Origin of the sequence: Brevibacterium linens (genome assembly GCF_003999335.1) — a bacterium.
GTDB lineage: Bacteria > Actinomycetota > Actinomycetes > Actinomycetales > Brevibacteriaceae > Brevibacterium > Brevibacterium linens.
In genome coordinates this window covers 228,296-285,966 of record NZ_CP026734.1, presented here as the reverse complement: position 1 = coordinate 285,966, position 57,671 = coordinate 228,296, and the positions used below count along the sequence as shown (strand labels likewise).

Annotated in this window: 45 protein-coding genes, 1 pseudogene and 1 other annotated feature (1 of these 47 cut by a window edge); of the genes and pseudogenes, 13 read left to right on the top strand and 33 right to left on the bottom strand. The window is 61.3% G+C overall.

Translation table 11 applies throughout. The annotated features are described in order from the left end of the window. Nucleotides 1–74 precede the first annotated feature (74 nt). The 6 genes from CXR29_RS01265 to CXR29_RS01240 form a co-directional block, all read right to left on the bottom strand. On the bottom strand, nt 75–797 hold the full coding sequence (locus CXR29_RS01265; protein WP_127363640.1) for a homing endonuclease associated repeat-containing protein: 723 nt from the start codon (nt 795–797) through the stop codon (nt 75–77). Nucleotides 798–900: 103 nt separating this feature from the next. Continuing rightward, nucleotides 901–1,581 carry a small multidrug efflux protein gene (locus CXR29_RS01260; protein WP_101555805.1) on the bottom strand — a complete coding sequence of 227 codons (681 nt, stop codon included), beginning with the start codon at nt 1,579–1,581 and terminating at the stop codon, nt 901–903. 125 nt (nt 1,582–1,706) lie between these two features. Next, complete coding sequence (locus CXR29_RS01255; protein ID WP_164742744.1) at nt 1,707–2,495, bottom strand: helix-turn-helix domain-containing protein; 789 nt, start codon at nt 2,493–2,495, stop codon at nt 1,707–1,709. A gap of 143 nt (nt 2,496–2,638) precedes the next feature. Continuing rightward, nucleotides 2,639–3,604, bottom strand: coding sequence for an ArsA family ATPase (locus CXR29_RS01250; RefSeq protein WP_101555807.1), 966 nt, complete (start codon nt 3,602–3,604; stop codon nt 2,639–2,641). Further along, entirely contained in the window at nt 3,595–3,885 is a 291-nt protein-coding gene (locus CXR29_RS01245; RefSeq protein ID WP_025777499.1) for a cory-CC-star protein, read from the bottom strand. Before CXR29_RS01245 ends, CXR29_RS01250 begins: the two co-directional genes overlap by 10 nt. A gap of 4 nt (nt 3,886–3,889) precedes the next feature. After that, entirely contained in the window at nt 3,890–5,617 is a 1,728-nt protein-coding gene (locus CXR29_RS01240) for a carbon starvation CstA family protein (RefSeq protein WP_127363639.1), read from the bottom strand. Nucleotides 5,618–5,871: 254 nt separating this feature from the next. Here CXR29_RS01240 and CXR29_RS01235 point away from each other — a divergent pair, with 254 nt between their 5' ends. Continuing rightward, nucleotides 5,872–6,336: an SRPBCC family protein gene (locus tag CXR29_RS01235; RefSeq protein WP_101555809.1), complete on the top strand. Its 465-nt coding sequence runs from the start codon at nt 5,872–5,874 to the stop codon at nt 6,334–6,336. 67 nt (nt 6,337–6,403) lie between these two features. On the opposite strand, the gene CXR29_RS01230 is transcribed toward CXR29_RS01235, so the two are convergent. Both CXR29_RS01230 and CXR29_RS01225 read right to left on the bottom strand, forming a co-directional pair. Beyond that, complete coding sequence (locus CXR29_RS01230; RefSeq protein WP_373270444.1) at nt 6,404–6,697, bottom strand: biopolymer transporter Tol; 294 nt, start codon at nt 6,695–6,697, stop codon at nt 6,404–6,406. A 2-nt stretch (nt 6,698–6,699) separates the two neighbouring features. After that, the gene (locus tag CXR29_RS01225) at nt 6,700–6,882 is read right to left on the bottom strand and encodes a VOC family protein (RefSeq protein WP_206516244.1); all 183 of its coding nucleotides are present in this window, start codon (nt 6,880–6,882) and stop codon (nt 6,700–6,702) included. A gap of 238 nt (nt 6,883–7,120) precedes the next feature. Between CXR29_RS01225 and CXR29_RS01220 the strand changes: the two genes are divergently transcribed. Together CXR29_RS01220 and CXR29_RS01215 are read left to right on the top strand one after the other, a co-directional pair. After that, nucleotides 7,121–7,786 carry a hypothetical protein gene (locus tag CXR29_RS01220; RefSeq protein WP_127363638.1) on the top strand — a complete coding sequence of 222 codons (666 nt, stop codon included), beginning with the start codon at nt 7,121–7,123 and terminating at the stop codon, nt 7,784–7,786. Nucleotides 7,787–7,798: 12 nt separating this feature from the next. Then, on the top strand, nt 7,799–10,813 hold the full coding sequence (locus tag CXR29_RS01215) for a DEAD/DEAH box helicase (protein ID WP_127363637.1): 3,015 nt from the start codon (nt 7,799–7,801) through the stop codon (nt 10,811–10,813). 86 nt (nt 10,814–10,899) lie between these two features. Here CXR29_RS01215 and CXR29_RS01210 read toward each other — a convergent pair whose 3' ends face one another. Further along, entirely contained in the window at nt 10,900–11,997 is a 1,098-nt protein-coding gene (locus CXR29_RS01210; protein WP_127363636.1) for a type I restriction endonuclease, read from the bottom strand. Between the two features lie 210 nt (nt 11,998–12,207). Between CXR29_RS01210 and CXR29_RS01205 the strand changes: the two genes are divergently transcribed. Together CXR29_RS01205 and CXR29_RS01200 are read left to right on the top strand one after the other, a co-directional pair. Beyond that, entirely contained in the window at nt 12,208–14,757 is a 2,550-nt protein-coding gene (locus tag CXR29_RS01205) for a DEAD/DEAH box helicase (protein WP_164742743.1), read from the top strand. Between the two features lie 100 nt (nt 14,758–14,857). Next, nucleotides 14,858–16,060, top strand: a complete 1,203-nt coding sequence (locus tag CXR29_RS01200) for a Fic family protein (protein ID WP_127363634.1) — start codon at nt 14,858–14,860, stop codon at nt 16,058–16,060. Nucleotides 16,061–16,094: 34 nt separating this feature from the next. Here CXR29_RS01200 and CXR29_RS01195 read toward each other — a convergent pair whose 3' ends face one another. Further along, nucleotides 16,095–16,352 carry a metal-sensitive transcriptional regulator gene (locus tag CXR29_RS01195; RefSeq protein ID WP_101596590.1) on the bottom strand — a complete coding sequence of 86 codons (258 nt, stop codon included), beginning with the start codon at nt 16,350–16,352 and terminating at the stop codon, nt 16,095–16,097. 421 nt (nt 16,353–16,773) lie between these two features. Here CXR29_RS01195 and CXR29_RS01185 point away from each other — a divergent pair, with 421 nt between their 5' ends. Further along, nucleotides 16,774–18,168, top strand: a complete 1,395-nt coding sequence (locus tag CXR29_RS01185) for an MBL fold metallo-hydrolase (RefSeq protein WP_127363632.1) — start codon at nt 16,774–16,776, stop codon at nt 18,166–18,168. Between the two features lie 36 nt (nt 18,169–18,204). Here the strand turns inward: CXR29_RS01185 and CXR29_RS01180 are convergent. Continuing rightward, nucleotides 18,205–19,781: pseudogene (locus tag CXR29_RS01180) on the bottom strand (aspartate ammonia-lyase). A gap of 56 nt (nt 19,782–19,837) precedes the next feature. Next, entirely contained in the window at nt 19,838–20,161 is a 324-nt protein-coding gene (locus CXR29_RS01175) for a CHY zinc finger protein (protein ID WP_101596550.1), read from the bottom strand. A gap of 130 nt (nt 20,162–20,291) precedes the next feature. Here CXR29_RS01175 and CXR29_RS01170 point away from each other — a divergent pair, with 130 nt between their 5' ends. Beyond that, entirely contained in the window at nt 20,292–21,338 is a 1,047-nt protein-coding gene (locus CXR29_RS01170; protein ID WP_127363631.1) for a DUF2891 family protein, read from the top strand. A 472-nt stretch (nt 21,339–21,810) separates the two neighbouring features. Here the strand turns inward: CXR29_RS01170 and drmB are convergent, their stop codons facing one another. The 4 genes from drmB to CXR29_RS01150 are packed head-to-tail and all read right to left on the bottom strand — an operon-like array spanning nt 21,811 to nt 33,588. Continuing rightward, nucleotides 21,811–24,000, bottom strand: a complete 2,190-nt coding sequence (drmB, locus tag CXR29_RS01165) for a DUF1998 domain-containing protein (protein WP_127363630.1) — start codon at nt 23,998–24,000, stop codon at nt 21,811–21,813. 1 nt (nt 24,001) lies between these two features. Then, nucleotides 24,002–27,292, bottom strand: a complete 3,291-nt coding sequence (locus tag CXR29_RS01160; RefSeq protein WP_241241537.1) for a helicase-related protein — start codon at nt 27,290–27,292, stop codon at nt 24,002–24,004. After that, nucleotides 27,285–29,144, bottom strand: coding sequence for a UvrD-helicase domain-containing protein (locus CXR29_RS01155; RefSeq protein ID WP_127363629.1), 1,860 nt, complete (start codon nt 29,142–29,144; stop codon nt 27,285–27,287). Before CXR29_RS01155 ends, CXR29_RS01160 begins: the two co-directional genes overlap by 8 nt. Then, on the bottom strand, nt 29,137–33,588 hold the full coding sequence (locus CXR29_RS01150) for a DEAD/DEAH box helicase (RefSeq protein ID WP_127363628.1): 4,452 nt from the start codon (nt 33,586–33,588) through the stop codon (nt 29,137–29,139). The genes CXR29_RS01155 and CXR29_RS01150 overlap by 8 nt, the downstream gene beginning before the upstream one ends. A gap of 45 nt (nt 33,589–33,633) precedes the next feature. Here CXR29_RS01150 and CXR29_RS01145 point away from each other — a divergent pair, with 45 nt between their 5' ends. Continuing rightward, a complete protein-coding gene (locus tag CXR29_RS01145) occupies nt 33,634–35,025 on the top strand; it encodes an IS1380-like element ISBli4 family transposase (RefSeq protein ID WP_127363627.1) in 1,392 nt (463 codons plus the stop codon). A 56-nt stretch (nt 35,026–35,081) separates the two neighbouring features. Here CXR29_RS01145 and CXR29_RS01140 read toward each other — a convergent pair whose 3' ends face one another. The 3 genes from CXR29_RS01140 to CXR29_RS01130 form a co-directional block, all read right to left on the bottom strand. Continuing rightward, complete coding sequence (locus CXR29_RS01140) at nt 35,082–35,678, bottom strand: ATP-binding protein (protein WP_127363626.1); 597 nt, start codon at nt 35,676–35,678, stop codon at nt 35,082–35,084. Between the two features lie 234 nt (nt 35,679–35,912). Further along, the gene (locus CXR29_RS01135; protein WP_009881950.1) at nt 35,913–37,214 is read right to left on the bottom strand and encodes an ISL3 family transposase; all 1,302 of its coding nucleotides are present in this window, start codon (nt 37,212–37,214) and stop codon (nt 35,913–35,915) included. Nucleotides 37,215–37,442: 228 nt separating this feature from the next. Further along, nucleotides 37,443–37,862, bottom strand: a complete 420-nt coding sequence (locus CXR29_RS01130) for a very short patch repair endonuclease (protein ID WP_277601932.1) — start codon at nt 37,860–37,862, stop codon at nt 37,443–37,445. Between the two features lie 238 nt (nt 37,863–38,100). On the opposite strand from CXR29_RS01130, the gene CXR29_RS01125 reads away from it, so the two are divergent. After that, on the top strand, nt 38,101–39,234 hold the full coding sequence (locus CXR29_RS01125; RefSeq protein WP_241241535.1) for a DNA cytosine methyltransferase: 1,134 nt from the start codon (nt 38,101–38,103) through the stop codon (nt 39,232–39,234). Nucleotides 39,235–39,640: 406 nt separating this feature from the next. Here CXR29_RS01125 and CXR29_RS01120 read toward each other — a convergent pair whose 3' ends face one another. Continuing rightward, nucleotides 39,641–40,063: a CoA transferase gene (locus CXR29_RS01120; RefSeq protein ID WP_127363624.1), complete on the bottom strand. Its 423-nt coding sequence runs from the start codon at nt 40,061–40,063 to the stop codon at nt 39,641–39,643. A 352-nt stretch (nt 40,064–40,415) separates the two neighbouring features. On the opposite strand from CXR29_RS01120, the gene CXR29_RS01110 reads away from it, so the two are divergent. Together CXR29_RS01110 and CXR29_RS01105 are read left to right on the top strand one after the other, a co-directional pair. Then, nucleotides 40,416–41,650, top strand: a protein-coding gene (locus CXR29_RS01110) for an IS3 family transposase (protein WP_373270471.1) whose coding sequence is annotated in 2 segments (ribosomal slippage) — nt 40,416–40,701 and nt 40,701–41,650 — 1,236 coding nt in all. Because the reading frame shifts where the segments join, the coding sequence is not laid out codon by codon here. After that, nucleotides 40,694–40,822: a sequence feature (AL1L pseudoknot), on the top strand. It overlaps the preceding gene by 129 nt. Before the next feature lie 62 nt (nt 41,651–41,712). After that, nucleotides 41,713–41,979: an aldo/keto reductase gene (locus tag CXR29_RS01105; protein WP_127365218.1), complete on the top strand. Its 267-nt coding sequence runs from the start codon at nt 41,713–41,715 to the stop codon at nt 41,977–41,979. A 43-nt stretch (nt 41,980–42,022) separates the two neighbouring features. Here the strand turns inward: CXR29_RS01105 and CXR29_RS01100 are convergent, their stop codons facing one another. The 12 genes from CXR29_RS01100 to CXR29_RS01045 form a co-directional block, all read right to left on the bottom strand. Beyond that, entirely contained in the window at nt 42,023–43,057 is a 1,035-nt protein-coding gene (locus CXR29_RS01100) for a helix-turn-helix domain-containing protein (protein ID WP_127363623.1), read from the bottom strand. Nucleotides 43,058–43,142: 85 nt separating this feature from the next. Continuing rightward, on the bottom strand, nt 43,143–44,324 hold the full coding sequence (gene acmB, locus CXR29_RS01095; protein WP_127363622.1) for a methyl acetate hydrolase AcmB: 1,182 nt from the start codon (nt 44,322–44,324) through the stop codon (nt 43,143–43,145). Between the two features lie 10 nt (nt 44,325–44,334). Further along, nucleotides 44,335–45,294 carry an alpha/beta hydrolase gene (locus tag CXR29_RS01090; RefSeq protein WP_127363621.1) on the bottom strand — a complete coding sequence of 320 codons (960 nt, stop codon included), beginning with the start codon at nt 45,292–45,294 and terminating at the stop codon, nt 44,335–44,337. Between the two features lie 94 nt (nt 45,295–45,388). After that, nucleotides 45,389–46,696 (bottom strand): Nramp family divalent metal transporter, encoded by a 1,308-nt coding sequence (locus CXR29_RS01085; protein WP_127363620.1) that lies wholly within the window; start codon nt 46,694–46,696, stop codon nt 45,389–45,391. A 293-nt stretch (nt 46,697–46,989) separates the two neighbouring features. Next, a complete protein-coding gene (locus CXR29_RS01080) occupies nt 46,990–47,460 on the bottom strand; it encodes a carboxymuconolactone decarboxylase family protein (protein WP_101596564.1) in 471 nt (156 codons plus the stop codon). 8 nt (nt 47,461–47,468) lie between these two features. Then, nucleotides 47,469–47,843, bottom strand: coding sequence for a GNAT family N-acetyltransferase (locus CXR29_RS01075; protein ID WP_101596566.1), 375 nt, complete (start codon nt 47,841–47,843; stop codon nt 47,469–47,471). Between the two features lie 59 nt (nt 47,844–47,902). Next, the gene (locus CXR29_RS01070; RefSeq protein WP_127363619.1) at nt 47,903–48,958 is read right to left on the bottom strand and encodes a pirin family protein; all 1,056 of its coding nucleotides are present in this window, start codon (nt 48,956–48,958) and stop codon (nt 47,903–47,905) included. 66 nt (nt 48,959–49,024) lie between these two features. Beyond that, nucleotides 49,025–50,128 carry a Fic family protein gene (locus CXR29_RS01065; RefSeq protein WP_101555532.1) on the bottom strand — a complete coding sequence of 368 codons (1,104 nt, stop codon included), beginning with the start codon at nt 50,126–50,128 and terminating at the stop codon, nt 49,025–49,027. Nucleotides 50,129–50,393: 265 nt separating this feature from the next. Continuing rightward, a complete protein-coding gene (locus CXR29_RS17215) occupies nt 50,394–50,891 on the bottom strand; it encodes a MarR family winged helix-turn-helix transcriptional regulator (protein ID WP_164742741.1) in 498 nt (165 codons plus the stop codon). A 235-nt stretch (nt 50,892–51,126) separates the two neighbouring features. Next, nucleotides 51,127–53,466, bottom strand: coding sequence for an MMPL family transporter (locus CXR29_RS01055; RefSeq protein WP_127363618.1), 2,340 nt, complete (start codon nt 53,464–53,466; stop codon nt 51,127–51,129). A 311-nt stretch (nt 53,467–53,777) separates the two neighbouring features. Further along, complete coding sequence (locus CXR29_RS01050) at nt 53,778–55,262, bottom strand: PepSY-associated TM helix domain-containing protein (RefSeq protein WP_127363617.1); 1,485 nt, start codon at nt 55,260–55,262, stop codon at nt 53,778–53,780. Next, nucleotides 55,222–55,728, bottom strand: a complete 507-nt coding sequence (locus CXR29_RS01045) for a hypothetical protein (RefSeq protein ID WP_127363616.1) — start codon at nt 55,726–55,728, stop codon at nt 55,222–55,224. Before CXR29_RS01045 ends, CXR29_RS01050 begins: the two co-directional genes overlap by 41 nt. 203 nt (nt 55,729–55,931) lie before the next feature. On the opposite strand from CXR29_RS01045, the gene CXR29_RS01040 reads away from it, so the two are divergent. Together CXR29_RS01040 and CXR29_RS01035 are read left to right on the top strand one after the other, a co-directional pair. After that, nucleotides 55,932–56,384, top strand: coding sequence for a hypothetical protein (locus CXR29_RS01040; protein ID WP_127363615.1), 453 nt, complete (start codon nt 55,932–55,934; stop codon nt 56,382–56,384). Nucleotides 56,385–56,386: 2 nt separating this feature from the next. Next, on the top strand, nt 56,387–56,806 hold the full coding sequence (locus tag CXR29_RS01035) for a helix-turn-helix transcriptional regulator (protein WP_127363614.1): 420 nt from the start codon (nt 56,387–56,389) through the stop codon (nt 56,804–56,806). 15 nt (nt 56,807–56,821) lie between these two features. Here the strand turns inward: CXR29_RS01035 and CXR29_RS01030 are convergent, their stop codons facing one another. Beyond that, on the bottom strand, nt 56,822–57,671 hold the 3' portion of the coding sequence (locus CXR29_RS01030) for a DEAD/DEAH box helicase (RefSeq protein WP_127363613.1). It continues 2,696 nt past the right edge of the window; 850 of the gene's 3,546 nt are visible here — the last part of the coding sequence; its start codon lies beyond the right edge, outside the window — the gene reads right to left on this strand; its stop codon occupies nt 56,822–56,824.

Here is a 57,671-nt window from a genome sequence, read left to right as displayed (position 1 = left end):
CGCAATCTCCGGGACAGCCGTACCGGTGATCAGTCGGTCACGAGGCAGAACCGCACAGTTCCTGCGCTTTTCCCTCACCGCACGGCGGCGAGCGCGGCGCTCCAGGAACCGTAGAACTTCCGCACCGCCGCTGCCGAGGGCACCTCGCCCTTGTGCTCGGCGGCGTATTCCGTGTAGGCCTTGTAGGTCGCGGCGGTCCGACGGGATTCGCAGTCGGCGAGGAACTCGGCGATCGCCGTGGCATAGGCATCTGCATCGAAGCGCAGCTGCCCCTTGGCTCGGCCGGTCTTGTTCGTCGCCAGACCTGCTGCCTTGAGCGCTTCGTTCCACGACCCGAACCTCTGCACCGCGGTCTGGCTGGTCGGCGGCCAGATCGTGGCCCCCTGCGCCGAGGCGGCACCGAGGCTCTCGAGCACCGTCTTGCGCAGACGGTCGTACCGGCTGGCGGTCAGGCTCGGGACCTCCGCCCGGCCACGGACGTGCGCAAAGGCGGCGGCCACCTCGGCGAGGGTCGATGTCACCGACGACGTCGAGTCGTCGGTCGGCGCGGCTGCTCCGGACTGCGCGGAATCGTCGGTCGGGGCTGAGCTCTCGGACCGACCGGAATCGTCGGTCTGGGCGGTCAGGGCGAGCTCCACCTCGGCGAGGATCTCCTTGTCTGCCGGGCTCAGCTGAGCGGGGTCGGCACTCGCCGGCGTGCCGGGAACGTCGGCGTCGTCGAGGCTGCGCGCGGTGATGAACAGCAGCGCTCCGAGCACGGCCGGTGACGAGGTGTGAGTTTTCCCGGAATCAGACATCCACTCCATCTTACGATCTTCAGGCTCCTGCGCGCCGAGCACCGGGCGGCGGTGGGCGAAAGTCACGGAGCTTCCTCTCTCGCGCAGTGCGAATGAGCCGAATTCAGCCGGCCAGCAGCGTGAGCGCGCCGGTGGCGATGAGAGTGGTCAGGGTCGTCCAAGCGATGATCGCGATGCCCTGCCACAGCAGGATCCACGACGTCTTCACACCCGTGCTGACGAGAATCGTCGAGGTGATCTGGGTAGGAATCGCGAGCGGTCCGAGCAGGCTCGCCCCGGGGACGCCGAAACGGGTGAGAAACTTCTTGAACTTGACTCGCCCTTTGGACTCGGACTTCTCACCCTCACCGAGGTGGCCCTCCGCGGCCGTTCTGCCTGCAGTGATATCGACGGGAGATTCAATCGACGAGAGGTCGGCGGGAGCATCGGTCCCCGACAGATCGGCACCGGAGTTCGACGCCGCGGACTCAGCCGTCACGGCACCGGCATACCCGCCCCCACCGCCTGCGCCGACGGCCGCGAGTTCTCGCTTTCCCCTCTGACGGCTCACGACCGCGTGACGGGCCCGTGCCCCGAGGAGCACGATGACAGTGACGCAGACGAAGTTGCCGATGGCCCCGGCAATGCCGGCGAGCACGGGGTTCATCCCAGCCCAGACGCCGATGATCGAGGAGATCTCTCCCTCGATGAAGGGGATGGCTCCGGCGGCGGCGATGATGAATGGTTGGAGCAGGTCGGGAACGTGAGCGGCAAGACCTTGGAAGAATTCGATGATCGGGTTCATGGTGTCCTCCTGAACGTGTTGGTCAGATCCCGGCCCGGAAGAGCCGGATCTGATGGTTGATACGTTCAGTACAGACTGTGTTCTCGGAACAGGGTCAAGCCCTCATCGGCGAACCCTGCGAATCCTCAGCTCTCTTCCACTTGCGCGGCAACGTGCTTGATGAAGGCAATGAACCGCTCGCGATCTTCGTCCGGAATCTCGAGCGTCGGAAAGACGGCGATGAACGCCCGCTGGATGACGTCGATCTGCGCGTCGTTGTACAGCTCGCTGATCGTGCCGATGATCGCAGCCTGTCCCATCTTCACGTCCCCGGTCATCCGCTCGGTCGGTGCGAGCAGCCAGGGTTTGGTCTCGAGATGGCGCTTCATGCTCGGAGCGATCTGCTCGGCCAGACGCGTCCGCGTGTCCTCATCGGCATCCTCGGCGAGTTCGTCGATCTCCCGATCGTAGGGTGTGGTCTCGGACATGATGGTTCTCATCTCCGCCAACGCGGAGTCTTCGTAGAGGCTCGAGTAGATGTTCATCAGGCTGCGATCCGCGCTCGACATCCGCGCGGCGATGTCGATGAAACCCGCGGCCGTATCGATCGGCGCCCCGTGTTCGAGGAGTTGGACCACCTCGGCGCGGGCCTTTTCCAAAGCTGCGATCTGCTCATCGAGGTCACCCTCGAGCTGTTTGAGGGCGAGCTGCTGCTGTTCGTGGTCGTCGTCGACCGACCCGATGTCGGACAGCGGAATCCCGAGCTCGCGCATTCGCCGGATCTGATGGAGTCGGAGCAGGTGGGAGGCACCGTACTGCTTGTAGCCGTTGCTCATCCGTTCGGGCTCGGTGAGCAGCCCGAGCTTGTGATAATGCCGGACGGTGTTGACCGTGGCGCCGGTCAGGCGCGCCAGTTCGCTCGTGCTCCACCCCACGGTCAGGTCCTTCCGCCGGTGCCGTGTCGATCGCGGATGCGCACCAGTCTAATTGGAACGGACGGATAGGTGGAGCCGGATCGGAACGGCCACGCTCGGCACACGGTCGAGCGGCCACCGCAGCGCGCGGAGTCCCGCCGAGCTCAGCGCTCGGCGAGCAGAGCCGCGAGACCGGTGATCCCCCCGACCCCGGTCGGTTCGGTCGCGGTCAGCGGCAGCTGTGCCAGCGGAACCGTCGGCACCGCGGACCTCAGCCGTGACACATGCTCGTCCTCCCGCTGTCGTCTGTCCGCGAGGAACTCTCCCGCATCGGCGGGCGAGCGTCGATTGACGACGATCCCGGACAGTTCGATGCCGATACCGCCGAGGTCGGTGACGAGACCGAGCGTCTCGGCGACCGGCAGCTGCTCGGCGATGGTGACGATGAGGAACCCGGTCTGCCGCGAGTCGGAGATGGACCGTCTCAGGGCGGCGAAGCGATCGCGACGAGCCTGCAGCCTCTGCCGAAGTTCGGCATCCGGCGTCGGCGTCTCCTCCTTGGGGCTGACCAGGTGGCGGGCCGCGGCGGCGAAACGCTCGGACCGGTCGCGGTTGGACAACAGAGTCTCCGCCCAATCGGTCAGTCGCTCCGGCAGCGCCAGCAGGTGCAGGGTGTGGCCGGTCGGCGCCGTGTCGACGACGACGAGGTCGTAGTCGGCCGCCTCGGCGAGGATCGTCGCGATCCGCTCGAGCACCGCCGACTCATGGCTGCCGGGAGCCGACCTGGCCGAGGCCAGATGCGCCCGAGCCGCGCGGTGAGTGCTCTCGGGCAGCATCCGCGTCATCATCCGTTCGACTGAGGCGAAGTGCGCGTCGATCGTCGCTTCGGGGTCGACTTCGAGGGCATCGACGAATCCGCGCTCACCCGTATGGACCCGCCGAGGTTCGTCCGCGAGCTCCTGTCCCCAGATGTCGCCGAGGTTGTGCGCCGGATCCGTGGACACGAGCAGGACGCGTCCGCCGTCGTCGGCCCGGGCCATGGCCAGGCCCGAGGAGACGGTCGTCTTGCCTGTCCCGCCCTTGCCGCCGACGAACAGGCACCGGTGGTCGCGCGCGATGTCTAGCAGCATGCGATGTGGTCCAGGGGCGAACGGGGCAGCCCCATGCGGCGATGCCAGGCATGGAAGTTCTCCCACAGGGCGGGCATGAGCTCGGCCGTGTAGTAGGCCGCCGGGTCGGGCACCCCGAGGGCCTCACCGAGGACGACGACGGTGAAGAAGTCGTCCTCGGCCTGCTGTTCGCGCTTGAGGGTCTGCCGGTAGGGGCCGACGTAGAACTCGACGAGTCCGTCCCGGAACGACGACCACCACTGCCCGAGACCACCCGAGCTCCCGGAATGCGACTGGGACATCGGCTCAGACGTTCTCTCGGGTCGCGACGAGCTTCTCGTCGGCGTCCGGGTCCTCGGGCGGTTCCGCCCATGCTCGCCGCATCGCCTGGATCGCTTCGATCGCCACCCAGATGCTGGCGATGATGATGACGACGTCGATGGCGAAGAGCAGCCAGTCCTGATTTCCCGGCGTGGTGAAGCTGACGAGCTGCTCGATGGCCGCCCAGAACGACATGACGAACACGAACACGAGCGGGACGAGGGCCGGTGCCGGGTTGCGCCGCTTGCGGATGAGGATGACGGCGATGATCGACAGCGACAGGGATGCCATGAGCTGGTTCGTCGTGCCGAACAGCGGCCAGATCCGCAGTCCCCCTTCTCCGCCGAGCCCCTGGGAGAAGGTGAGGCCGAGGCCGATGACGACGACGAGGAGCGTGGCCGGGACGTTCGTGATCTTGATCTTCACGGCGTCGCCGACCTCTTGGATGACGAAGCGCAGCAGACGCATGCCGGTGTCCATCGTCGTCGCGGCGAAGAGCACCGCCATGGTCGCGAGCACCGTCGCCGACAGCGACGCCGGCAGGCCGAGGCCGTGCTCCATGAGGGCGCCGCCGCCCTGGACGAAGGCTCCGACGCCGCCTTCGCCGAAGGCCGAGTAGATCTCATGCCACGCTGCGGTGGACTTGATGCCGCCGATGATGGCCAGCACGGTGCCGAGGGCGAGCAGCCCTTCGCCCACAGCCCCGAAGTAGCCGACGAAACGGGCGTCGGTCTCCTTGTCCAGCTGCTTCGAACTCGTCCCCGAGGCGACCATGCCGTGGAACCCGGAGATCGCACCGCAGGCGATCGTGACGAACAGCAGCGGCACCATGCTCGGGGTGCCCTCCGGCACTGCGGTGTTGATGGCGGGGGCGACGATCTCGGGCTTCGTCGCCGAGAACAGAGTCGCCGTGAGCACGGAGCCGAAGAGGAGGATGAGTCCGATGAACAGCTGCACGCCGTTGATGTAGTCGCGCGGCTGCAGCAGGACCCACACCGGAAGCAGCGAGGCGATCGCTCCGTAGGCGAAGAGCACGACGATCCAGAAGGTCGCCGGTCCCACGCCGAGGAAGTCATCGGGCAGGGCGACCGGAACATAGTTGCCGAGCACGATGAGGCCGTAGAGCAGGATGACGCCGACGATGGTGACGGGGATGAGCGGCACCCGCAGACGGTAGACGCAGACACCGACGATGAGCGCCACGCCGATCGCACCCCAGGCCGGGATCACGGCAGACGGGGTGCTGATGAGCAGGTCCTTGATGACCACGGCGAAGGCCGCGATGACCATGAGCAGCAGCAAGAAGATGACGATGAGGAAGAGGTTCGCCCCGCGCTTGCCGATATAGCGCGCCGACAGGGCTCCGATCGACCGTCCCTTATTGCGTTCGGAGGCCCAGAGCGTCCCGAAGTCGTGCATGCCTGCGAAGAAGACGGTACCCAATGTCACCCACAGCAGGGCGGGCAGCCAGCCCCAGATGACGGCGATCGCCGGGCCGACGATGGGCGCGGCTCCGGCCACCGAGGTGAAATGGTGGCCCCACAGGATGTATTTGTTCGTGGGCACGTAGTCGACCCCGTCGTGGAGTTCGTGCGACGGAGTGGTGAAGGAGTCGTCGAGCTTGAAGATCTTGCGCCCGAGGAACTTCGAGTAGAGGAGATAGCCGGCGATGAGCATCGCCAGCCCGATGATCATGATCAACAGGGAGCCCATGAGGACCCTCCCTTCGGAGTCGAACGATGCCTCTGCGCATCGTCACTGCAGTTCTTCCCAGCATTTTATCAGCGCGCTCGAAGCTCTCCGTCAATTCCGCCTCGGCGTCACCGGATTGAGACCTGCCGGCCGCGCATCCGTCACGGCCGACCCCTCTAGCCGCCGCACCGGAGAGGGTATAGCGTGGCAACCGGGGACCGGTCTCCCGTGCCGGAGCCCTGAGATCTGATGACCGTCAACGAAAGGCGAAGTCAATGACCGATACGAAAGTCAGCGCTTCGAGAACGATCGATGCGGCACCCGAGGACATCTTCGACGTCCTCAACAATCCGGAGCGTCACGCGCAGCTCGACGGTTCGGGCATGGTGGTCTCCGATGACACGAGCGATCGCATCACCAGGACCGGTCAGAAGTTCACCATGAACATGCAGTGGGATCAGATGGGCGGCGACTACAAGACCGACAACCACGTCATCGGCTATGAGGAGAACAAGCTGCTGGCCTGGAAGACCGCGCCGGCAGGCGAAGAACCTCCGGGCTGGGAGTGGGTCTGGGAACTCACGCCGCTGGGTCGGCACTCGACCGAGGTCTCTGTCACCTACGACTGGAGTGCGGTGACCGACAAGGAGCTGCTCAAGAAGATCAGCTTCCCCGTCGTCAGCGAACAGGATCTCGAGTCCTCACTCGGCAATCTCGCCGCAGCGGTCTCGCAGGACTGAACGTTGCAGGGCATCCGCTGGACAACCCTGCGGAGCGCCCGCTCGCTTCCGGCGGCCCTGAGCGAACTCACCGCAGTTCGCTCAGGGCCGCTTCCGCGCGCGCACGCCGATCCTCTATCGCCATCTCCCACCAGTAGTCGCCACGTTCGCCGAGCCCGATCTTCGCGGCGTTCACCCGCCGCCGGGCTTCGGCCAGATCGTCCTCCGCACCCGCCTTCTTCGCTTTCCCGACAGCGTTTCGTGCCGCACCGAGGTGGCTCTTGAGCTCCTCGACCACGCGCGGTTCCAGGCCCGGATCGGTTCGTCGCCACCTCCGCGCTGTGACGATCAGCCACTTCTCGTCATCGGTGTAGTCGTCCACGCTCATCCGACGAAGACGCAGAACGGGTGGCCGGAGGGATCGGCGAAGACGTACAGCGGCTCGTCGTCATCGTCGGTGCGGTCGAGCAGCAGCCGGGCACCCAAGTCCTCCGCCCGCTCACGCTGGCACTCGAGGGCACCCCGGTCCGACACCGGTGTCCCCCTCTCCCGTCTCGCAGGGTTCATCAGTACTCCAGCGGGGTGAGCACGGCGATCTTCCAGCCCTCGTCGGTCCGCATGAGCTGGTACATGTTCCGCTCGTCGGGGGGCACCTCCGTGGTAGGTCCAAGTGACGTCGGCCCAGATGCTGTGTGCGGTCGATGCAGCCACCTCGACAGCGGTGTCGACCTCATTGTTCTCATGCATAGGGCACAGGCTACTCCGCGCCCCTGACACCGACCGAGGCCCGTATCCTGGGAATGCCATGACTGATCATCCGACGCCTGCGTCCCGCGAAGACCGCTGGCGCAGCCGTTTGGCCATGCCGGTGCTCATCGCCGCACTCGTGTCGATTCCCGCCGTGTTCCTCTCCTTCCTCTCGGAGCCGTGGAGCGCCGCCGGCCGCATCGTCAATCTCCTCTCCGGGCTCGTGCTCGTGGGCGAGACGCTCATCCTCTTCATCGTCTCCGAGGACCGCGTCGCGTGGCTGCGCCGCCACCTGTGGCTCATCGTCCTCACCATCCTCATCATCCTCGGCGTGCTCTTCGCCCTCGGACCCGTGCAGCTCTTCCGCCTCATCCGCCTCATCGGTGCCCTGCGGATCCTGCGCACCGGGCGGATCATCAAGGCCGGCCGGCTCCTGTCCCACCACGTCGACGGCCGGTGGAATCGCCTCGCGGCTCTCGGCGTGTCCGTCCTCGTCGCGATCTTCACCGCTGCGACGCTGGCGGATCCGACGTCGACGGTACGCGGCCTCCTCCACGAGGTGCTGCCCTTCCGCTTCGGACCGATCGCCGTCGTCGCCTCCGGACTCGTGCTCGCGGTCGCGACCTTCATCGTCCTCTTCGACCGCAGCTCACGAGCGGACGCCTCAGACGAAGATGCCCAAGGGAAGGACGACCGGACGACGACTGACGACGGTGAGCGGTGAGAGGATGTCTCCGTGCCCGAAAATCGACCGCCCCCCACCGCCATCCCCGCCGATTGGCGTGATGCCTTCGCCCCACTCGCCGAGGCGGCTCCGCACTCACACACGCCCGTGGCGCTGGGATTCGAGCTCGTCCAAGTCATCCCCCGCACATGGTTCGAAGCTCAACACTCCGTCCTCCTCGACAAGGACGACGTCACCCCGGGCGCGAATCCGAGCCTCGCGATCCGCCCGCTCATGCTCAGCGAGTCCGGCAACTGGGTGAAGAAGACCCTGACCTGGCGCACCATCGACCGCATGGCCCGGCAGTTCGACATCGACCCGGCCCACCAGGAATGGTTCACCCAACTCGCGGGACTGCGCACCCGCGGGAAGACCGACTTCACGCCCGACGGGGCGCCGTACCACCTCGGCGATTTCCGCACTCCGCTGCTGTGGGATCACTTCACGCAGGGGAAGAAGCTCGGCATCGAATTCGTCGGCATCAATCCGGCCATGACCATCCGCATCGGGCACAGCGCGAAGGCCGCGATCGACATCCGTCGCAGCCAGAACCGCCTGCAGGTGCAGACGCGGGCAACGATCGACGAACGCGAATATGCCCCCGGACTGATCAAACCCATCTGGACGCACGGCTTCTTCGGCATCGACGTCACCAGCGGTTTCACCGTCACCCTCGCCCCTGCGGAGACCCCGACGAAGGAATCCGCGCTGCCCGTGCTCCAGTCCCCCGGGCCGATCACGATCCCCGCGGCCGAGGCCGAAGAGTTCTTCGAGGAGTACTACCCGCAGCTGCGCTCCAGCGCCGAGGTCATCAGCAGCGACGCCACCGTCGCCTTCCCGCAGTATGGCCGCCCCCGCCTCGTCGTCTTCGCCGCCTTCGGCGCCGGCGACAAACTCTCCTTGCGCTGGTACTGGGAATACCAGGGACCCCGCCGCACCTTCCCCGTCATCGACCGATTGAGGCTCAGCGCCGCCTCGGCGAGGGAATACGCGGAGCAACGCGAACTCGACTTCGAAGATGCCGTCGTCACCGAGGTCGACAAACTCCTCGCCGACACCCACGAAACCGGCTCCGCCCTGCCGAGCATCAGAGACGTCGAACTCGACGACGCCGACACCGCGGATTTCGTCGTCAACGTCCTGCCCGGGCTCGAAGAGATCGAACACGTCAAGGTCATCACGCGCGGGAAGAAGCAGCCGTACCGGGAGCTCGGCGGGGAGCCGAACGTGAAGATCACCTCAGTCGAGTCGGAGAAGAACGACTGGTTCGACCTCGGCTTCCAGATCAGCATCGACGGCCACCCGGTCCCCTTCGTCAAGCTGTACAAGGCGCTGGCGGCCGGGACGAAGAAGATCAAGCTCTCCGACGATTCGTTCCTGTCGCTGAACAAGCCGATCTTCGACAAGCTCAAGGCCCTCCTCGCCGAGGCGGACCTCATCCCCGAATGGGAGCCCGGAGCGCCGAAGATCTCCCGCATGCATGTGGGTCTGTGGTCGGATTTCGAGGACCTCGCCGACGAGTCCGAACCAGCCGTGACCTGGAGAGACTCGGTGCGCGCACTGGCCGACCTCGAACACCTGCCCGCCACCGAGGTGCCCGACCTGAACGGTGCGACCCTGCGCCCGTATCAGGTGCAGGGATTCCGATGGTTGGCACTGCTCTACCGGTGCCGCCTCGGCGGGATCCTCGCCGACGACATGGGCTTGGGCAAGACCCTGCAGACGCTCGCGCTCATCACACACGCGAAGGCGAGCACCCCCTTCCTCATCGTCGCTCCCACCTCAGTGGTGCCGAATTGGGTGAAGGAGGCGACCGCGTTCACCCCTGACCTCGATGTTCGGGTCGTGGCCGAGTCGACGCGGGCGCGCGGGGTCGACCTCGCCGAGGTGGCTCGCGGTGCCGATGTCATCGTCATGTCGTATGCCATGTTGAGGTTGGAGGAAGACCCGATCTCGCGGATGGAGTGGGCGGGCCTCATCCTCGACGAGGCGCAGTTCGTGAAGAACTCCACCGCACAGACGCACCTAGCGGCGAAGGAAGTGCGCACACCGTTCCGGCTCGCGCTGACCGGAACACCGCTGGAGAACTCGCTGAAGGACGTGTGGTCGCTGTTCTCGATCACATCACCGGGACTGTTTCCGTCACCGCATCGGTTCGAGGAGGAATACGTCCGACCGATCGAATCCGGCGAGAACCCGGGACGGATGCAGCGCCTGCAACGGCGGATCCGGCCGTTCATGATGCGGCGGACGAAGGATCTCGTGGCCGCTGACCTGCCGGAGAAGCAGGAGCAGGTCATCTCGGTCGAGCTCAATGCCGCGCACCGGAGACTCTACGATCGGATTCTGCAGAAGGAGCGGAAGAAGATCCTCGGCTTCATCGACAGCGAATACGACAAGCAGCGGTTCATCGTCTTCCGGTCGCTGACCCTGCTGCGGATGCTCGCGCTCGATCCGTCCATCGTCGATGCCGAACACGCTGAGGTGCCCTCGTCGAAGTTGGCCGCGCTCCGGGAACGGCTCGACGATGTCATCGCCGAGGGCCACCGGTCGATCGTGTTCAGCCAGTTCACGTCGTTCCTGACCAATGTCGCCGCGGACCTCGACGCTCGCGGGATTCCCTATGTCGTCCTCGACGGGTCGACACGCAATCGCGGGGCGGTCGTCGATGCGTTTCGATCGGGTGAGGCGCCGGTGTTCCTCATCAGCTTCAAGGCCGGCGGGTTCGGTCTCAACCTCACCGAGGCGGACTACGTCTTCCTCATGGATCCGTGGTGGAATCCCGCCTCGGAGAATCAGGCGATCGACCGGGCGCACCGGATCGGGCAGACGAAGAGCGTCATGGTCTACCGCTACGTCGCCGAGGGCACGATCGAGGAGAAGGTGCTCGCCCTGCAGAAGCGCAAAGCCGAACTCTTCGACGACCTCATGTCCGATTCCGGCACCTACCAGGGTCGTGGCCCCGGCGGTCAGGCCTTCAGCCAGGCCGTGACCGCCGCGGACATCAAGGGGCTGTTCGAGGGGTAGGTGCCGATTCCGCATCTAAGCTCATAGATGCGGCGAGAATATTTACTTTAGGGGGTCTAAAGTAAATATTCTCGCCTCGCTGGCTCTTAGTCCATATAGTGATTCACGGTCCCCCGAATCGTCTCCGCGTGAAGGTAGATCTCCTCCAACCCATTGATCGGATGGCGGGTTTCGACCTTGTCTGCGTCAAAGGTTCCCAAGTATTTCTGTTTCTTGCCGTTGAAGTGAAGGCGAGCGATCGGCTTGCGATTATTGTCGTCCAGAAGCACGGCAAAGTACGATTTCGCATCACGCTGAGCCACTCTCTCGGGCTTCACCTCACTGCAGCTGATCGCCTTGACGATCTGGTAGCCCTCGAGTTCTTCCAACGTCGTCTCTATTTCCGTGTCCCGGTCGAGATCTGACTCAGCAACAGGTTCGCTGGTCACGGAATCAGCCGGCGCGGCCTCCGTGGGCGGCACTGAATCCGATGCTCCCAACGCCGTCTTCAGCCGATCGTTGACTTTTTCATTGAGGAACTGCCTGGTTGCTTTCGCCACGAGCTGAGTGAATTGTGCCTTTGCATCTTGAGTGAATCTGCCCTCATAGACGCGACTGGTGAAAAGTCGTACGAACGCCTCGTCAGGATCTTTGAACTGAGACGCAATTTCGCGTTTGATCGCTCCAACATACTTCAGCTCTTCCGCTGCACTGATAACGGAATCGAGGTCGAATACCTCTTTCGTCAGCTTCCTCAACTCTGGGAGGAGAGTCTCGTCAACATCATTGAGGTCCAAGACCAAGAACGGCTTGTCATCCATCTTGTTCGGAGCATCCAGGTCAGTGTAGAAGTTGTACACCTCACCATTGGTCAACACTGCAATTCGCGCGTTCGTGACTGAGAAGTATCGAAACAGCTGGGAAGCATGTTCGATCTTCAACGGCTCGGTCGACTTCTTGCACTCAATGAGAATTTGAACTTCCCCATCACGCATGATGGCGTAATCCACTTTCTCGTTCTTCTTAACCCCGACGTCAGCCGAGAACTCTGGCACCACCTCGAGCGGGTTGAAGATGTCATAACCCAAGATCGTCGAAATGAAAGGCATGATGAAAGCGTTCTTCGTCGCCTCTTCAGTCTGAATGGCCTCACGCTGATTCCCCACTTTGGAAGCCAGCGCCCACAGGCGTTCATCAAAATCCACGTTCTCTCCAAAACTCACGTCATTCATAGTTTCTCTGTTCGAACTGTATCGCGTCTCAGTCGAAAACTCGCCCTCAACAAAAAGTCTGACTTTCTACCGGCCCTACCTCGCAGACAAGACCGAAGAAGCAGTCTGCGACGCAACCGCCTCACTCATCTACATACCTTTCACCGCTGTGCACCTTTCTGCGCACCTTCTACACTGATGACCATGGGCGGGCCCACCACCGACGACGACCGTCGTATGCAGCTGATCCACCGCATCGAGTACCTGGAATCAGAGCTGACTCGGGCGCGCAACGAGCTTGCGGCGCTTTGCGAAACCGCAGTCTCCGATCCCACCTCGACGCGAAGCAACGCCATTGGGCAGAAAGCGCAGCGGCGTCCGACTAGGCAGGAGTCTCCAGAACCACACGATGCGCCAGCCCGCGTCGAGAACGCACCCATCACACATATGTCACCACTGGATGCGAAGCTCGAGCTGTTCATGTCGCGCTTCTGTGGTCGCGCTGACGTGTATGCCCGGCGCTGGGAGAGCGCCAAGACAGGCAAACGCGGCTGGAGCCCAGCCACTCGATCGGGATTCTACGACCCCAAGAAGGTCCGACCTGAGGACTATGAGCCGCTGACCAAGCAGCTCGTTGCGCGTCACCTCTCCGGAGTACGCAACGCGAAGCCTGATGACACTCGCAAACCTCTCCACATCGGCCTTTACCCCCTGCGGAAAGACGACACTTGCCGCCTGCTTGCCTGCGACTTCGACAACGATGACTGGCGTTCAGCTGCAGCCGCTTTCTCAGACGAATGCACCGCGGCAGGGATCGATGCCCTAGCCGAGATCACCAGCTCCGGCAGCGGAGCACACATCTGGCTGTTCTTCGAGTCAGCCGTGCCTGCGGCGATTGCGCGACGGGCCGGAATGTCTCTTTTGCGTCGCGCAATGGACAAAGACACTTCAATCACATTCTCCAGCTACGACCGACTCTTCCCTTCGCAGGACAAATTGCCGGTCAATTCGCCGGGGCGCGGCTCATTCGGCAACCTCATTGCGTTGCCTCTGCAAGGTGACATGCGGGGCCAAGGCACGACGGTCTTCGCACATCCGCAGACCTGGGAACCATACAACGACCAGTTCGCCGCTCTGGATCGAACACGACTCATCTCTCCCGCAGAGGTCGAAAGGATCGCTGAAGACTCGTCTGCAGACCGACTCGGGCCCGATGACACCCCGGCAGCAGCCGCGAACCACACTATGAATGCGAAGTGGCGAATGAAACCGCGGCGGGAGGACATCCGGGCCTTGCAACCGAAGGTCGGAGGAGCAGAAATCACTCTCCGCCGGGACACTCAACTTCACATCCCAATCGAGGACATGCCCAGCGTGCTTCTGTCAGATCTCAAACATCTGTCCTCGCTGGCCAACCCCGAGTTCTACCGCAAGCAAGCAATGCGAATGAGCACCTTCGGAGAGCCTCGAGTGGTTGTCCGTTTCGAAGAGACGGATGAAGAACTGAGAATGCCGCGAGGACTGTTCGACGATGTTCGTTCCCGTCTGGAAATGGCTGGTTACACCGTCCGGAAGAGATCATCTCGTCGCAAGCGGGATAGAATCGCAGCTTACTTCACCGGCACCCTGCGGCCCGATCAACAAAAAGCCGTTGCAGAGATGCTCAGGCACGATATGGGTGTTCTGGTCGCGCCGCCGGGAACAGGCAAGACTGTCATGGCATGCGCTCTGATCGCCGAACGTCGTGTAGCGACAGCGGTCATCGTACCGACTCGCGAGCTTCTCCTCCAATGGCGTGAGAGGCTGTGCCAGTTCCTCTCACTCGACGATGGAGAGATCGGTCAGCTCGGTGGCGGCAAGCGCAAGACGACGGGCTTCGTCGACCTCATCATGATGCGCTCGATCTCGCACAGGAACGCCGACCCCACTCTGCTCAACCGCTACGGACAGATCATCGTCGACGAATGCCATGGTGTGGCCGCACCGGCCGCGGAAGCTGCCCTCAACCAAGTGGATGCACCCAGATGGCTGGGGCTGACTGCAACCCCCTATAGAGCAGACCAGCTCAATGGGCTCATCACGATGCAGTGCGGGCCGGTTCGATACGACATGGCGAAGACTGAGACAGCCGAAGAACCACATGTGAAGCCAGAGGCTGACCAAGAGTCGGCAGCCCCTAAGCGCACGTTCCACGTCCATCAGACTGATTTCACAACAGAAGAACCGGGTGCTGGCGGCCCCTCGATGCCCGATCTCTACGCCGAACTCGCGACTGACGAGGGCCGAAACTCTCAGATCATTCCGAAGATCGTTGCGGAAGCGAACGAAGGACGCCACGTTTTGGTTCTCACGAACAGGATCGACCATCTGCGCACGCTCGTTGAGGGGATACGCAATAAGGTTCCAAAGAAGCATCCGGTCCTTCAGCTACATGGACAGTTGAAACCAGGTGAACGCGCACGTCAACGCGAGAAGCTCAGAGATACGGCCTGCTCGCGCGACAGCTTCGTCCTAGTGGCGATCGACAAAGTCGCCGGCGAAGGCTTCGATCTCCCTGTTCTAGACACTCTCTTCTTGACGATGCCGATCTCATTCAAAGGTCGAGTCGTCCAGAACCTCGGCCGAGTGACGCGCGGCGATCTCACCGTCGATGAGGTCACCGTTCACGACTTCCACGACGTTGAAGTTCCCGTCCTTGATCGCATGTTTCATAAGCGTCGCCGCGCCATCAAGTCCGAGGGGTTCAGAATCTAACCTCACACAGATGCGTAGAATATTTACTTTAGGCACCTTAAAGTAAATATTCTACGGCTCGGGTTGAGCGTAGCCCTGAAGAGGAGAGGCGGTCAGTGCAATGCCCTACACAGTCCAGCAGCACTGGACTCCGCCCAATCCGGCCGGGCTGAGCAGGAAAGATCGAGCATCCGGAGCCTACTCAGCCTTTGTCCCCGACGAACTCGCCCTCACGCTGCCCCGTCTGAGCGAGGCAACGACATCAATCGCAGAGGATGCCACAGTCGCTCTCGCCCGGCTGGACGAACGCGTACGTGCATCCGACAGCCTCTATCTCAACCATCTGCTCATCCGTTCCGAAAGCATCTCCTCGTCATGGATCGAGGGAAACAGACTCAGCCCGAAGAAGCTGGCAATCGCTGAATATCTCAGGCACGGCGATCGTGTTGCGCTCGATGTCATCGCCAATGTCCGGGCCACGGAGAAGTCCGTCGATGAGCTCTCAGAACCCGACAGGCCCGTCACGACCTCCGACATCGAGGATCTGCAGCATTCGATCGAACCTCGACTCGAAGCCGGGCTGAGGACAGAACAGAATTGGGTCGGAGGTCCCGGAAATAGTCCGCTGCGCGCAGACTTCATCCCTCCCCCGCCGACCGAAGTGCCTCGTCTGATCGCGAATCTCGCCGAATTCATTTCTCGCACCGATGGGAATCCCGTCATCCGAGCCGCGATCGCCCACGCCCAGTTCGAGACGATTCATCCATTCATCGACGGCAACGGCCGCACCGGCCGAGCCCTTGTGCACACAGTCCTCAAGAGAGCGGGAGTGCTGCGCAGTGTGCTGGTCCCCATCAGCACCGTATTCGCCGCGGAGACCAAGGCCTACATCGGAGGGCTGACTGCGTTCCGCCGCGACCCCCCTGACCTCGATGGGTGGACAGCCTCTTTCGCCGAGGCGGTCGAGCAAGCCGCATCGTCCGCCGTCCTACTCGGCGAGGACATCGACGCATTGGACCAGACGATCCGGTCGGACCTCGTCGAGTATCGACGCTCGATCGGAAAAACGCCTGCCCAACCGCGTGCCGGCTCCGTCATCCTCAAAGTCCTCGAAAGGCTCGCCCAGGAACCGGTCGTGACCATCGATTCGGTATCTGCTGGGCATGGGGTGACTCGTGCGGCGGCTCATCGAGCACTCGTCGAACTCGCCGATGCTGGAATTCTGCGGAAGACCAAGAACCACAAGGGGAAGATCGTCTGCTATTCGGCCGATCAGCACCTCGCCTACGTGGAACTCGTCGAATCTCGCCAACGGCGGCGTTGACCCTTTCGCGGGGATGCCCGTCCGGCCCACTCCGTCAGGCCATGGAGAGGAAGAGCTTCTCGAGCTCGTCGGTGCGCACTTCGTCCTCGTCATCCTCGAGGCACTCCCGCAGTGCCGTCGAGATGATGAGGAATCCCGCCCGGTCGAGTGCCTTCGACACCGCCGAGAGCTGGTGGATGACGTCTCGACAGTGGCTTCCGTCCTCCACAGCGGTGATCACCGCGCCGAGCTGCCCCTGTGCCCGGCGCAGTCGATTGAGGACCTTCTTCTGCGCGGCAGGGTCGGCGAGCATCCGCTCTCCCGGGTCGCCCTCTGCGTTCTCCGGCTCAGCCGGGGACGTGTCGCGTTCGCTCATCGTCGTCCTTTCACGTTCTCGATGTTGACATCAACTATACCCCCATGGGTATATTTACTGTATACCCCTGGGGGTATATCGAATTGATGACGAACCGGCCCGCGATGGCCGAAGAAGGAGACAGCTATGTGTCGAGCAGCGACGTGCCGAGTGTGCGGAAAAACCACGTGGGCAGGATGCGGGCAACACATCCAGTCGGTGAAGAGCACGGTTCCGGCCGGTCAGTGGTGCAACGGCAAGCACACCCAGGCCGAAGAGGATGCGGCCCGAGCGGCCAAGCCCAGCTTCTTCTCCCGCCTCTTCGGCCGCTGACCCGGCGGCAGACCAAACACCCGTCGACCACGGAAAGAAGACTCCCATGCTCCTCGAACGCATCTTCGACACCGACCTCGCCCATGCCAGCTACGTCATAGCCTGCCAGGCCAGCGGGGAGGCGATCGTCGTCGATCCCCGCCGGGACATAGCGGTCTACCGCGACTTCGCCGACCGCCATGGACTGACGATCACCGCCGTCACCGAAACCCACATCCACGCCGACTACCTCTCCGGCACCCGCGAACTCGCCGCCGCCACCGGCGCGACGATGTACGTCTCCGACGAAGGCGGACCCGACTGGTCCTACGGGGCAGGCTTCGACGACGCGGTGCGCCTGCACGACGGCGACGAGATCGCCCTCGGCAACATCACCCTGCGCGCCTCGCACACCCCCGGCCATACTCCCGAGCACCTGTCGTTCCTCGTCACCGACGGTGCCCAGGCCGACGCACCGGGGTTCATGCTCACCGGCGACTTCGTCTTCGTCGGAGACATCGGACGCCCGGACCTCCTCGACGAGGCGGCCGGCGGCTCCGATACCCGCTTCGCCGGTGCCCGCGACCTCTTCGCCAGCCTCCGCGACCGCCTGCTCACCCTCCCCGGCTACGTGCAGATCCTGCCCGCCCACGGCGCGGGAAGCGCCTGCGGCAAAGCCCTGGGGGCCATTCCGACGACCACCGTCGGCTACGAGCGCGCTTTCGCCTGGTGGTCGCCGTTCCTCGAGAGCGGCGATGAGCAGGGCTTCGTCGACGAACTGCTGTCCGGGCAGCCCGACGCCCACGCCTACTTCGCCAGGATGAAGACCGAGAACCGGGAGGGCCCGTCACTCCTCGGCGAGCTCGCCGAGCTCGAGGAACTCGACGTCGGTCGTCTGCAGGAGAGGATCGAGGACGGCTCGGCGGCCTTCATCGACACCCGTCCGACCGCAGACGTCCATGCCGGCACCCCGGCCGGGGCCCTGCACATCCCGGGACCCGGAAAGGCCGCGAGCTTCGGCGCCTGGGTCTTCCACCCGGCTGCGGAGTCGACGCCGATCGTCGTCCTCGCCGACGACGCCGGGCAGGCGGCGGAGTTCCGGGATCATCTCATCAGGGTCGGCATCGACACGGTCACCGGCTACGTGACCTCGCTGGCCGGAATGGAGCTGCACCCGGTCGACCTGGTCGACCCGGCGAGCCTCGCAGACGCAGCCGACATCCGCCTCGTCGATGTCCGCTCGAAGAACGAGCACCCCGGCGGCCACATCCCCGGTGCGACCCAACTCAGCGGCGGCCGCGCCCTGTGGGAACTCGACCGCCTGCCGAGCGACGGCCGGATCGTCACCTACTGCCAGAGCGGCACCCGCAGCAGCATCACCGCCAGCGCCCTGCGCCGTGCCGGATACCGGGTCGCCGAGCTCGCCGGCTCCTACGACGCCTGGCGGTCGCTCGAGTCCTGATCCGGGACAGGGAGCTGCCGGCCCTGCGCGAGCCGCTTACCCCTCCGGGGCGGGGATGATCGGCAGCTCGGTGGTCACCTCATCCCGGGGAACCGCCTCGGTGCCGGTGGCGATGTTGCCGACGGAATCGTCGGCGGGCATGCCGGTCAGCCGTTCGGGGTGGAGGATCTCGCCGAGCTCGTCCCGTTCAAGTAGCCCGTGCTCAACGACGAGATCGGCGATCGGTTCGTTCTTCGCCAGTGCTTCCTTCGCCAGTTTTGCTGCGGCGACATAGCCGATGACCGGGGCCAACGCGGTGATGACGGTGACCGAGCGGTCGACGGTGTCCTCGATATGCGCCTCGTTGGCGGTGATGCCGTTGACGCAGTTGATGCGGAAAGTCTGGGCCGCGCGCTCTAACCACGTGATCGACTGGAACAGCGAGTGGGCGATGATCGGCTCGAAGGCGTTGAGCTGCAGCTGTCCGCCTTCGACGGCCATGGACACGGTGACGTCGGCGCCGGCCACGGAGTACGCGACCTGGGAGACCGCCTCGGGGATGACGGGATTGACCTTGCCGGGCATGATCGACGATCCCGCCTGGCGGGCGGGCAGCTTGATCTCACCGATGCCGGCCTGCGGCCCCGAGGACAGCAGGCGCAGGTCGTTGGCGATCTTCGACATCTTCAGCGCGCTGCGCTTGAGCGCACCGGAGAAGGTGATGAAGACACCTGTGTCGGAGGTGGATTCGACGAGGTCGCCCGCCGTTTTCAGGTCGAGCCCGGTGATCTCGCGCAGGTGCTTGACGACCGCTTCCTTGTACCCGACAGGGGCGTTGATCGAGGTGCCGATCGCCGTGGCGCCCATGTTCACCTCGCCGAGGAGGGCGACGGCTTCCTCGAGGCGTTCGACGTCCTCGCGCAGGGTCGTGGCGAAGGCGTTGAACTCCTGACCGAGCGTCATCGGCACCGCATCCTGCAGCTGGGTGCGCCCGACCTTGACGATATGGGCGAACTCGCGGCCCTTCGCGGCGAAGGCATCGGCGAGGAGCGTGAGTTCGCCGAGGAGGTTCTGCAGTGAGAACGCCAGCGCGATCTTGATCGCGGTCGGTAGGTGTCGTTCGTCGACTGGCTGTGGTTCGTGTGGTCGTTGGGGTGGATGAACGCGTAGTCGCCCTTGGAGCGGCCGGCGATCTCGAGGGCGCGGTTGGTGATGACTTCGTTGGCGTTCATGTTCGTCGAGGTGCCGGCCCCGCCCTGGACGACGCCGACGGCGAACTGGTCGTGGAGTTTGCCTGCCTTGATCTCTTCGCAGGCGGCGTCGATGAGGTTCGCGCGCTGGTCGTCGAGTGCTCCGATCTCGGCGTTGGCCCGGGCTGCGGCCTGTTTGACGCAGGCGAAGGCGCGGACGAAGTCGGGATAGACGGAGATGGGGCGGCGGGCGATGGGGAAGTTCTCGTTCGCACGGGCCGTGTGCACTCCCCAGTACGCGGTGTCGGGGATCTCGAGGCTGCCGATCGAGTCGGTCTCGGTGCGGGTGGGGAAGTTCTGGCTGGTGGGGATCTGGCTCGTCGTCGGCGAGGTGAGGGGAAGAGAGGCGGTGTTGGGGTCTGCGGAGGCGTTCGACTCAGTCATAGTGGCTTCAGAGTCTCACATTTCGACCGCCGGCCGAAGGGGTGATCGGTGTGACCTCAGGAACCGAAGTAGTAGTCCGAGTGGGCGGCACAGCGGGGGTTGAAGAGTGCGTGGCATTCGGGGCAGTTGTCGGCTGCTTTATAGGCAGTGATCGTCAGTTCGGTCCAGCAGTTCCCGCACAGGATCGCGGGCTGGTCGAACTTCTCGCGTGGCCATTGCTGAGCGGGATGATCCGCAGTCTCGGAATGGCACAGGTGGCAGGGATAGTAGCGGTCGCAGCAGGCGAAACGGATGGCGATGATGTCGAGTTCGGTGGCGTAGTGGACGCACCTGGTGTGATCGTCGACCGTCGGGCCGAAGACTTCGGGAGATGGCGTCATTGCTCGCCTGTCCTTCCTGCACATCACGACCAGGGCTGGTCTTGGTCCTTTCAAGCTTAGCCGCAGTGGTTCGACTCTTTGCCTGGCGATCGTCCCAGTAGAGTGGAAGACCCCGAGCCGATGAGGATCCATGCCGCAGATAGACGATTACGTTCGCCCTTTCGCCGAGGTGGCGCTGAGCAACATCACCCGCGAGTATCCGTTCGCCTCCCATCATCTGGCGCGGAGTTTGGCCGACATCGTGCCCGCGGTGGAGAAGCACCCGGCGTTCGCGAACTCCTATGACTGGCATTCGAGCGTGCACATGCACTACCTGCTGGCGTCACTGCTGGAAACTGCGGTGGCACAGAATGCTGATTGGCGCGAACGCGCAATCGAGGTCCTGTCTTCGCATCTGAGCGAGGAGAATATGTTCGCCGAGGCGGCTTTCCTCCGTGAGAATCCTTCGTGGGAGCGGCCGTATGGCTGGGCCTGGGCGGTCGAGCTCAATCGGGTCCTCAATGCCAGCAAGGTTTCGGAGTTGCGGGCACTCGGCGCGAACTCTCAAGTGCTCGCGGATACGGTCTTCGACCTTGCATCGACGTGGCTGCCGAAGGTGGCCGCGCCGGTACGGCATGGAGTGCACTCGAATACCGCGTTTGGGCTGCGCCGAATCCTCCTCGGCGCACGGGCTGCGGACAGACATGATGTTGTCGACGTCATCGCGGGAGCGGCTCGTCGCTTCTTCGCCGAGGATGTCGCGTGGAACTTCACTCAGGAGCGCAGCGGTCACGACTTCCTCTCCCCCGGCTTGTGCGAGGCCGACCTCATGGCTGAGATCCTCACCGAGGATGAGCTCACGTCATGGCTGCCGAGTTTCCTTTCGGAGCTGTCTCCCGAGTCACCAGCGCTCACACCTGTGATTGTCCTCGACCCGACCGACGGCCAACAGAGCCACCTCTACGGTTTGGGACTCTCAGTCGCAGCGTCAGTGATGCGGTTGGCACCGAAGCTGGAGACGATCTCGGAGAAGACCAGCCATGATGAGCTCATGTCCCAAGCTAAAGGCATGCTCACACAAGTCGATCCGCTGATGGCACCTGGGCTCGAAGCCGCGGTGTCAGACGAGTATGTGTCGTCTCATTGGCTGGCGACCTTCGCGTGGGAAACTGTCGTCAAAAACAGTCGACTTGCGTAAACATCTGGCTAGTCCGCCTGCTTGCCTTTAGAGTGACCCGCGATTGATCCACTCCCTGATTTCTGCTGCTCGTTGCTTCATGTGTTCCCGATCTTCCACAAATGACTTAACAATTGGCACCTCTGCGGCGGAGGTCCGCAGAGACTTCTTGGGAGCATGCGGATGCGAACCGATGAGGTTGTTAACTTTGAGACTGACGCTGCTGGGTGAACGGAAATTCACCGGTCTGCCCTGCCCTGGATAGATCCTGGCCCTTTTGAGCATCTCCGACAGTTCCACGACTTCTGGAGTAGCCGAGTTTGGGCCCTTCCAACCACGATCATCCGCAAGATCAGCTGCAAGAATCATCTCATCCTCAGTCCATCGAAATTGAACCATCAACATCCCCGTTTACATTTGTGGTTGGAGGGCAAAAAAATTCGCGCGAACCTTTGACCTGTGCAGCGCTACGAAGTGGTCCGTAAATGCATGGTTATCCCAACTCAGAGAGCAGCTGGTCAACAATATATTCCTCATCATCACCGCTTTCGCCATCGAGCAACAGCACAATCCATCCTTGGTCCTCGAGAGATTGAGCGTCTTCGGGTTCGAGAGTTTCAGCAAGTAGTACCTGCTGCGATGTCCAGGCGTAATCGACTGGAATCTGTTCGTGACCCACTTCGATTCCGACATCAGGGAACTCAGCGTCTTCTTCAGCTAGACACTCAATTACAAACTTGAACCTATTCGTTTCTTGCCACAGCTTCATCCAGTCGGTATCAGCTACTGCGACCGGGAGAGAGATGGCAGGATCAATATGCGCCAAGTCGATTCTTGGGAAATGCTGCGGGTTCGACCTCAGCCACGAGATCAGTCCTTGACCCAAGTCCTCTGGAGTCCCGAATACCAGCCCCCTGTCGAGTCCAACGTTGAATGCTTCGCAGCTCGTCTCGGGCAATAGCACGCAATTGTGGCATGCTGCCAGATTCGCCCCGTCAACACCACTACCTGTGGATTCCAGACAAACGGGGTCAGCCGAACACCATGAAAGCCTGTCTTCAGCTTCGGACATAGCCGCAGCGAGTCGTGCTGAGTCCGCCATCGATGCAACTCCGCCAAGGCTCCCCGCTGAGTCAGCAGAAGCAGTATAGACAAGAATTCCTGCCATATCACTACCTACAAATAGACGTTCTTTCAGAGATGATGCAGGGTATCCAGCTTCAAGCGCCAACTGGTCGATTAGCACATGTGAAAGAGTATGAATTGCGACGTAAATTGCGTCGATCTGGCGCGGGGCGAATTCTGTTCCGTTTCGACCAGCGTTACGTCGAGCAGCCTGGTCGGCATTTCGCTGCAGCATCTCAAGTCGTTTCCGCACAAAGATGTTCTTAGACCAGTCATCGAGCCGGTTTCGATCCAGCGCAATGAACAGGCCTTCCCCAAGAAGCTCTGTCGCAGGCAGCCACGACGAGGTGTCGTCGTCAGGTCGGAGCAGGGCCTGTTGCGCTCCACCTTCGTCAGTTTGTTGTTCGGATGCAATGATCCGCGTAAAACCGCTGAGTGCGCGAACTTCACGAAGGCGCGACACTCGACGAACTGCTTTGACCCACGTTGATATTTCTGCGCCCACGGTCTCCGGGCGACAGGTGAATTGGCTTTCTGGCTCCTCCTCGGAACCATCCATCAGCGCTTGGAATTCTTGAAAACGGAACTCTTCGTCAGTCACTGCTTGACGCGACTCTGGATAGACCGTTTCGAGGACTTGTCGTGCGAATGTTCCAACGTCGAGCGAAGACTGTTCGTCGTCGAGAACGAACTGAAGAATTTCGTCCTTGCCATTTTCTGACGCAGCAATCAGCTTGTCCTTCGACAAGCTTTGCAATGCCCTAAAACGCCTGTTGATAATATTGGCAGCTTTACCAGAGTACGGTGGTATGGATATAGCAGACGCCGACACTGCAAACCACACGTTGGATGCACCACGTTGGACAGTGGTGCGGTCTTCTCCACATTTGCCTTCAGTGTATTCAAAGCCGAGCCAAGGCCGTTCACCTGGACAACGGAATGCTTTCGTCGCCTTCTTATTGAACGCTTTATCGAGCGAGCGCTGTCTGCCGCAGCTGCATTCAACGACAAGGTCGGCCAAGGCCGAAGTACGCCCGCGTGATCGCAGTCTCATTACATGTGCGGCAGGGTCTGCTTTTCGCGGCTCACCGACAGGATACTGTGCAGTTTTCCAGTTAACAGGAGGGTACTCGCCATCGTGAACCCATTCATAGTAGGGAAAGTCAGACAGATGGCCAGCTTTGCACGCCGATATGAATCGTGAGGGGATAAGCAGGGCACGTTGATCACAAATGCCACACTGGGGTTGATCCGTTCCAAACCCACGCAATTGAGACATTTGTCCCAGCACACCGCACTCCGGGCACTGGAGAACCCGAGGAAACAGTGTTACTGGCACTCCTGGCTTTGTTCGGCCTTCTGGGGTAGCTGGCGGCGATTTCAACTCGCTTACACCGAGCTGACGTGACAATCGAGGCTCAGTGACAAGCGGGAGATACCGGTCGTCCCATTGGTGTAGCCCGGCAATCAAGTAGCTTGAATTCTCGGCCGGGAAAAGACTTCCCACGCCATAGGTCGTGAGCAGCTGTGTCCGACGAGCGGTAACCCTTTTGGCCATTTCAATCTTCCTTAGAACTATTGAGCTGCTGTTCTCCCCGAGTTCTACTATGTCCCGAACTCATTTTTGCTTTGAACAGGCTCGACTCAGCGTCGACATCCCGCATGGACTGAGGAGTAGCCCATGGAATGTCCAGCCTTCCCGAATTCTTGCTGACATCATTGGACAAAGCCTCAGCACCATCGATCAACAGGGCACGCTCTGGATTTCTCCGATCGACGTAGCTGTTCAGCGTGCTGCTTGAGTCAGTGGCTTCACGATGCCATTCGCGACTGATGGCAGCAAGGTCCTGTTTGGTATCGCTATAAACGACGTCGTCATCCCCGGAGACCCTGAAACTTCGTTCACTTATAGCAGTTTCAATGTCAACAATTGACTGGTCCGATGCACGGAATGCCCTCACTGCTTTGTCATCCCGGAGATGTTCGACTGTCATCCTGACCGCAGAGACAAAAGCCGCATGAAGTCCACGATCCCGCGACCGGTCCGCGAACGGGGTCGCACTAGTCGCTTCGACCGCCCGGTAGAGCGAACCGTGGAAGTCCGCGAACCCTTCATAGTGTGAACGGTCGCGTGACTTGGCATCGTTGTAAATGGCGACAACAAGCCCTGGAAACTTGCGTCCGACACGGCTAGTCGCCTGAATATATTCCGCGCTTGACGGTGGCTGACCCATTACAGTCATTAGTCCAAGCCTGTCAACGTCAAGTCCAACCGAAATCATGTTAGTTGCCAGCACCACATCCAGCGGTCGATCCTGGTCTTTCAAACTAGTTTCCAGCCGTTTTAATGTCTCTGGAATTTCGCTGCTGGAACGACGTGACGTGAGCTCATGTACTTCGACTTCCCTGCCCGATTCTCGGTGCTCACGTTTGGCTAGCAAAGTCAGCCGTGTGGCAACGTCGTCATTAACCTGAAGATATGCAGAACCAAGCACTCGAAGCGAGTTGAAGTATCCAATAAGTGTCCAATAGGCATCCCGAATTTCCTCCGGAGTCTCAGTTTCAGCTTCGACGCTATTCAACAACGACGCATATACACGAACCATCAAGCTGGCGTGGGAGGTTCCAGGCGCCATCAAACCGATATATTCCCTAGTTCCCAGCTCAGATTTGTGCGCGGGACTTGCGAAGAAAGACTGGTCAGGATTCAGGCCAGGAGGCGGAAACAGGCGAGACTCGCGGTCGAATACAGACCTGATCTGACCGTCCGCACGCCTGATAGTTGCAGTTGATGCGACCAGCTTGGGACGTGAATGGCCATCGTCGACCTTTCGACCGGCGGCAAGGTCGACTGCAGACTCGAACAATCCAACCGTAGATCCCAGTGGGCCAGAAATGAGGTGCAGCTCGTCCTGAACAATAAGGTCTGGACCGATATCTCTAGGCTCGACTCGGCCGAAAATTGTCGCGACTCTCCCATCCCACGCCATACGAGCAAACTTATCGACAGTTCCAATTACGAGCTCTGGCCTGATCAGGTATATGTCTTCGTCAACGACGTATGCAGGAAGTCCAGAACGAAACTCGCATCCTTCTGAGCCGCATCTAATCACCATCGTGTCACGGGTCTTCTCGACAATGTAGTCGTCGGAGGTCAACTTTGTTCCACACCACGGACAGGTATGGAGCTGTTTGGGATTTCCTTCCTCGACGACATTGCCATTGCGAATTCGGTTAAGTGCTCGTCGCGCTTCTACCAACGAGTTCGGTGTTGAGGCAGCACCGACCCAAAGACCGATACTGAAACTTCTTGACCCCAGCGTTTCGGGGTGCTTCCGCCTAAGATGCTCAAGAGAACACATGAGCATCGCTGCGCGCTCAAATTGCTGAATGGTCAGGAGCCTGAGCGTGTACCTCATGATTACTGCGGTACCTTCAACCTCTGGGTCCCGAAGCCGCCTGAGAACTACGAGATAAGCGATGAGCCCCAGGTACGCTTCAGTTTTACCGCCACCTGCCGGAAACCACAACAAATCGGCAATATCACGTTCTTGAGAATATCGATCGGTCAATGACGGCAAGTTAAGGAGCACGAAAGCAATCTGAAATGGACGCCATTTCTGTTCTTGCAGTTCGAATTTCCCTACTGCCCCACCCCGAACCCAGTCTTGTCGCGACCTTTGAATGTGCATTGCCTGATTTGCGAGCTTAAAGGCCGCAAAGGCTTGCTCATCAGCGCTCAGCAGATCAACTCCTCTTCGCATTCGCGACAAGGCCTCTCGGGCATTCTCGAGATGTGTGTCTGCAATAGGCTGTAGGTGTGGAGGAACAAAATCCGGTCCACTATCTTGGCTTTTCCCTTCGCTCCGGGCAGCAATCCAAAGTTCATACTGCGCACACAATTCTTCGAGTTGCGTGACTACTTCTTCTCGACTGCCACGAGACAAGAAGCTCAACCGCAGATCGACACCTTCAATATCGTTCGGTTTGGCCCGAGGGACCTCGCGTCTAGGTATGAATTCAGTACGCACTCGTGACACGGCGCCATTCGATTCCTGATCGGTGTCCCAGTGCACTGCGCAGCCATGTCCCGTACCGAACGAATACTCATGCCGATATAGAAGATCAGACGTCTGTAGATCTGGGTCACTATTCACCGAGGTACGAAGTGATCGACGATCGACGATCGCAGGCGAAGAGGTCTCGGCTGCCAATCCCACTTGGAACCAGGCGAAAGCATCACGGTTTGATTCAGAGCCGCGAGAGAAGACCTGAGTATTCCGCAAGACTGCTGTTACCGTTGCATTTCCGTTCTCGTCTGCATGACGAACAAGCACGTACAGCTGCAACGCGTCATCGACCAACTCGTAAATTTCAGGCGTGCCATAGCTAGCTGGTATGTCCACGACCACGGGTTCAGGCCGCGCTTGCTCGCGGCGCCATTTGAAAGTCTCCTGATCAGACTGCGCAGGAGGCCCTCCGTCCTCGTCGTTGGCGGAAATCTTCTCGGAGACATATCGAGCTGCATCCGCGGTTAGCGTCACTGTCGTGCTGTGTTTCGTGTTCACTGTGAATGTCATCCCGGCACTCACGGGGGTCTTGACGAGGGCACCCGAAACAGGACTATCGATAACCGCATCATTGCTGTTTGAAGCCTCAGAATCGGGCTCATTTACTATTTGGGCTTCCGTTTCCGATGACGTTTCCGGCCAAAGGATTCCAACTATGTATCGATCGAGCGGGCGTTCTTCCAAAATCTCATGCGCGTCGCCCGGACCGTATACGTCCTTCACTAGACGATCAACTACTGTGCTTCGAAATGCGTACCTGGCCTGAAGATCATCAGTCATGGGGTCGAGCGCCTTCCTTCTTCCTTGCAACATTGATTAGGCCGGACAATCGTACGACCTGCCAGAAGCCACTTGGGCCCAGACCAGCGGCCGACGATACCTCTGGGTCACCAGCAACCGTCTCAACGGAAACTATCCTGGCGCCCTCCAATCGCTTCGGCCACGACAACTTCGGATCATCCAATTGTTTTCTTTGCATAATTCGAGCAACATCACTGCCGAACTTTGAATTGGTCCGACCAAGTATCTCCTCGTTTTCCGTTTGCACCCAATAGAAGGCGACGTTTCCAAGCGCCGGAGATCTATCGAGCACGAGGTTCACCTTTTCGCCCCAAAGGTCACGTCCGGACAATATTTGTTGACTAGAAAGGGGATCAGCATCCTGTGGGGTACACGGAACATTTGTTTCAATATCATCATTGATGAATTCCATTCGGGCAGGATACCGACGTCCACCCGCACCGAACCTATATTCTACCCAACGCTCTCCGACCTTTTTCGCGAATGCCCCAGATTCGCGGTCTCGTTGGAGCACAAACAATTCTTGGCGCGGGCGGCTCGACGCCACGTATCGGCGTCGCAAGTTGGCTAGATTAAGCTCCGCCCCTGGTGACCCCGGCTCTGGCTCCACATCAATCACATAGTCAAATTCGAGCCCTTTTGCTCGGTGAACAGTGCTGACCTCCACAGAACGTTCGTCATCAGAAGTCATCTCTACCGGAAGGGCGACATTTCGCATTCGACGGTTCAGAACCTGAATATTCAAGAACTTATGGTCCAGCGTGTCATTCTCGACTTCCTTTAGTAGGTGCCACGCATCAAACGGCAGAGAATCACCCTGGGGCCGGATAATTTCATCGAATTCCTGCCTAGAGTATTTGCGCAACTCTAACGAGCCAAGAACTGCACCGACCCAACGTGCAATACCAGCGTCCTGTACTCGCCTCCTTACCACGTGGAGTATATCCAAGGAATCCAATATCTCAGAGACCCGCAAGGCTTCATAGTTGGTCGTCGTCAATATTGCCGTTGATTCTCCTTCATCTAGGTCTTCTAAATAGCCAGTTAACGACTCTAACGACCTAAATCTATACGGCCCCTCGGAACCACCACTTACACGATAGTGATCCAACTCTGAATGTGCATCTTTCGCATCTACACCATTTTCAAGCATAGCGCGCAGGCGGGCTGCTACCGGAATGATACCCGCCGTTCTTTCACTGATTGCCCGATAGTGTCGAGTCAGTTCACATTGCTCACCGTGGTAATCATTCACTAAAGCTGAATGAAGATCGAGCGAAGTCCGATTTGACGCTGATGCGGTCCCCTCGAGCTGAAAGTCATAAATTCCCTGAAGCGGGTCTCCTAATACAGTGAAACCTGCCCTCTCCTCTAAGCAACTCACCAGGACAAGAACCATTTCTGCCCTGTCGCCAACTAGATCTTGACTCTCATCAATAATGACGTGATCGTACTCGAAACTGAATTGATCATCCGACTTCATCAATTTGGTTGCCCGACGAACCTTGGCATCAAACCCACCTTGAAATTCATTGAGCTCGCCCGCTTCGGACACGACTTTTCCAGCAAAAGAATCGAAGGTCCTGATTTCCAATGCGTTCAGACCAGACTGCCTCGCTCGTTTTCGAACCGCGTTAACGGCGGCTCGGGAAAAGCTGAGGACCAACACACTATCTGTCAAGTCGATTCCTTGGTCCTGAAGATCTTCGAGACGGCCGACGACTACCTCAGTCTTTCCCTGTCCTGCAGCCGCAGTTACGACTAGCCTGGCAGATACATCCGCCTCGATTACGGCTAGTTGAGAATCGTCAAATTCCAGCCACTCAACCATCCACGCCCCTCCAAAGGTGCGCGAATTCTGTGTAGGCGAGACTGTCCCCGAACTGCTCGATATTGTCTCGCACGTTCACGACCAAGACTTCGTTTGATCCGCCATTGAGAGGGCCTCGAAGTCCTCGGCCAATCATCTGAAGGTACTTGTTCGGCGAGAAAGTGGGACGGCACAGGTAAACCGCGTCGACCTTCGGCGCATCGAATCCTTGACTCAAAACGTCAAAGTTGGTCAGGACTCGCAGACTTCCGGCCTTAAATCGGCGGACCAGATTCCGCCTCACCTGGACTGGAGTGCCACCATGAATTGCTGCCGCTGGAATACCTTTTGCATCGAGGACCGCAGCAAGTGATTTCGCATGGTCGACGGATGCAGCAAACACGATGGCATGTTCTATCTCGTCTGCATGCTCCGTCACGTGCTGCACGATGCGACGGTTCCTATCATTGTCACTGGCTACAGATTCAAGATCGATACGATCTTCAAGCATTTGCCGCTGTGGGTTGAGAGCACTGTCTTCAGCATCAAAATTCGGCCTTTCTGGCCGCGGACGATGGTGCAATGGGCGAAGTGTGGTCCCCTCAAGCTCGACATGTTTCACCTGAGCGAGTACCCCGATATCTTGCAGGTATTCATGAGCAGTACTTGCCGTGAAGTACTCTGAAGGCTCGATCAAAGTACTATTGAATCTATTCACAAGTGCTTTGGACCCCTCTACGCTCCTTCCTCGAAATGGTGTCGCTGAGAGGCCGAGGAGGGCCTTTCCTGATTCTCTAGTCGATCGTTTAAACCACTTAAGGATTGTCGTATAACTCGAAGCGACTGCGCCGTGCGCTTCATCGATTACTACTACTGCCGGGTCCTCAAGCCATTGATAGCGTGCTTTAGCCGCGGAATCTTTGGCATCGCTCGCGCGTCTGGACATAGTTTGAAAAGTGGAGACTACAACGTGCACTCCGGAAGTGACTTCGTCCGCAACGCGTCCTCCCCACATTCGGCTTACTGTCAAACGCTCACCGGGGATTCCAAACGAGCTCCAGCCGCTTGTCCAGGCCTCGACCGCTTGTTCGCACAGTTCGTCCGATTGCGCGATCCAGACAATCAACCGGTCGCTAGGGGCGAGGGTGCTCAAATAGGTCGACACGCTTTCAACAGCAACACGTGTTTTGCCCGCCCCAGTCGGCAACTGAACAATGCCCTTGTTAGAACCTGCTGGCGCAGACAGAAGCTTAACTACGGATTGCTTGGTGGCTTTCTGATAGTCGTGAAGTTTGGGTAGTTGCACGGGGCCCAACACTTCTTCAGTACGAGGCTTCTGTTTCAAAACCTCGGGGTGAACGTCATCAGCGAACCCTAAAGCGGATAAATCGCTCTCTTTGACAGAGTTTGCCCACTCTCGCGCGGAGCCTTCCTCGGGGATTTCATTGCGAATCGCCTTCCAGAGGTCGGTCCCGTGTAAATTTTGAGCCAACCGATAGAGCAACGAGGTTGTTACTGTAATGCCCTCAAGCTCCAGCAGTTCGAGAGCTGAGTTCGGTACCAGGTCTCGCAGTCCGTCTTCGCCAATGAGTTCAACTACACGTTCCTCATCGCTCGGCAATCGTTTGAGCTTCTCCCAAAGGTTCTCGAGTTGAAGCTGTTTTTGGGCCTGGGACATCCGGTCGCGAACGTCGTCCACATCGTTCTTGGAGCCTGAGTGAGCAAGGATGAAGTCGAGCAAAGTTCTTTCGCGGAGCGTCGATCGGAAATAGATCTTCTTCTCCGGAGAGGCATCAGAGACCGCAAATGCAAGCGTTTCCGAAGTTTCACCATCGTCAAAATCGTTTCTCGTAATCTCGGTGAGAGTTCGACAGGCGACTAGCTCGTAGGCGCTAAATTTTCCGGCCTTTCTGTCAATTCGCCGCAACAACGGATACTCGTCCCGAACTAGTCGAACTTCACTATTACGACGAACTTCCTCAACTTCTAGGGATTTAAAGAATGAGATATCAATGATGTCGAGGTTCCACTTCCTCGCCATTGAGACATCAAGATCAAAATCCCCCGAGGCTAACATCGGTTTCGACGACTGATCACGCAAGTGCTCAAACGTTTCCTCGGATGCGGCCACTACGCACAAGGTCCGCTTCACAGGCACCGGAGTCGAATCTCGTGAATATTTGACCAGCAGCTCGGTGGGCTTCGGCGCACCTAGATCGGCAGCGCGAGCATAGAGTTCATGGAGCTTCTCAGTCGGCAGTCTCCGAGCCGAGAGCTCAAAGAGCCTGTCCCAGTCATCATTGGACGTACGGACGATCGGGTTTAAGACACCGAGCGCGCTTAAACGCTCAAATGCAAGAGGCACTGGCAGCAGATCATTGGAGATTTCACCAATGGGTTCTATTGCATTTTTGATCGGCACAAGGCCAATGGCCGTTTGCGCCACCCCGTATTCTCGAATCCACACAGAGTCAGGATCCAAAACCTTCTTTTCGAACCGGCGGGTCTGCACCCCCATTCCTAGACCTGAAAACCTTTCGATCGCCGGCAGTTTGGGTCGAACTAAGGTCCTTGCCAGAAGAGCCTCGGTAGCTTTGGCCCTGGCTTCGAAGCTAGCTGCTTTCAGATCGAACAGTCGCGGAGTGAAAGTTACTGATGCCGTATCGAACTCGACTGTAGTCAGTGTCTGGGAATTCGCATCGGCAATGGACTCTCGACGTGCCTCGTCCTCGATGAATTGACGCCATTCCATTTGAGCATTTCGCGCCTGAGTCAGCTCCTGGTCGGGAAGTGCAGTCGGTATTCCAAGATTCTTGTTGTTACCTCTACCCGCAAATGGCAGATCAGGGTCTATCACAACCTTAGCATCGTCTGCATTCTTGACATTCAACAAGTCTCCAGCTGCCCAAATCTGGTTAAGAGGTTTCCAGCCTCCAGCGGCTGTTCGTACCGGGACGTTTCTGTCGGGATCACCAGCTTCGATAATCTCAAGGACCTCTCCCCGGGGAGACCTTTCCGCTGCTTGCCAGAAAGCTAACGCGGCTTCGGACCCGTCTGGATTCTTTACCGCGTTACTCAGCAATGAGACCAATCGCGCGGAGTCGTCCAGCGCACGTACACCGAATTCTTTAAGAGCTGCGACAACGCCGTCGTAAGCCAACACTTCCGAGCTGACAATACCCGGGTCAGTTTGGGTCGCGTCAAGCGGCAGGTAAATGCCCGGGGTCAACTTGGCTACGGAGTCATCTTGCATCGGGACAATTCTCGACTCTCGAATCGCATAAGCATAGTCAGTTGTGCGCCTGAAGAAATCAGCAGCAAAGATGATTGCCCGCCCGAAGCATCCGCTGCTGCCTACTCCAGTGAGCCCTTCGACCCATTCCGAAATGGTTGATCGATTACGGGTACCCACAGGGTCAGGTGAGTCATTCAACAAGCGATCGACGACGGAAGACCGAAAATTGCTACTCAGAGCGGCTTCGTGCACCCATCCGACTATGCCGTTTTGTCCGGCGGCGTGCCCCCAACGTTCCAGAACGTCCGACTCGTCGTCGAGGTCCTTAGGCCGTACCTTTAGCTCACCTATTCGTCTAAGTTCTCCGCGTAAGTTCGGAACAATCGGCGCCGCAGCAGCTATCTTAGTCACAGGTTCAATGAGGTGTTCCCTAAACCAGGCATCGTCCTCTCTACCGCGCGCCGGAAGCGCGTTCAGATGTCTTCCGGGATCGCTTTCGCGATACAGATGGGGCAGGGCTCTCATCACGAGTTCTGGCACCGTGAGTTTGAGAATTTCCTCGTTGTAGCGATCGGTCAGCAGCGTCACGCGGTCGTCGTTCATTTTGAACGGAGCGTTGATAATGCCGGGCAAGGTCGTCATGGTGCCAGTTCCGAAGTAGCTCCACACCTCGCCACGATCACGAGAGTTGCCAGAATCCAGTCGGTGAGCCCATGACACCTTCATCGACTTGCGCGAGTGCAAGTCGCCAGCTTCACGCAATGCGATTTCGGATGGAATATGTTCGCTGGATGAGACAACCCAATCAAGATTCATCTGTTGGCTCGACAGTCTGACAACTTCTACGCCGTTAGTCCTGGTATTCGACCGGTCTGAGGTCCAAACGGTCTTGAACTCATCGTTTCCGCGACCTTCGAGCGTCAAGTTGGAGACAGCTGGTGAGAACAGAAGAAACTCGGGCCTAAAGTTGCGAACTTTATTCTTCAACTCGGGAACCCGGTGGCTGAGCGGGAGTCGAACCACTGTTGATGCCCATTCTCTCAGTTCGCGAAGAATAGCGTCGCCCGCAATCTCGGTCGATTCGTCAAGTAGAAACGGAAGTCTGAGCACAGGGTAGCGGCTTAGCCTTGATCCACCGATGCGAGTAGCCGGATCAAGCCGCGCGTGAAATGGAAATGCCCCTTCTGAACTGGGAAAATGATGATGTTCTAAGTCAACATTCCCGTTCAAGAAAGGGGCACCTCTCAGGTGCTATTCAACCACACACCCGCGTCTGTGTCTCACTCCTTCGACGATGCGAACCTGACGGCCACTACCGGGCTCGTCCCGATCATGAGCCTCGCCCAGATGGCGGGCCTGCCAGACCTCGCCGAAGACCGTCTGACCGTGACCACCACCGGAGCCGACAAGGGCGCGAACCCGGCACCGAAACTGGCTACCCTGGTCGCGGGAATGGCTGCCGGGGCCGACTCGATCGATGACATGAACATCCTCCGCCACGGCGGCATGCAACACCTCTTCGATCGTGTCTACGCGCCCTCGACCCTGGGTTCGTTCCTGCGCTCGTTCGCCTTCGGCCACGTCCGGCAACTCGACGCGATCTCCTCCCGCTTCCTGACCAACCTCAACGAGCACACACCGCTGCTACCAGCCAGCGAAGACACTGGACAAGCGATGGTGTTCGTCGATGTCGACGACACCGTCATCGATGTCCACTCCGCGTCGAAGCAGGGAGCTGGATTCGGCTACCAAGGCAGTCGTGGCCTCAACGCACTGTTGGCGACCGCATCGACGGGCGACTCCAGCCAGATCATCGTCGGCCAGCGCCTGCGCAAGGGCTCAACCTCGTCAGCCCGGGGTGCTGACAAGTTCGTCGCCGACGCTCTGGCCACCACGACCCGAATCAACTCCGACCTCCCAGCCCTGGTCAGGGCTGATTCGGCGTACTACTCCTCGACTGTGACCAAAGCCGCCCGGGATGCCGGGGCTGAAGTATCGATCACGGTCCGCATGGACAAGAAGGTCAAAGCAGCGATCGGAACAATCAGCGACGGCGCATGGACTGGCATCGAATACCCCGAAGCGATCTACGACGAAGAGACCAGGGCCTGGATTTCGAAGGCCGAAGTCGCCGAGGTCCCGTTCACCGCATTCACCTCGAAGAAGAAGTCCCTGCACGCCGCCGGCCGCTTGGTGGTCCGCCGCATCCCTGAACTCAACGAGACCAAACGCACTGCCGGGCAGGACCCATTGTTCGACTTGTTCCGCTATCACGCGTTCTTCACCACGGTGGACAAAGACCGTTTCGACACCGTCGCTGCTGATCACATCCACCGCAAGCACGCGATCATCGAGCAGATCAATGCGGAGTTGAAGAACGGTGCCCTGGCACATATGCCCTCTGGGGTGTTCAACGCCAACGCCGCCTGGGTAGCAGTCGCAGCGATCACGCACAACCTGCTGCGGGCTGCTGCCGGACTCATCGGTGGCAGGATGAGCAAAGTGCGCGCTCAGACGCTGCGGACACGGATCATCGGCATCCCGGCCCGGATTGCTCACCGGGCCAGGAAGCTGATTGTGCACCTGCCGAGACGGTGGCCGTGGGCGACGGAATTCGCACGACTCTGGCACGCGGCTCTGAGCCCACCTACACGATCATTGTCCTGACCGATTCGCTCCTGCTCGAGCACGAGGCCGCAGGGTCTGGAGGAGACCCCGGGGAATCATCTATGTGGAAGAGACCGGTGAGAGACCGGGACACTACTTCCTGCCCTCGCACCGCGTTCGCACTCGAATCCGAGTGAGCCCCTTGCCATCAAGCGAATCGGTGGATCAAGGCTTAGACTTGGAGTGATCTGCGAAAGTATTTCTGTACTTCGTTCGCTGTCGAATCCGAACGCGATCGTCGACGAAAAGATCTCGGGTCGCCCGCAGATCTCGAGAACCGATTTGAACCCAAGCCCGAATCGCCCAATCTGGTCGCCACGCTTTGTGGACATGTTGGAGTGCAGGAGGGTCTTAATTCCCTCCGAGTCGAACGGTTTTCCGTCATTCGCTACGTAGAGGGTGCTGTCGCTACAGACAACATGAATTCGGGAACCACCCTCCCGGACCACGTCTGCAGCATTTTGAACAAGTTCCTGAACCTGCTTGCCGCTGTATCCGCCCTGGACGATTGCGTCTTCTTGCCCCGCATTCTCACGGATATTGTCTGGTCGAGCTCGATATGAACTGATCGTCGATCGGAACTCATCTTCGATGAACTTCTTGTAATCGCCAGAAAAGTCGACTTCGATGTCGTACTCTGAGTCGTCATTCAACGCAGCTCGCACTCCTTCACTTCGACTGCAAATACCTGATACAGCACATCCTGCTAGGGCTTACTTCAAAAGCTAGCATTGAACTCTGACACAGCAACAACGGTTGGTGCATGGATTTCAACATGCAACTGACACGGGCCTCTTCTGCGGGCTGCCTCCGATCCCGGATAACTGGGAAGTGCAAGTGTCACCTTTCAAAGTTCATCTTTCCGTTGCATAAGGGGCTCTTCGCAGTTAGGGGTGTAATCGGGGTCTGAATCCTCCCGTCTCGAGCAAGCTTCGGGCGATGTAGTGGGTGAGGTTCCGGAACCCCAGCGCCGATCCACGTAGGTGTTCCAGCCTGCCGTTCAATGCTTCCGTCGGACCGTTCGACGTCCCCGGCCGATCGAAATACGCCAACACATCCATAGCCCGCTTCTTCAACGTCCGCCCCAGCCGGCGCAGCTCAACAAGACCAGCAGGCACCCCGGACGAGATGGAGTCGATGATCGACTGCAGCGACTTCTTCCCCGCGGTTCGGTCCGGGTTGCGGTAGGCGGTGATGATGTCTTGGAACACGCTCCAGGTCACCTCCACATCAGCATGATTCTCATCAGCAAAGAGAGCGACGATCCGTTGCTGCTGCCGCTCGGTGAGTAACTGACACCCGGTGTGCAGAGTCCGCCGGGCCTGATACAACGGGTCGCCCTTCTTCCCGCGGTGCCCGGTCGTTTCCTGCTGAACACGCCTGCGGACCTCGTCCAGACTGTCCCCGGCGAGCTTGACGACATGGAAGGGATCCATCACTTCCACCGCGGCCGGCAGCTCTTCGACAGCAGCCGTCTTGAACCCGGTGAACCCATCCATCGCCACGACCTCGATTCCATCGCGGAAGGCCTTCGACTGCCGGGCCAGCCACGATTTGAACACGGCCTTCGATCGTCCCTCAACCATGTCCAGCAATCTCGCTGGTCCTGTCTGATCGCGGATCGGGGTGAGATCGATGATCACGGTCACGTACTTGTCACCCCGTCTGGTGTGCCGCCAGACATGTTCGTCGACGCCGATGACGCTCACGTTATCGAACCGGGAAGGATCGTCGATGAGAGCCCGATGTCCTTCGGCCAGGATCGCGTCATTAGCGGTGTGCCAGGATACAGCGAGCTTGGCCGCGATGACGGAGATCGTGGCGTGATCGACAACGAGTGCTTTCAAAGCCCATGCGAGTCCGGTGCGCGAGATCTTGGCCCTGGCTGGGGCTGCTTGGTCGGTGTCATGGCGCCACACGCGCCCACAGAGTTCGCACTTGTAGCGACGGAGTCGGATGAGCAGGGTGGTGGGACGGTGCCCGAAGGGTTCGTGAGCCAATTTCCGGGTCACAGTATCGCGGGGCCGGCCATGTCCGCCGCATCGGTGGCACCACTCATCGTCAGTGGTTGGGGTGCACAGGAGAACTGTTTCTGAATCGGTGACGTGTTGGCCCGTGCAGTGCAGGCCGAGTGTGTCGAGGTGGCAGAACGTGGTGAGGTCAGGGGTGGAGAACGTAAGGTGGTGCACGTCGAGGTCTTTCGGATGGTTTGTGTAGGAACTTCCATCTTCGAAAGGCCTCGACCTATTTCTGTGTAGCGACGCGCACCGGTTCTACACCCTCAACTGCGAAGAGCCGCATAAGGAGGCTTGCATCAACCCTGCACCCTTCGACGTGCTCCCACTTGAGCACGGCAAGGTCTCGCACGTTTGGTGCTACTCCCGAAACCGATTCACTCTTCACACCAAGCGAACAACTCAAGGACCCTGGACAAGCCGACGGTCTGCCACTATCGATACGATCATGTCGGCGGCAGCGATAGGGTCTTCGTGTTCCCAAATACGAATGCTCAACCAACTACGTACCTGTAGCGCACGATCCGATTCGAGATCTCTCTCCCTATTACGGGCTAGCTTCTTGGCCCACCAGTCACGATTACTCTTCGGTATCGATCCGTGAATAGGGGAGCTATGCCAAAAGCAACCGTCGACAAACACCGCTACTTTTGCGCCGACGAAGGCGAAATCGCAACGACGTCGGCGCTTTCCTGGGATTGGCCACTCCAATCGATAGCCGCATCCTCGATCTCGAACTGCCTTCCGGAGGTTCAGCTCGGGAGCCGTGTTCTTCGATAGCTGTTTCGACATTCGTACAGACGTCGCACTGTCGGTGGTCATTTCCATGCCACCACCTTTTCCGAAGTGCAGTCGTAGCCACCAAGGTAGACACGATCATTGGTGGCAGAACCATTCGCCCGACGAACAGTTGAGCCCCAAGGAACCTGGGACACCTGTGGCTTCACCCTACCTAAACTGCCCGGACAGGCTCAGCCACCGGCTACAATGTCCGGAGGAGAGCCCTAAAAGTCCCGTCTCGGATGGGCTAATTTCAATTGGAGTCGGAAGGATTGCTGCAGTGAATGTCGACGTCTTGGACTTATTCACCGGCGCTGGCGGCCTCACTCAAGGCTGGCACGATGCAGCAATAGATCACGGAATAACAACCAGGACAGTCGGTTCCGTCGAACTTGATCCAACCGCCGCTGCCACCTACCGTGAAAACTTCGGCGATTCTGGACAATTCGTAGGTTCAATCGAGGATTGGTTGAACCAGGTTGACACGCCATCCGCGGATGTCATCCTAGGAGGACCTCCCTGCCAGGGATTCTCCAAATTAGGCAAGCGTGACATCAACGACGTACGGAACCTGTTATGGAAGAAGTATGCGGAGGTAATCGTTCGAGCACAGCCACGGTACTTCGTTGTCGAGAACGTTATTCCGTTCCTGAGCTCGAATGAGTTTGTCGCGTTCAGTAATTCGACTCAGTCTGGTGGACTGTTAGAAGACTACGTCCTCGAACCTAATAGATTGATCGCGACAGACTATGGTGCACCCCAGAAACGCATGCGAGCAGTGGTGATTGGCCGCCACCGGGATCTCCACCAGGTGGGGGCTCCGACGGTCACCCATCCGGACAGGGAACACGATTGGGTCACCGTAGGTAGGGCGTTCGACGGAATTGAGCCACTGGTAGATGGCATCCATTTACCAAAGCGTACGTCGCCCGAAGGGTTCGAAGGACCCTACGAATCACGCGAGCTCCACCTCGGCCGCACTTACACCGATTTGTCATTAAAGCGCTTCGCCCACATTCCCCGTAATGGCAATCGGTTCGATATCCCAGACGAGCTACTCTCTCCTTGCTGGAAAAGGACTCGTAGTGGCTACTCCGATGTTATGGGCAGGCTGGATGAGGACAGTCCGGCGGTTACGATCAGAACCGAATTCGACAAACCTGAAAAGGGCCGGTATCTCCATCCGACGGCGAACAGAGCAATAACCCATTTCGAGGCAGCGCGACTTCAAGGTTTTCCGGATGACTTCAAGTGGCTAGGGTCTAAGCCCAAGATTGCACGACAGATTGGCAACGCCGTCCCCGTTCAACTGGCAAGGGCGATATCCGAACGCCTCATCTTCGCCGTCAAGGGTCTACTGCCGCTGACCGATGACGTGTACGAGCCGGAACTTCCGTTCGATCAGACCGCTTAAGGAATGACGGGCTGATAGCCGAGCCCAATCCATCAGTCCAGGGCTTAGATACCTGCATGCCTCGAATCCCTTCAAACTTTGAAGAGTTACAATTGCTGTGAGCGCTTCTATCTCTGCTCGGCGTCGCATATTTCATTGGACACTTTGCAAGAAGCTTTGACTGAGTTCTGACGCACAGACCGAGCTGGTCATTCCCCAGGCGTACGACCCCGGCCGATCCCAACTGATCGCGCGCATCCGCGCCGAGTCCGAGTTCGGACACGAGCACCTCGTCGGCGTTCCCGCCCAAGACCGGCGCCGGGACGGCATCGGCCGCCGGAGAACCACCGAATTTCAGAGGCACACGCGGGGCGAGTACCCGCCCGATTCCCGGTTGTTCGAACTCGGTGAGCATTGGATTCTTGGCCTAGCACCGCGGATCTGAGCTAATCAGCTCCTCGAACGTCTGGAACCCGCCGACGAGCATTCCGGCCTCGGCGAGCAGCTTCGTCGCGCCCTCGGAGTCGTGCGCGGTGAACCACGGTCGCACCACCGCATCGATAGCCTCACGTTCCTCAAACCGGCCGCCCTCAGTGTTCAGGTCGACGTTGAGCAGCGGACCGATCATTTCAAGCTTCTCGCCCAGCCCTGTCGCCTTCCCCAAACCCCGCCAGTGCTTGTTCGAGATCACCACGACCATCACCTTACGGCCATCCGCGCACTCGTACGACTGCCCATAAGCCCCGTACAAGTCGTTGCCCAAAGCACCGCGCGTCTTGCCCGTCGCCTGCACCTCGGCGATATAACCAAGGTTGCCGAAGGTCGCGAGCATGACGTCCGACAGCGCCAAGGTGATCTCCTGCCCTTGCCCGATGTACGGTGATCGAGCTCGGCGGCCATGGTCCCGTTGGAAATATAGAGCCCCGCAGCAACATCCCAGGCCGGCACCGCATTGTTCACCGGTCGGTCGTCCTCGCCGGTGATAATCGGGGAACCACTGGCCGCGGCATCGGGTTCGTCCCCTACAGCCCGCTGGGCCGCGGATTTCTCACCGGAACGCTGACCAAGGACCTGGTCGCCGGCGACTTCCGCGGCGGCACCGAACGCGTGGGTGAGGCGTGGGAGACGAACCAGACGATCGTCGACATGATTCGCCCCGGGAATAATGGAGACAGTGAAGCCACGGAAAGGACTTCCCTGTCATGCCCCAAAAGAAGTACCCCCTCGAGCTACGCGAACGAGCAGTCCGCATGGTCCTCGACGCCCTCGAAGCTGACCCTGGTGCCCGCCGCGGCGTCTTCCGCCGGATCGGCGACCAACTCGGTGTGAACCCAGAAACACTGCGGTCCTGGGTCAATCAGGACCAGGTCGATGCCGGCGACCGCCCCGGCACTACCACCGCTGAAGCCCAGCGCATCAAGGACCTCGAGAAGGAGAATCGGGAACTGCGCCGGGCCAACCAAATCCTGAAGTCGGCCTCGGCTTTTTTCGCGGCGGAGCTCGACCGCCCCTCGAAGTAGTCTGCTCGTATATCGACGAGCACAAGGACGAACTCGGAGTCGAGCCGATCTGTGCCACGCTGCGTGCTGCCGGCGTGAAGATCGCTCCGAGTACCTACTATGCCCGCAAACATCGACCAGCCTCGGCTCGACAGAAACGTGACGAGGTATTGAAAGAAGAGATCAGCACTGTGCACGGGAAGAATTACGATGCGTTCGGAGCCAGGAAGATGCATATCGTGCTCAACCGCGAACCTGACTCGCATGGTCGCGGGCATGTGGCCCGTTGCACGATCGAGCGCCTGATGAGAGACCTCGATCTACACGGGATCAAGAGGGCCAAGGCACCGAACACTACGAGGTCAGCACCGCGGGAGAACTGCCCGGCCGATCTCGTCGATCGGCACTTCGAAGCCTTCGCTCCTGACCGGCTGTGGGTGGCCGATATCACCTATGTGCACACGTTCACAGGGTGGGTCTACGTCGCGTTCGTCACCGACGTGTTCAATCGCGAGATCGTCGGCTGGCAGGTCTCGAGGTCGTTGCATACCGAGTTGGCTCTTGACGCTTTGCAGATGGGGATCTATCAGCGTAAACGTGCTGGTCACGACCTGTCTGGGCTGGTGCATCACTCGGACCGCGGGGTCCAGTATCGAGCGATTCGCTATGGCGAGGCCCTGGCTGAGCAAGACGCAGTCGCGTCTGTCGGGTCGAAAGGAGATTCATACGATAACGCCCTCGCTGAAGCGCTGAATTCACTCTATAAGGCCGAACTCATCCGGAACAAGGGTCCCTGGAAAGGTATTGATGATGTCGAGATCGCCACGGCGCAGTGGGTGCACTGGTTCAACACGTACCGGCCCCACGGAGCACTTGGTGGGGCGACTCCCGCCGCGTTCCGAGCCGATCATCTCAGCACGATGCCACGGGCTGCGTAGCTCGTGGGTGAGCCGATGAATTCCAAGTAGAAAACTCTCCATCAAACACGGGGCTTGACAACATCGTCGCCGAGGTTGCTCTGCGTCACGATGCCACCAACGCTCAGATCGCACTTGCGTGGCTCCTCCACCGGGCGGCGCAGTTCGGTGTCGCCGCCGTCACGATCCCCGGATCGCGGAAGCCGGAGCGCAGCGTCGAGAACCTCGGGGCACTGGACCTTCGACTCGGCACAGAGGACATGGGCAGCCTCGATGCGATCCGCATCCTCGTCGAGGGGACTCGGAACATCGTGGACAACCCTCAGTGGATCAGCTCCGGTCGGGAGTGAGCACGAGGCGAGTACCGCGGGCAAATGGCGGCCAAGAACCCCTTCACCCCACGGGCCCCGGAAGTTCAAGCACTCGGGAATTGCGAAGCCGCCACCGGAGCACGCTGATGCCCAACCTGGTGCGGTTGTAGCCCGACAGCGGGTCGTAGCCGAGGCAGCGTTCGATCTGCTCGGCCCGGCTCTGCACCGTGCTGTGGTGCAGACCGAGGTCGCGGGCCGCCTGCCTGATCGTCGGTGCTTCGAGGAGCACGCGCACCGTGGACTCCGCCCACGGCGAGTCCATGATCTCGTCTATCAGAGCTGCGTCCGGATCGGCTGTCTCGGATGATTCGGCGAGCAGTTCGACGAGCCCACCGAAGTTCTCCGCTCGCACGAGTCCTTCCTCGGGCGGGCGGCTGAGCCGCAGTGCCACCACGGCTGCCCGCAGTGACCGCGGCAGTTCTCCGATCGACCCGGACGGCCCCAGTCCGGCCGGTGTCACGGCGATGTCCTCGGTGTCGTCGGTCACGATGACCACCTGCAGAGTGCCATGTTCGCTGGTGATGACATCGGTGGGACCGGCGGGTCGTTTCTCGAAGACGGCGAACAGCGGGGCCGCGAGGACTCGATATCCCGAACCAGGCGTCAGCCCGAGGCGAACCGCGGCAGCACTCCGGTCTTCGGGCGTCGCGGCAGGATCGAGGGCGAGTGCCACGTCCCGCGGGGTCTCCAGCTGCTGCCGTTCGAGACCGAATCTCACCCCGATGGCCAGGCCGAATCTCTCAAGGATGAGTTCATCGTTGGGCAAGGCACCGTCCTCCCGCTCGAGCCAGACCTCGGAATCGTTCGGCAGGGACAGTGCGGCCACCTCGGCGGGTCGGTCTCCCGGAATCGAGACTCCGCCTGAATCGACCCTCAGCTGCCTGCTCCCGTCCCCACTGCGAAAGCCGGCCGGGCAACCGGCCAGAGCCGCGGCCGCGGAAGCGAGGGCATGGGAATTGACCTCGCCGGCCATGAGTTCGTCGAAGCAGGCGATGACGCGCAGACCCAGGCTCGCCTCGGGATCGAGCTTGGCAATCCTGCCGAGCAGCTCCTGCACGTCACCACCTCCTCGTTCGTCCGTCGGTCGACGATTGGCAGTCCACGATTGTCGACCGACGGTCGCGATTCGCCTCGGTCGCGAATCAGCCTTTCAGAGCATCGTAGACTGCCGTCTCCATCTCGAGGTAGCCCCCAACCGATTCCGGGTCGGCGAAGGGGAAGATCTGTGTGGCCCAGTACCCGCCGATCTTGTTCTGTCGGTCGAACCAGTAGAAGAGGTTGGCAAGACCCGCCCATGCGGCGGCGCCGGCCGGGCGTCCGGTCGGGGCGTCCTCCTCGTTGATCATGAACGTGTATCCCCAGGTCTTCGGCATGCCGGGGAAGAATTCCGCATCGTTGGACAAGCTCGGGATGACTCCGGGCAGCAGTTTCACCCGAAGATCGCCGAGGTGGTTCTGCGTGGCCATGTCCACCGTTTCGGGGCGGAGGACGACGGTTCCGTCGTCGGCTGCTCCGTCGTTGAGCCACATCCTGATGAACTTCAGGTAGTCATCGACGGTTGAGAAGAGTCCGTGGCCGCCCATCTCCGCCTCCGGTTCGGGCAGCATGAAGTCGGTCGCCGCGAGTTCGCCGTCGGTGCGCTGGTGCATCGTGGCCTGCCGCTCCTGCATCGACGCGGTCGGACGGAAGGTGCTGTCGTCCATGCCCAGCGGTTCGAGGACTCGGGTGCGCATCGCCTCACCCAGAGTCTTTCCGGTGATGCCTTCGATGACCTGGCCGGCCCAATCCATGTTCGACCCGTACTCCCACTGGGTGCCGGGATCGAACAGCAGCGGAGTCTCCAACGCCTTCCTGGTGGCGGTGACGATGCTCGGCTGGCCGTGTTCGCGGGCGAGTCGTTCGTACTTCTCGTTGAAGAAGTCGTAGCCGAAGCCGGCGGTGTGCAGCAGCAGCTGTTTGGTGGTGGGTTCGCTGGCGGGTGCCCGGAGGATCGGTTCTCCACTGTCGTCGAAGCCGTCGATGACCTGTACGTCGGCCAATCCTGGGGCATAGTCCTTCGCCGGGGCGTCGAGGTCGAGCTCTCCCGACTCCACCAGCTGCAGTGCCACGGTGCCGGTCAGGGCCTTCGTCGTGGAGAAGATCAAGAACACGGAGTCCGTGGTCATCGGCTGCGGGTCGTCGAGGGAGCGGACTCCTGCAGCAGTGAGACTGATGGTCTCCTTGTCGGTGGTCACTCCGGCGACGACGCCTGGGACGCCGCCGCTGTCGACGGTCTTCGTGGCCACGCGGACAACTGCGTCGTTGACAGCTGTGTTCTCAGACATGATGTTCCTTTCAGTCGGCCAGGAGCTTCTCGATCCAGGCCATTCGGGTGCTGATCATTCCTTGCGCAAGGTGTGTATGGGCGGCGAAGATGTCGAAGGCGTGGAAGCCTCCGGGCCACACGTGCAGCTCCGCTTCGCTGCCGTCGTTCCAGAGGGCCGAGGCGTACGCGACGGCTTCGTCCCGGAAGATCTCGGCCGAGCCCACGTCGATGTAAGCGGGCGGCAGATCGGTGAGGTCGTTGGCACGCGATGGTGCGATGTAGGGCGAGACCGCCTCGGTGCGGTAGTCATCGCCGAGCATCGCCTGCCATCCGGTTTCGTTGCTCACCCGATCCCAGACGCCGATGCCGTCGAACTGATGCGTCGACGGTGTGATGCCGCGGTCGTCGAGCATCGGGTAGATGAGCAGTTGGCCCTTGAGCTGCGGTCCGTGCCGGTCGCGGGCCGCCAGCGCCATTCCGGCGGCCAGTCCCCCTCCGGAGCTGGCTCCGGCGACGATGAGACGGGCGAGGTCGACGCCGAGGGTGTCGGAGTTCTCCGCCGCCCACAGGAGCGCGGCGTACATGTCCTCACGCGCATAAGGGTCTTGGAACTCGGGCGCCAGGCGGTATTCGGGGCAGATGAGGATCGCACCGATCTTCTCGACCCAGTCGAGGTTGAGGCCGAGCGCGCTGAAGCGATCGCCGAACATCAGCCCGCCGGAGTGGGCGTAGACGATCGTCGGTCGTCGTCCGGTGTCCCCGGATCGTCTGAAGACGGAGACGGTGATGTCCTCGCCGAGGTGGCCCGGCACCTGATATTCGGAATGTTCGACCCGACGGCCGCTGAGAGTCTCCGCCAGCGGCTCCGAGGCGTACGAGACTCGCATGAAGTCGATGAGCGAAGGAGTGATGGTCGGCGGAAAGACCCCGCCGATGACGGACAGACTCGCGGCGAGCTCCGCGTCGAATCGTGACCGTCGTTGTGTCATGTCACCAAGTATGCCGACCCCGGCACCGCGGCACTACCGCCAGACCATCGTGCTTTTCGCGCAGTCACCCGACAGTTGTCGGGTGCGCCTCACTTCACCCGATGAACCCCATCACCGACTCTTTGACCTGGAGGATCGCCAAGAATCCGAAGAGTGCCAGGCACACCGTCAGCAGCGTGTTCGACCACCACGTGTTGCGCAGGCCGGTCGGCACGGATCCGCGGTTGAGGATGACGAGCAGGGCGAGCGCGAGCACCGGCAGGATGAACGCGCTGATCGCAGCGTAGACGAGGACGAGGGTGACGGGTTTGCCGAGGCTCATGATGACCAACGTTGCGATCGAGAGGTAGACGAGGACGCCGCGGAATTCGATCGACTTCGCCGACATCTCATTGGCCGGTTCGTCCTGGTGCGGGTAGCGGCGCAGCACTCGCAGGCAGTCGGCGGTGACGTAGGCGATGCCGGAGAATCCGCCGAGCACGCTCGTGTACACCACGGCGAGGAAGCTGATGAGGAACACCAAACGCCCGGTCTCACCGATCCGACCCACCAGGTCATCGCCGATGGCGAACAGCGCATCATTGTCCGAAATCGTGAAGCCCTGGCCGTAGAGGATGAAGGCTCCCACAGCGCTCATCGCCACGGCGAAGACGAAGACGAGTCCATAGCTGATGAACAGGTCGAGGCGGACGACCGGCTTCCAGTCAGGGGTCCGCCACGCCTTCTCGCGGATCCAGAACGAGTAGGCGAGGATGCCGGTCGCTCCCCCGACCCCGCCGATGAGCGACATCACCGTGATGATCGAAGTGTTTGGGAACGTCGGGCCCACGGTCTCGGCGGCGACTTGTTGGGCGCCGTCACCTTGGAAGACGGAGATCGCGAGCGCGATGATGCCGAAGAACATGATGATTCCGAAGCCCATCATCGCCTTTTCGACGAGACCGTAGCGGCCGATGCCCACCAGCACCGAGGCCGAGAGCAGCACGACGACGGCCGTCGGCCAGAACGGAAGCACCGGGAAGATCGCCTGGAGGATATTCGTCGTCACCGCAACGACGCCCGCGCCGAAGAAGAGTCCAACGAGCAGTTCGGCGATGAGGAAGAGCGCCGGGAAGGTCCGCCCGCCGAAGCCGGTGAGGTGGGACAGCAGCGACCGGTCCCCGCTCATCTGCAGCCGGGAGACCGCCTCGGAGAGCACGAACTTGAGCACGATGCCTACCGTGAAGACCCAGATGAGCGCGAGACCGTACTCGGCCCCGGAGTTCATCGTCGTGATCATGTCGGAGGCACCGACGCTGGCCAGCGCGAGCACGATTCCGGGTCCGATGAGCCGCAGTCGACCTCCGAAGGTCACCGGCGCCGAGGTGGCCCCGTCGGTGGTCGTCGATGTGGAGGTGGACATAGGCGGGCTCCGGTCGTTCAGGCTCAGCGGTCGTGCAACGGTCGGGCTCAAGTGTGACTGATCAGCAGCCCTCCGGGACGAGCAGTCTCAACAATCGGGCCCGATGCCCTCCCCGTCGGTGGCGTTCGACGCAGCAGCCTTGGGCCACGGCACAGCCAGCCTGAGCCCGCAGGATCTGCAGATGTGGCGGGGGCGTCTCGCCGCGATCCGCGCGGACGATGACAGCAGATCCTCAACTGAGGCCCGCCGAGTCCAACCGCTCGGTCGACCGCACCCAATCGGCCGGCAGACGCTCAGTCCTGCCGAGCTCCGAACACCGGGTGGTCGCTGGCGATCGAGATGCGGTTGAACGCGTTGATGAGGATGGTCGACCATTCGATCGCAGAGATCTGTTCGGTCGTCAGGTGCTGCGCCGCGTAGGCGGCGATCGCGTCCCGATCCTCCGCCTTGTCCAGCACGGTCAGGGACTCGGCCAAGGTCAGCGCCGCGAACTCCTGTTCGGTGAAGATCTCAGCCTCATGCCAGCTGGGCAGCACGTCGAGCTTGAGCTGGGAGACGCCGGCCTTCCTGGCCGCCGGGGCATGGATGCTCAGGCAGGTCCGGCACCCGTTGATCTGCGAGACCCGTGTGTTCACGAGCTCGATGAGCCCGTCATCGAGTCCTGCGGCACGCGAGGCCTTCCGCGATGCCGCGGCCGCCTGGGCCATGGCTTTATAGTTCTCCGGGTGGATCTTGTCGATGAAGGGACGACTCGCGTTGCTCATCGACCCGCTCACGCCTGGCTTTTCACGATGTCGATGTCGGCACCGGTGGCGTTGCGGTACTTCCCGCCCTGCGCCGCGTAGTCGTCACCGGTCTCCTGCAGCTTCTTGACGAAGAGCGGGCACACGGGCACCACCGTGATTCCGCGTTCGCGGGAATCATCGAGCGCCTCGGCGACGAGGAACTTCGACAGTCCCCGACCGCCGAACTCCTCGTCGACGACAGTGTGGTGGAAGATGCGTTCTGTCTCAAGATCCGGCCCGGGCAGGAAGTACGCGTGCCCGGCGACGGTCCCGTCGGCAACGGCGATGTCATAGGACTGCGTTGATTCGTTCAGCGAGACCGTCACCTCGGCGCCGGTCTTGTCCTCGAATGTCTTCACCATGGCTATAACCCTTTCGTCGTGCTCTGTTGGTACTGGGTGAAGCGGAATTCGGCACCGCTCTATTCCGCAGGTCCACCTTGAACCTGGGGCGGCGGATTCTTCCGCGGTCTGATCGTGACGTCGGGCAGCCTCGGCGCGGGGAGCCTTCCCATGCCGTCGGCATTGCGACCGGGCCCACCCTTGCCGACGTAGCCGTCGACGACGCCGAAGCGGTCGCCCTCGGCCTGCCATTCCTCACGGTAGGCCGCGGTCTCCTCATGGGTGCGGCCGACGAAGTTCCACCACATGACGATCTCTTCGGGGAACGGTTCGCCGCCGAGGAGGATGAGTCGGGCGGGTTCGTCGCTGCGGTTGGCGATGCGCAGCTCTTCAACACCGGTTCCCGTGTAGCCGACCGCCGCAACGGGCAGGTCGACGTTCTCCAAGGCGATATCGCCGGAGTCGACGAGGACGCCGTGCTCGAATCCCGGATTCACGGGCAGGTCGATGCTCGCACCGGGGTCGAGGCGGATCTCGGCGCCGAGCAGCGGCGAATGTGTCTGCACCGGAGATTCCGTTCCCCAGAGTTTTCCGAGGAAGACGAGCATCTCTCCGCCGGCGAAGGAGCCAGGGGCGGGTTCGAAGTGCTCGAATTCGCGTTCGGGCTGGTGGCGGGTGGCGTCAGGCAGGGCCAGCCACAGCTGGACGCCGTGGAGGGTCGTGGTCTCCTCGGTCGAGACCTCGGAATGGCAGATGCCGGCGCCTGCGGTCATGAGGTTGACTTCGCCGGGCAGGACGAGGCCCGCGTTTCCGCCGGAATCGATGTGTTGGATGGCGCCTTGGAACAACCAGCTGACGGTCTGCAATCCGGTGTGCGGGTGCGGGGCGACGTCCATGCCGCCGGTGACCGAGACATCGGCTGGCCCGTAGTGGTCGACGAAGCACCAGGGTCCGATGAGGGAGCGCTGCCGCTGCGGCAGGGTGCGGCGCACGATCATCGCCCGTGGACCGCCGAGCGGAATCTCACGGGAGGTGATGATCTCAACCGGGGAACGTCCCTGCTGGTCACAGGCCGGCCCGGGCAGTCCCCCGGCCTTGCAGACCACTTGATCGGGGCGGGTCTCGACGTTGCTCATGGCCACATCGTAGCCCTCTTCGCGGCGGGCGGGGAGGGGGAGCGTGTGCCGCGCGGACTCGACTGCTCAAGCCGGGCGACGCCGACCCGCACGCTCGGCGAACGCGTCGACCGCTGCCAGAATCTCGTCACTGCGCCAGAAGGGCCCCAGACCATGTTCCGCCTTTGACTTCACGATGCCGGCATCGACAAGCGTTCGCAATGGTGGATAGATGTTCGGCTGTGCGACCCCGAGCAGCTCTGCGGCCGTGGCGGAATTGAGCACAGGATGCTCGAGAAGAATATCGAGCAGGCGCCACGCGTTCGAGTTCTTCCGAGCAGTCAGCGTCGAATCCCAACCGCGACGAATCTCCCTCAGATCGTCAACGAGCTGAGTGCTGTTGTCCACCGCGCGGAAAGCTGCCTCGGCGAATATTCTGACGATCGGATTGACATCACCATTGCGATACTCGGTCAGGGCCTGGTGATATCGACGGACGTCTGTCAGCAGCCCAGCTGAGACCGGAACAGCGACATTCCGGGTAATGCCTCGCTGCCGAAACATCGCTTGCACCAATGCGCGTCCGGTGCGTCCATTTCCGTCGGTGAATGGGTGAATCGTTTCGAATTGGGCATGTGCAATCGCGACAGCAGCCATTGTCGGAACATCACGCCGTTGAATGAACTGCGAAAGGTCCTCGATCAGACCTTCCACTCGGGAATGATGAGGCGGAACGTATTCCGCCCCAACAGGCGAATCCGATCGGCTCCCGATCCAGACCTGCTCATTCCTGAAAGCTCCGGCGGGATGACGTGACTGCAGTTCCATGAGAACGCGGTGAATTTCTCGGATCGACTGACTGCTGATCGGCCCCGAATCCTTGAGAGCGCCCGACAATGCATTCGTATTCGCAGCGATCTGCTCCGCATTGCTCCCCGCGCGGGCCCCGTACTCTGCCGAGAAGATGGCACGTGCGCTCGCAGTCAGGTTCTCGATCTGCGATGACGATGCAGCCTCCGACCTGAGCAGTATCGGCGCGAAACCTGCAATCTCCGCACCACGCTCGGCATCGAAGCGACTGAGTTCACGCGTAGCTTCTTCAGAAACCTCTTGGACATCACGACCGAGGTCCGGAATACGATCGGCAATCGCCGGTGGAACCGCCGCCTCATATTTTTCAGTTCCGATCATCGCGGTCGCCTTCGGCCCAAACCCAGGTCGCGTGCTCCAGATTAGGGTTTCACTCTCCAGGGCAGGCCACTGCGTCAGTGCGCGTTGTTCCCGTCTCGGTCGTTCAGAACTCATAATCGCCATCTCCCCAATTTATGAGTTATACCAGTTTCTCATAAAAGTGAGGCCGTCGCTTTATAGGTTTCGTTCGGACCGACCAGACTCGGAATGGGCGAAGACGGCGGCCTACTACAGCTCATCGAGAACAGGCATCCAAGAACTCCCCCTACTCGACCGGGCGGACCTTCGATACGAGTTCGAAGATCTCGTCGGCCTCGGCATCCGTGAGCCCGGCGAAACCGTCGAGGATGATCTCGGCATTCGTCGCGGCCGCCTCGTCGCAGAGCCGCAGTCCCTCCTCGGTCAAGGCGACGAGCACCCCGCGCTGATCCTCCGGGTCGGGCTCTTGCGTGACCAAGCCACGATCCTCGAGCTTGCCGAGCAGTCGACTGAGCGCGCTGCGGCTGATCACGAGGCTGCGCAGCAGCTCTCGGTGGCGCACCTGGGCCTCGGGTCGGGCGTTGATGAGCACGTCGAACTCGTTCACGGTCAGCCCGTGCCGGGTCCGGAACTCGTGTACGAACCTCGTATAGAAGTCCTGATACTTCTCCATCATCAGACGCCAGGCCGCGATCTTGATCGGGCCGTTCTGCCTGATCATGCTGCTCACCGGAGTCGTCTTGTCCATCGGTCCGCCCCCGCTCGTCGATGTGTCATGCCACACTTTTGTTGCATAGTCAACAGAATAGTAGTTCAATGATATAACTGGCCCCAGATTCGGGGCCCGTCGACCACCCCTCGGCGTCAGTACCCGGCACATCCCCAACGTACCCCCGGCTGGAGAGATTGAGCAGAGTCGCCCGGACTCCGGTCTCACTCCGGGGGTATCGTGTTGCCGCCGTCGGCCCTTCACCATCGGTTCGAACTCGCCGAGGCGGCTCGCCCGATCCCCGACCGGCTCAGTCTTGCGGGATCCGCTTCCGCCACGGCCACCACACTCCGCGTCCGATGTCGTGGACGAGCGCCGGGACGACGAGCGAGCGCACGAGGATGGCATCGAGCAGCACGCCGAAAGTGACGATGAAGGCGAGCTGGACGAGGAACATGATCGGGATGACCCCGAGTGCCGCGAAGGTCGCCGCAAGCACCACGCCCGCCGAGGTGATCACCCCACCCGTCGCCACGAGCCCCTTGAGCACGCCTGCCCTTGTGCCCACCTTGAGCGACTCCTCGCGCACCCTGGACATGAGGAAGATGTTGTAGTCGATGCCGAGCGCGACGAGGAAGACGAAGGCGTAGAGCGGCACCGAGGGATCGGCGCCCGGGAATCCGATGAGGTGGTTGAACACGAGCGCCGAGACTCCCAGCGCGGTGCCGAAGGACAGCACGGTCAGGACCACGAGCAGCAGCGGCGCGAACAGGGACCGCAACAGCAGGATGAGGATGACCGTGATGACGACCAGGATGATCGGGATCGCCAGGGTCCGGTCCGCCTCGGCCGTGTTGTTCGTGTCCAGGTCGACCGCGGTCTGCCCGCCGACGAGGGCGTGCGCGTCGATGTCGTGCACGGCATCGCGGATCTCCGTCACCGTCGTCTCGGCAGCCAGGGAGTCCGCCGCATCGGAGAGTGTGACTTCGAGGAGGACCTGACCGTCGACCTCGGTGGGATCGATCGCCGCCGAGCCGCCGGCAGCATCCGGTGCGCCGCTGCCCGGACCACCCTGCGGGGGCTGGAGCTTTCCGTCCTCGTCGATCCCGATGGTTCCGCTCGGGGAATCCTCAGCGGCCACGGTCATCGAACCGACCCCGCCGAGGCGGCCGACCGCCTCGGCGGCAGTGCTCAGTTCGTTCGCATCGAGCACGACCTGGGTCGGAGTTCCGGACCCACCCGGGAAATGCTCGGCCAGGACGCCCTGGCCGTCACGAGCCTCGGATTCGCCGAGCACGAACTCGCTCTGCGCGACCCCGGAGGCCTTGAACTGCGGCACCGCGATGAGCGGCAGAGCCAGCAGGATGACGAGTCCGATCCAGATCAGGCGTGGTCGGGCGGCGATCACACCCGCGATCCGGGCCCACATTCCCTTCTTACGGCCCCCCACCTCAGCGGTCGTCACCTGGGGTCGGAACGGCCAGAACACGGCACGACCGATGATGATGAGCGCGGCAGGCAGGAAGGTCAGCGCCGCGAGCATGGCAACGACGATGCCGATGGCCGCGACCGGGCCGAGGGCGCGCGTCGACGCGAGGTCGGTGAGCAGGAGGACCAGGAGGCCGGCGATGACGGTGCCTCCGGAGGCAGCGATCGGTTCGGCCACGCCCTTGAGCGCAGCGAGCCCGGCCCGAACACGATCCGGCTCGGTCTGCAGGGCATCGCGGAACCGGGCCACGACGAGGAGGGAATAGTCCGTGGTGGCGCCGACGACGAGGATGAAGAGGATGCCCTGGACCTGGCCGTTGATGAGCAGGATCCCGGCGTCGGCGAGATGCCAGATGACGAAGATCGACGCGGACAGCGCGGCGACCGAGGTGAAGAGGACGATGACCGGCAGCAGCGGGGACCGGTAGACGATGATGAGGATGACGAAGACGGCGATGAGCGCGACGAGCAGGAGGATGCCGTCGATTCCGGCGAAGGCTTCGGAGAGGTCGGCGGAGAATCCGGCGGGGCCGGTGACGTAGACATCGGCAACCGTGGCCGGGGTGGCGACGTTGCCGGACTCATCCGGTGCCGCATCGGCGGCATTCGCGGTCGGGAAGGTGTTCGCGATGACGTCTCTGATCTTCTCGACGTCATCGGCGGTGGTGTCGGAGGAGACGGGGAGGATGAGTTGGAGGGCGTCGCCGTCGTCCGAGGGGATGACCGGTGAGCCGTCGGCGGCAAGCAGACCGTCGCCGTCGAGTTCCTTCGCCATATCGTCGAGGGCCACGGAGTCGTCGTCGGTGACTCCGTCGGTGTTCTCGAGGACGACGATGGCGGGGACATAGTCGTCGTCACTGAAGCGGTCGATGATCTCCTGTGCTCGGGTCGATTCGGCGGACTCGGGGAGGAATGAGGAACGATCGTTCGTGGCCACCTCGGAGATCTTGCCGAAGTAGGGTCCACCGACTCCGGCGACACCCACCCAGGCGACGAGCAGGATCGCGAAGAGGACGAGCAGTGCCCCACGGCCGCGGACGGGACCTTTGGAGCGTTGGTTGGGCGCGGCAGCCGAGCTGGCGTCTGCGGCGTCACCGCCGGTGGGACCGCCTCGGCGAGGGTCGGAGTTCGGAGGCGTCGAGGTCAGAAGGTGACGGGGCATGGTCCCAGGCTACGCCTTTTGACGTTTACCACCTCGCGTTCGACAGCAGGAGCAGGAGTTCCCATCGAGTGAAGAGCTTCGAAAAACACGTAATGCGCACTGGCGAGGATGCGCGCCGGCAGATTCGGGCCGCTCGGCTTCGCGACTGGCGGCCGTTGCATCCGGGCTCATCACCTTTTGGACAGATCATCGGTTCGAAACCTGATGACCTGTCCAAAAGGTGATGTCAGCCCGCGCCTAAGGTGATTGCGACGTGCACCTGATGTGATGTGTGTCGGCGCCAGCCCGGTACTGAATGGGTGCGGTGAGGGTTAGATCGTCATGGACTGCCGCTCACGACGCCACTCCCTCAGCCCGGGCAGCACATCGATGACGACGAACCCGACGAGGCTGATGCCCACCGGCGGCAGGAACACACCGATCGCGATTGCGGCGAGGACGATCGCAGCCACTCCCCACCACGGAGCCCCGTTCAGCACACCGCGTGCGGGTGCGCGCCCGAACCTCTTCGCCGGGTTCCGCTTCGGCCGCCTCTGCCACCACATGACATAGCCCCAGACGACCATCGCTGCGATGCCGATGGCCAGCGCGAAGAGCACCATCTGGTTGGCCAAACCGAAAAGTGTGCCCATGTGTAGGTCGACACCCCAGCGGGCGAGCTTCGCCGCTGCCCCGTAATCGGAGAAGTCGACACGGTCAGTGGCCTCCATCGCCTCGGGGTCGAAGGCGACCGAATCGACCTGGGTGGGCCAGCTGCGCTGGATCTCCTGCACCACCCACGCTGATCCGTCTTCCTCGGGCGGCAGGATCTCCAGCTCCCCGGAGTCGATGCCCACTCCGCGCGCCATGGCCAACATCATGTCGAAGTCGGCCGGATCGATGGCGGAACGAGCAACGGCGGGGTCGGCCGCCTCGGCGGAGGTTCCATGGTGCGCATGCGCACCGGCGCTCGCTGCACCCGCTGCGTCTTCCGCGTCGCTCTGCCCGCCGAGTTCCGTCGACACCGCCGGGGTCGCCCAGCTCAGCGCGGCGCGCAGCTTCGTCACGTTCTCCCCGCCGAACTGCGACCAGGTGATCCCGGTGGCCGAAAGGAAGAGCATGCCGATCGCCGCCCAGATGCCCACCGAGGCGTGCCAGGAGAAGGTGCGCCTCAACCCCTTGTGCGTCCGGTTCGGTCGCAGCATCGCGGCGGGCCTCTTCGTTCTGCGAGCCCGGAGGATCCAGAGCACGAGCCCCGCGGCCGCGACGATGCCCATCCATGAGGCGGCAAGTTCGCTGTAGAGGCGTCCAAGATCGCCGAGGTGGAGGCTGCGGTGCAGCTGGTCGATCCAGGTGCGCAGCGGCAGGGCTCCCGAGGTTCCGTAGACGGTGAGGTCACCGACCACCTCGGCGGTGGATGGATCGACGAAGATCGCCCGGGATCCGCTCTCCCCAAGGTTGGGGTCGGAGTACATCACGCGCGTGGTGTCTCCGGCTCGGGAGCCGGCCGCACGGCGGACAGCGTCGAATCGCTGCCTGCGATCATGGTGTTCGCGGCCTCGATCTGGTCGACCAGCGGCAGCGGGTCCCCCGGTGGCGGGGACGCTGAGCTGGTCGGCATAGACCACCTTTTCGAGCGTCGGGCTGATCGCGTAGGCCGCCCCGGTGAGCGCGGCGATGAGGATGAACGGACCGACGAGGATGCCCGCGTAGAAGTGGAGACGACGCAGAAGCGGGCCGAACCACGGAACGGGCCTGTCGGATCGGTCGGGGTGGTTACGGTGGATGGTCGGGTCCGGATCCGAGCTTTCGGGCACGGTTGATCAAGCGGGCGAAGTCGCCGAGCATGACCGGCAGTCGCTCGGCCCAATAGATCATCGCAATCGTCACGATCGCGGCAACGCAGTGGGTTAGCAGCATCCCCGGCGACGAGGGCGAATGCAACTCTGCCGCAGCGCCGATGGACCCGTCCATGGCAGGCATGACTGCGGAATCATGAGCCATCTGCACCGCGCCTCCGGGAGACGCATGCATCGCCGCATGGTGGGCTCCATGCGCCTGCGAATGGTGAGAGTGCGAGCCGAGGAGCTCGGCGAGACCGTTGTCGGAGCGTGCCACCGTGTTCGGCGATGCAGAGCCATGCAGAGTGAAGAGCGAGAACAGAAGGTGGAAGAGCGTCTGCCTGATTACGACGGAGACCGTCAACCGAGGCAGCGACAGTCGGCGCCCGGACAGGAGGACACAGACGAGGATCGACAGCGCCAGCGGGACGATGACACGCATCGCCGTCGGGAAGGATCCCCACCGAGGATGTGCGACGTCAGTGCGACAAAGGCCGCAAATGCTGCGGCGAAGGTGCCGCGCAGAGCGCGCCGATGCCTGACTTCCATCTCCACGGTGACATTCTCACACAGGTGGGCCCCACCGGAGAGATCGTGCGAAGTCGTCCCTTGCGACGCGCATTGAACCTTAGGTACAGTACCAAAATGACTACAACCCCGCAGACGTCATCGCCCGCCAACGCCCGTACACTCCTGCTCCCTTACACGCTCGGTCTCGTTGTCGCCATGCTCATCGTGCAGATCGTCATCGCGGCGACCGGAGGAGACGTGACTCTCCTCGCCGGCATCCTCACCGCCGCCGTCGCTCTCGGAATCGTTGTGTGGTTGTGGCGGACCCTGCCCGCGCTCAAGCGTGTCCGATTCGGCGTGGTCATCGCGCATGCCATTGCCTTCGTCACCGTTACCACCTCCTTCAATCTGCACGCGGTACTCCGGGTGATGTTCCTCGGCTTCGAGGTCGACGGCGCCGGAGACGCGACCCGCACCCTGCTCGAGAGCTCTTGGTTCGGAGCCACGCTCGTGATGAGCGCACTGTGGGGGCTCGGGCTGCTGGTCCACCTCCTCGGCTCAGTCCTCGGCCGCGGCTGGGAGGACTGAGAATGGCGGCAGAGTCTCGCGGCACCACAAACGAGGCAATCGACGTCACGACTGGGGCGAACGGCAGCTCGGCCGCACTCACCCCGGAAGAACGGGAGTGGCTCGACCACCGCTTCGAGTCCTGGGTCGAGACCTACAAGAAGTCGATGCTCACCCCGATCACGCTCTCCCTGGTTGCGAAGCATCAGCCGGCCGAGATCTCCACCGTCGCCGAGGCGGTCACCGCAGCCACGGGATGGCAGATCACAGAACGCGGCCTCTACCGCACGATCAAACGCCTGCAGGATTCCGGGTTCCTTGTCAGCACGGCTGCCGATGCCCCGCGGACTGGGGCGAAGAGAAAACTGCTCTCGATCACTGCGCTGGGAGCGGGCTACCTGACGGGAATCAGGGGCAACCTCGTCGAGGTGCCGGGCGGCTGACGATTCTGACGAGGCTCACCCCTCCAACAGACCCTTGATATCCGCGGCGGAGATCACCTCGCTGAATGCGCTGCCGTCGTCCATGAGCGCGGTGAAGAGTTCGGCCTTCTTCGTCTGCAGCGCCAGCACCTTCTCCTCGATCGTGTTCTCGGCGACGAGTCGGTAGACCATGACCTGCCGGGTCTGACCGATGCGGTGCGTCCGGTCGACGGCCTGATTCTCTGCCGCAGGATTCCACCACGGGTCGAGCAGGAACACGTAGTCCGCCTCGGTGAGGGTGAGGCCGAATCCCCCAGCCTTGAGGCTGATGAGGAACACGGGAGCGTCGCCCTCCCGAAAGGTTTCGATGACCTTCGTGCGATCCTTGGTCGACCCGTCGAGGTAGACGTAGTCGATCCCGCTGTCCTCGAGTTCGGCCGCCACCGCACGCAGGTAGCTCGTGAACTGGCTGAACACGAGCGCCCGATGACCCTCATCCCGGACCTCGGCGAGGTGGCTCATGAGCACACTGAGTTTGCTCGAGGCGATCCCGGAGTCCGCATACTCGGCGACGATCCCCGGATCGAGCGCGAGCATCCGCAGCAGCGTCAGTGACCGGAAGATCGCGAACCGGTTCTTCTCGAACTCCCCGAGGAGGCCGAGCACCTGCTTACGCTCGCGCTGCAGCACCGTGTCGTAGAGGCGCCGGTGCGCTGGCTCCAGCTCGACCCCGAGTATCTGCTCCTGCTTCTCCGGCAGGTCCGCGGCCACGAGATCCTTGGTCCGGCGCAGCATGAATGGCCGCAACCGCGACCTCAGCCGATCCATCCGCTCGGGAGACTCTCCCGATTCGATCGGGCGGACATAGTCCTCCCTGAAGCGCTTC

Excerpts from the sequence above, each read along its gene's own strand:
- CXR29_RS01265 (WP_127363640.1), bottom strand. The coding sequence starts at position 797 with ATGTCTGATTCCGGGAAAACTCACACCTCGTCACCGGCCGTGCTCGGA.
- CXR29_RS01260 (WP_101555805.1), bottom strand. The coding sequence starts at position 1,581 with ATGAACCCGATCATCGAATTCTTCCAAGGTCTTGCCGCTCACGTTCCC.
- CXR29_RS01250 (WP_101555807.1), bottom strand. The coding sequence starts at position 3,604 with ATGCTGCTAGACATCGCGCGCGACCACCGGTGCCTGTTCGTCGGCGGC.
- CXR29_RS01245 (WP_025777499.1), bottom strand. The coding sequence starts at position 3,885 with ATGTCCCAGTCGCATTCCGGGAGCTCGGGTGGTCTCGGGCAGTGGTGG.
- CXR29_RS01240 (WP_127363639.1), bottom strand. The coding sequence starts at position 5,617 with ATGGGCTCCCTGTTGATCATGATCATCGGGCTGGCGATGCTCATCGCC.
- CXR29_RS01235 (WP_101555809.1), top strand. The coding sequence starts at position 5,872 with ATGACCGATACGAAAGTCAGCGCTTCGAGAACGATCGATGCGGCACCC.
- CXR29_RS01225 (WP_206516244.1), bottom strand. The coding sequence starts at position 6,882 with ATGAACCCTGCGAGACGGGAGAGGGGGACACCGGTGTCGGACCGGGGT.
- CXR29_RS01220 (WP_127363638.1), top strand. The coding sequence starts at position 7,121 with ATGACTGATCATCCGACGCCTGCGTCCCGCGAAGACCGCTGGCGCAGC.
- CXR29_RS01205 (WP_164742743.1), top strand. The coding sequence starts at position 12,208 with ATGGGCGGGCCCACCACCGACGACGACCGTCGTATGCAGCTGATCCAC.
- CXR29_RS01200 (WP_127363634.1), top strand. The coding sequence starts at position 14,858 with ATGCCCTACACAGTCCAGCAGCACTGGACTCCGCCCAATCCGGCCGGG.
- CXR29_RS01195 (WP_101596590.1), bottom strand. The coding sequence starts at position 16,352 with ATGCTCGCCGACCCTGCCGCGCAGAAGAAGGTCCTCAATCGACTGCGC.
- CXR29_RS01185 (WP_127363632.1), top strand. The coding sequence starts at position 16,774 with ATGCTCCTCGAACGCATCTTCGACACCGACCTCGCCCATGCCAGCTAC.
- CXR29_RS01175 (WP_101596550.1), bottom strand. The coding sequence starts at position 20,161 with ATGACGCCATCTCCCGAAGTCTTCGGCCCGACGGTCGACGATCACACC.
- CXR29_RS01170 (WP_127363631.1), top strand. The coding sequence starts at position 20,292 with ATGCCGCAGATAGACGATTACGTTCGCCCTTTCGCCGAGGTGGCGCTG.
- drmB (WP_127363630.1), bottom strand. The coding sequence starts at position 24,000 with ATGGCCAAAAGGGTTACCGCTCGTCGGACACAGCTGCTCACGACCTAT.
- CXR29_RS01160 (WP_241241537.1), bottom strand. The coding sequence starts at position 27,292 with ATGACTGATGATCTTCAGGCCAGGTACGCATTTCGAAGCACAGTAGTT.
- CXR29_RS01155 (WP_127363629.1), bottom strand. The coding sequence starts at position 29,144 with ATGGTTGAGTGGCTGGAATTTGACGATTCTCAACTAGCCGTAATCGAG.
- CXR29_RS01130 (WP_277601932.1), bottom strand. The coding sequence starts at position 37,862 with ATGACCACCGACAGTGCGACGTCTGTACGAATGTCGAAACAGCTATCG.
- acmB (WP_127363622.1), bottom strand. The coding sequence starts at position 44,324 with ATGTCTGAGAACACAGCTGTCAACGACGCAGTTGTCCGCGTGGCCACG.
- CXR29_RS01090 (WP_127363621.1), bottom strand. The coding sequence starts at position 45,294 with ATGACACAACGACGGTCACGATTCGACGCGGAGCTCGCCGCGAGTCTG.
- CXR29_RS01085 (WP_127363620.1), bottom strand. The coding sequence starts at position 46,696 with ATGTCCACCTCCACATCGACGACCACCGACGGGGCCACCTCGGCGCCG.
- CXR29_RS01080 (WP_101596564.1), bottom strand. The coding sequence starts at position 47,460 with ATGAGCAACGCGAGTCGTCCCTTCATCGACAAGATCCACCCGGAGAAC.
- CXR29_RS01075 (WP_101596566.1), bottom strand. The coding sequence starts at position 47,843 with ATGGTGAAGACATTCGAGGACAAGACCGGCGCCGAGGTGACGGTCTCG.
- CXR29_RS01070 (WP_127363619.1), bottom strand. The coding sequence starts at position 48,958 with ATGAGCAACGTCGAGACCCGCCCCGATCAAGTGGTCTGCAAGGCCGGG.
- CXR29_RS01065 (WP_101555532.1), bottom strand. The coding sequence starts at position 50,128 with ATGATCGGAACTGAAAAATATGAGGCGGCGGTTCCACCGGCGATTGCC.
- CXR29_RS01055 (WP_127363618.1), bottom strand. The coding sequence starts at position 53,466 with ATGCCCCGTCACCTTCTGACCTCGACGCCTCCGAACTCCGACCCTCGC.
- CXR29_RS01045 (WP_127363616.1), bottom strand. The coding sequence starts at position 55,728 with ATGCGTGTCATCGTCCCGCTGGCGCTGTCGATCCTCGTCTGTGTCCTC.
- CXR29_RS01040 (WP_127363615.1), top strand. The coding sequence starts at position 55,932 with ATGACTACAACCCCGCAGACGTCATCGCCCGCCAACGCCCGTACACTC.
- CXR29_RS01035 (WP_127363614.1), top strand. The coding sequence starts at position 56,387 with ATGGCGGCAGAGTCTCGCGGCACCACAAACGAGGCAATCGACGTCACG.